Annotated in this window: 47 protein-coding genes and 1 riboswitch (2 of these 48 only partly in view); of the genes, 33 read left to right on the top strand and 14 right to left on the bottom strand. The window is 48.6% G+C overall.

Translation table 11 applies throughout. The features are described 5' to 3' along the window. A protein-coding gene (locus tag PBN151_RS20715) for an ABC transporter ATP-binding protein (RefSeq protein WP_072730614.1) crosses the window boundary here: on the top strand, positions 1–6 show its end. 1,116 nt of this gene lie to the left of the window's left edge; only the last 6 of its 1,122 coding nucleotides appear in the window; its start codon lies off the left edge, out of view; the stop codon is at positions 4–6. Continuing rightward, positions 1–793: the 3' portion of an ABC transporter permease gene (locus PBN151_RS20710; protein WP_072730526.1), read on the top strand. The gene continues 2 nt to the left of window position 1, outside the view; only the last 793 of its 795 coding nucleotides appear in the window; the start codon is cut by the window's left edge — 1 of its three bases falls inside, at position 1; it ends in the stop codon at positions 791–793. Before PBN151_RS20715 ends, PBN151_RS20710 begins: the two co-directional genes overlap by 8 nt. A 5-nt stretch (positions 794–798) precedes the next feature. Beyond that, positions 799–1,584 carry an ABC transporter permease gene (locus tag PBN151_RS20705; RefSeq protein ID WP_021252237.1) on the top strand — a complete coding sequence of 262 codons (786 nt, stop codon included), beginning with the start codon at positions 799–801 and terminating at the stop codon, positions 1,582–1,584. Positions 1,585–1,756: 172 nt separating this feature from the next. Then, entirely contained in the window at positions 1,757–2,236 is a 480-nt protein-coding gene (bcp, locus tag PBN151_RS20700) for a thioredoxin-dependent thiol peroxidase (protein WP_072730525.1), read from the top strand. Positions 2,237–2,439: 203 nt separating this feature from the next. Here bcp and PBN151_RS20695 read toward each other — a convergent pair whose 3' ends face one another. The 3 genes from PBN151_RS20695 to PBN151_RS20685 all read right to left on the bottom strand — a co-directional run bounded on the left by PBN151_RS20695 (position 2,440) and on the right by PBN151_RS20685 (position 5,163). Then, positions 2,440–3,417, bottom strand: a complete 978-nt coding sequence (locus PBN151_RS20695) for an ABC transporter ATP-binding protein (protein ID WP_072730524.1) — start codon at positions 3,415–3,417, stop codon at positions 2,440–2,442. Between the two features lie 181 nt (positions 3,418–3,598). After that, the gene (locus tag PBN151_RS20690; protein WP_072730523.1) at positions 3,599–4,390 is read right to left on the bottom strand and encodes an ABC transporter permease; all 792 of its coding nucleotides are present in this window, start codon (positions 4,388–4,390) and stop codon (positions 3,599–3,601) included. Further along, positions 4,387–5,163, bottom strand: a complete 777-nt coding sequence (locus tag PBN151_RS20685; RefSeq protein ID WP_021252233.1) for an ABC transporter permease — start codon at positions 5,161–5,163, stop codon at positions 4,387–4,389. The genes PBN151_RS20690 and PBN151_RS20685 overlap by 4 nt, the downstream gene beginning before the upstream one ends. Positions 5,164–5,415: 252 nt before the next feature. Here PBN151_RS20685 and PBN151_RS20680 point away from each other — a divergent pair, with 252 nt between their 5' ends. The 6 genes from PBN151_RS20680 (at position 5,416) to PBN151_RS20655 (ending at position 14,493) form a co-directional block, all read left to right on the top strand. Next, complete coding sequence (locus PBN151_RS20680) at positions 5,416–5,748, top strand: PadR family transcriptional regulator (protein ID WP_021252232.1); 333 nt, start codon at positions 5,416–5,418, stop codon at positions 5,746–5,748. Positions 5,749–5,750: 2 nt separating this feature from the next. After that, the gene (locus PBN151_RS20675) at positions 5,751–7,103 is read left to right on the top strand and encodes an FtsW/RodA/SpoVE family cell cycle protein (protein WP_072730522.1); all 1,353 of its coding nucleotides are present in this window, start codon (positions 5,751–5,753) and stop codon (positions 7,101–7,103) included. 308 nt (positions 7,104–7,411) lie between these two features. Further along, entirely contained in the window at positions 7,412–8,887 is a 1,476-nt protein-coding gene (locus PBN151_RS20670) for a polysaccharide deacetylase family protein (RefSeq protein WP_072730521.1), read from the top strand. A gap of 248 nt (positions 8,888–9,135) precedes the next feature. After that, the gene (locus tag PBN151_RS20665) at positions 9,136–10,329 is read left to right on the top strand and encodes an AAA family ATPase (protein WP_072730520.1); all 1,194 of its coding nucleotides are present in this window, start codon (positions 9,136–9,138) and stop codon (positions 10,327–10,329) included. Then, a complete protein-coding gene (locus tag PBN151_RS20660; protein WP_072730519.1) occupies positions 10,326–11,837 on the top strand; it encodes a DUF58 domain-containing protein in 1,512 nt (503 codons plus the stop codon). Before PBN151_RS20665 ends, PBN151_RS20660 begins: the two co-directional genes overlap by 4 nt. Then, positions 11,791–14,493: a transglutaminase-like domain-containing protein gene (locus PBN151_RS20655; protein ID WP_227774898.1), complete on the top strand. Its 2,703-nt coding sequence runs from the start codon at positions 11,791–11,793 to the stop codon at positions 14,491–14,493. Before PBN151_RS20660 ends, PBN151_RS20655 begins: the two co-directional genes overlap by 47 nt. A gap of 70 nt (positions 14,494–14,563) precedes the next feature. On the opposite strand, the gene PBN151_RS20650 is transcribed toward PBN151_RS20655, so the two are convergent. Next, positions 14,564–15,643: a ChbG/HpnK family deacetylase gene (locus tag PBN151_RS20650; RefSeq protein WP_072730517.1), complete on the bottom strand. Its 1,080-nt coding sequence runs from the start codon at positions 15,641–15,643 to the stop codon at positions 14,564–14,566. 131 nt (positions 15,644–15,774) lie between these two features. After that, positions 15,775–16,341, bottom strand: a complete 567-nt coding sequence (locus PBN151_RS20645) for a helix-turn-helix domain-containing protein (protein ID WP_072730516.1) — start codon at positions 16,339–16,341, stop codon at positions 15,775–15,777. A gap of 159 nt (positions 16,342–16,500) precedes the next feature. On the opposite strand from PBN151_RS20645, the gene tdh reads away from it, so the two are divergent. After that, entirely contained in the window at positions 16,501–17,559 is a 1,059-nt protein-coding gene (tdh, locus tag PBN151_RS20640; protein ID WP_072730515.1) for an L-threonine 3-dehydrogenase, read from the top strand. Positions 17,560–17,608: 49 nt separating this feature from the next. After that, positions 17,609–18,787, top strand: coding sequence for a glycine C-acetyltransferase (locus tag PBN151_RS20635; RefSeq protein ID WP_072730514.1), 1,179 nt, complete (start codon positions 17,609–17,611; stop codon positions 18,785–18,787). 224 nt (positions 18,788–19,011) lie between these two features. Here the strand turns inward: PBN151_RS20635 and PBN151_RS20630 are convergent, their stop codons facing one another. The 3 genes from PBN151_RS20630 to PBN151_RS20620 are packed head-to-tail and all read right to left on the bottom strand — an operon-like array spanning position 19,012 to position 22,155. Continuing rightward, positions 19,012–20,949 carry a M56 family metallopeptidase gene (locus tag PBN151_RS20630; RefSeq protein WP_072730513.1) on the bottom strand — a complete coding sequence of 646 codons (1,938 nt, stop codon included), beginning with the start codon at positions 20,947–20,949 and terminating at the stop codon, positions 19,012–19,014. Continuing rightward, positions 20,949–21,356 carry a BlaI/MecI/CopY family transcriptional regulator gene (locus PBN151_RS20625; protein WP_072730512.1) on the bottom strand — a complete coding sequence of 136 codons (408 nt, stop codon included), beginning with the start codon at positions 21,354–21,356 and terminating at the stop codon, positions 20,949–20,951. Before PBN151_RS20625 ends, PBN151_RS20630 begins: the two co-directional genes overlap by 1 nt. A gap of 40 nt (positions 21,357–21,396) precedes the next feature. Continuing rightward, on the bottom strand, positions 21,397–22,155 hold the full coding sequence (locus PBN151_RS20620; RefSeq protein ID WP_072730511.1) for a hypothetical protein: 759 nt from the start codon (positions 22,153–22,155) through the stop codon (positions 21,397–21,399). An 808-nt stretch (positions 22,156–22,963) separates the two neighbouring features. Between PBN151_RS20620 and PBN151_RS20615 the strand changes: the two genes are divergently transcribed. The 5 genes from PBN151_RS20615 (at position 22,964) to PBN151_RS20595 (ending at position 28,627) form a co-directional block, all read left to right on the top strand. Next, positions 22,964–24,703 carry an ABC transporter substrate-binding protein gene (locus tag PBN151_RS20615; protein WP_072730510.1) on the top strand — a complete coding sequence of 580 codons (1,740 nt, stop codon included), beginning with the start codon at positions 22,964–22,966 and terminating at the stop codon, positions 24,701–24,703. Between the two features lie 72 nt (positions 24,704–24,775). Beyond that, positions 24,776–25,732: an ABC transporter permease gene (locus PBN151_RS20610; RefSeq protein WP_072730509.1), complete on the top strand. Its 957-nt coding sequence runs from the start codon at positions 24,776–24,778 to the stop codon at positions 25,730–25,732. 12 nt (positions 25,733–25,744) lie between these two features. Continuing rightward, positions 25,745–26,671: an oligopeptide ABC transporter permease gene (gene opp4C, locus PBN151_RS20605; RefSeq protein ID WP_139295391.1), complete on the top strand. Its 927-nt coding sequence runs from the start codon at positions 25,745–25,747 to the stop codon at positions 26,669–26,671. 14 nt (positions 26,672–26,685) lie between these two features. Then, entirely contained in the window at positions 26,686–27,669 is a 984-nt protein-coding gene (locus PBN151_RS20600; RefSeq protein ID WP_072730508.1) for an ABC transporter ATP-binding protein, read from the top strand. After that, positions 27,662–28,627 carry an ABC transporter ATP-binding protein gene (locus PBN151_RS20595; RefSeq protein ID WP_021259916.1) on the top strand — a complete coding sequence of 322 codons (966 nt, stop codon included), beginning with the start codon at positions 27,662–27,664 and terminating at the stop codon, positions 28,625–28,627. Before PBN151_RS20600 ends, PBN151_RS20595 begins: the two co-directional genes overlap by 8 nt. 83 nt (positions 28,628–28,710) lie before the next feature. Here PBN151_RS20595 and PBN151_RS20590 read toward each other — a convergent pair whose 3' ends face one another. After that, a complete protein-coding gene (locus PBN151_RS20590; RefSeq protein ID WP_139295390.1) occupies positions 28,711–29,649 on the bottom strand; it encodes a hypothetical protein in 939 nt (312 codons plus the stop codon). Between the two features lie 435 nt (positions 29,650–30,084). On the opposite strand from PBN151_RS20590, the gene guaA reads away from it, so the two are divergent. Beyond that, positions 30,085–31,626 carry a glutamine-hydrolyzing GMP synthase gene (gene guaA, locus PBN151_RS20585; protein WP_028533672.1) on the top strand — a complete coding sequence of 514 codons (1,542 nt, stop codon included), beginning with the start codon at positions 30,085–30,087 and terminating at the stop codon, positions 31,624–31,626. A gap of 395 nt (positions 31,627–32,021) precedes the next feature. Next, a complete protein-coding gene (locus PBN151_RS20580; RefSeq protein ID WP_227774896.1) occupies positions 32,022–32,414 on the top strand; it encodes a YrvL family regulatory protein in 393 nt (130 codons plus the stop codon). 193 nt (positions 32,415–32,607) lie between these two features. Here PBN151_RS20580 and PBN151_RS20575 read toward each other — a convergent pair whose 3' ends face one another. Further along, positions 32,608–35,013 (bottom strand): S8 family serine peptidase, encoded by a 2,406-nt coding sequence (locus PBN151_RS20575; RefSeq protein WP_072730505.1) that lies wholly within the window; start codon positions 35,011–35,013, stop codon positions 32,608–32,610. 386 nt (positions 35,014–35,399) lie between these two features. Next, positions 35,400–35,500: riboswitch (purine riboswitch) on the top strand. A gap of 247 nt (positions 35,501–35,747) precedes the next feature. Between PBN151_RS20575 and PBN151_RS20570 the strand changes: the two genes are divergently transcribed. The 7 genes from PBN151_RS20570 (at position 35,748) to PBN151_RS20540 (ending at position 44,028) form a co-directional block, all read left to right on the top strand. Beyond that, the gene (locus PBN151_RS20570) at positions 35,748–37,142 is read left to right on the top strand and encodes an NCS2 family permease (RefSeq protein WP_072730504.1); all 1,395 of its coding nucleotides are present in this window, start codon (positions 35,748–35,750) and stop codon (positions 37,140–37,142) included. A 67-nt stretch (positions 37,143–37,209) separates the two neighbouring features. Further along, positions 37,210–38,262, top strand: coding sequence for an ABC transporter substrate-binding protein (locus PBN151_RS20565; protein WP_021252210.1), 1,053 nt, complete (start codon positions 37,210–37,212; stop codon positions 38,260–38,262). A gap of 158 nt (positions 38,263–38,420) precedes the next feature. Beyond that, positions 38,421–39,470 carry a nucleoside hydrolase gene (locus PBN151_RS20560; protein ID WP_227774894.1) on the top strand — a complete coding sequence of 350 codons (1,050 nt, stop codon included), beginning with the start codon at positions 38,421–38,423 and terminating at the stop codon, positions 39,468–39,470. A gap of 27 nt (positions 39,471–39,497) precedes the next feature. Next, positions 39,498–40,316 carry an ABC transporter permease gene (locus tag PBN151_RS20555; protein WP_028533676.1) on the top strand — a complete coding sequence of 273 codons (819 nt, stop codon included), beginning with the start codon at positions 39,498–39,500 and terminating at the stop codon, positions 40,314–40,316. A gap of 16 nt (positions 40,317–40,332) precedes the next feature. After that, positions 40,333–41,124, top strand: coding sequence for an ABC transporter permease (locus tag PBN151_RS20550; protein WP_021252207.1), 792 nt, complete (start codon positions 40,333–40,335; stop codon positions 41,122–41,124). A gap of 22 nt (positions 41,125–41,146) precedes the next feature. Beyond that, positions 41,147–42,256 (top strand): ABC transporter ATP-binding protein, encoded by a 1,110-nt coding sequence (locus PBN151_RS20545; RefSeq protein ID WP_072730503.1) that lies wholly within the window; start codon positions 41,147–41,149, stop codon positions 42,254–42,256. A 53-nt stretch (positions 42,257–42,309) separates the two neighbouring features. Further along, a complete protein-coding gene (locus tag PBN151_RS20540) occupies positions 42,310–44,028 on the top strand; it encodes an adenine deaminase (RefSeq protein WP_072730502.1) in 1,719 nt (572 codons plus the stop codon). Positions 44,029–44,200: 172 nt separating this feature from the next. Here the strand turns inward: PBN151_RS20540 and PBN151_RS32555 are convergent, their stop codons facing one another. The 4 genes from PBN151_RS32555 to iolG form a co-directional block, all read right to left on the bottom strand. After that, positions 44,201–44,263, bottom strand: a complete 63-nt coding sequence (locus PBN151_RS32555) for a putative holin-like toxin (protein ID WP_370510443.1) — start codon at positions 44,261–44,263, stop codon at positions 44,201–44,203. 236 nt (positions 44,264–44,499) lie between these two features. Then, on the bottom strand, positions 44,500–45,510 hold the full coding sequence (locus tag PBN151_RS20535) for a LacI family DNA-binding transcriptional regulator (RefSeq protein WP_072730611.1): 1,011 nt from the start codon (positions 45,508–45,510) through the stop codon (positions 44,500–44,502). Between the two features lie 121 nt (positions 45,511–45,631). After that, on the bottom strand, positions 45,632–46,438 hold the full coding sequence (gene iolB / locus PBN151_RS20530; RefSeq protein WP_072730501.1) for a 5-deoxy-glucuronate isomerase: 807 nt from the start codon (positions 46,436–46,438) through the stop codon (positions 45,632–45,634). 56 nt (positions 46,439–46,494) lie between these two features. After that, positions 46,495–47,499: an inositol 2-dehydrogenase gene (gene iolG / locus PBN151_RS20525; RefSeq protein ID WP_072730500.1), complete on the bottom strand. Its 1,005-nt coding sequence runs from the start codon at positions 47,497–47,499 to the stop codon at positions 46,495–46,497. A 393-nt stretch (positions 47,500–47,892) separates the two neighbouring features. Between iolG and iolC the strand changes: the two genes are divergently transcribed. The 7 genes from iolC to PBN151_RS20490 all read left to right on the top strand — a co-directional run bounded on the left by iolC (position 47,893) and on the right by PBN151_RS20490 (position 57,332). Further along, complete coding sequence (gene iolC, locus PBN151_RS20520; RefSeq protein WP_005543167.1) at positions 47,893–48,888, top strand: 5-dehydro-2-deoxygluconokinase; 996 nt, start codon at positions 47,893–47,895, stop codon at positions 48,886–48,888. 149 nt (positions 48,889–49,037) lie between these two features. After that, entirely contained in the window at positions 49,038–49,886 is an 849-nt protein-coding gene (locus PBN151_RS20515; RefSeq protein WP_072730499.1) for a class II fructose-bisphosphate aldolase, read from the top strand. A gap of 92 nt (positions 49,887–49,978) precedes the next feature. Further along, positions 49,979–51,430, top strand: coding sequence for a CoA-acylating methylmalonate-semialdehyde dehydrogenase (locus PBN151_RS20510; RefSeq protein ID WP_072730498.1), 1,452 nt, complete (start codon positions 49,979–49,981; stop codon positions 51,428–51,430). Positions 51,431–51,444: 14 nt separating this feature from the next. After that, the gene (gene iolD, locus PBN151_RS20505; protein WP_072730497.1) at positions 51,445–53,385 is read left to right on the top strand and encodes a 3D-(3,5/4)-trihydroxycyclohexane-1,2-dione acylhydrolase (decyclizing); all 1,941 of its coding nucleotides are present in this window, start codon (positions 51,445–51,447) and stop codon (positions 53,383–53,385) included. A gap of 287 nt (positions 53,386–53,672) precedes the next feature. Continuing rightward, entirely contained in the window at positions 53,673–54,569 is an 897-nt protein-coding gene (gene iolE / locus PBN151_RS20500) for a myo-inosose-2 dehydratase (protein ID WP_072730496.1), read from the top strand. Positions 54,570–54,585: 16 nt separating this feature from the next. Continuing rightward, on the top strand, positions 54,586–55,644 hold the full coding sequence (locus PBN151_RS20495) for a Gfo/Idh/MocA family oxidoreductase (RefSeq protein WP_072730495.1): 1,059 nt from the start codon (positions 54,586–54,588) through the stop codon (positions 55,642–55,644). Positions 55,645–55,742: 98 nt separating this feature from the next. Continuing rightward, complete coding sequence (locus tag PBN151_RS20490; protein WP_072730494.1) at positions 55,743–57,332, top strand: solute:sodium symporter family transporter; 1,590 nt, start codon at positions 55,743–55,745, stop codon at positions 57,330–57,332. Positions 57,333–57,671: the final 339 nt, after the last annotated feature.

Raw genomic sequence — 57,671 nt, 5'->3', positions numbered from 1 at the left:
GGCTAGCGCATATCTAGAATTTATCCGCATTCGCTTCCTGTTGATGCTGGCTTACCGTGTTAATTACTATTCCGGCATTCTCATCTATACGCTCAACATTGGCGTGTATTATTTCACCTGGCAAGCGATCTACGGCGGACAAGGAACACTTGCAGGCTTTACGGCTGACCAGATGACGACCTACATCGCGGTATCTTGGATGGCGCGTGCCTTTTACTTCAACAACATGGATCGTGATATTGCCATGGAAATTCGAGATGGCAGCGTAGCGATCCAATTTATTCGGCCTTACAACTACCTATTCGTCAAGCTGATGCAGGCGTTCGGCGAAGGCTTGTTCCGGCTGCTGCTCTTCATGGGGCCGGGTATGGTTATCGCATGCGTTCTTTTCCCGGTGAAACTTCCGCAAGATCCGAAGCAGTGGGCGGTATTCGGCGTCATGCTGTTCATGAGCTTCCTGATCAATTCGCAGTTGAATATGCTGACAGGATTGACGGCCTTTTTCATTGAAAATAATGAGGGCATGATTCGTATGAAGCGGGTTGTCGTCGATTTGTTCTCTGGTGTTATTGTACCGATCAGCTTCTTCCCAGGTTGGCTGCTCGCGTTGAATGAATGGCTGCCATTCCAAGCGATCACGTATTTGCCGAGCTCTGTATTTACAGGCAGAGTGGTGGGCGATCAAGTGTGGGCGGCGCTCGGCATCCAATTGCTGTGGGCGGTAGTGCTTGTTATTCCAATTGTGCTGCTGTGGCGTTCCGCGCGCAGACGCTTGTTCGTGCAGGGAGGTTGATCACGATGTATTACTTCGGACTTGTTAGTGAGTATTTGAAAAACTATATTAAAACACGCCTTACCTATCGTGCAGACTTCTGGATAGAGATCGCATCGGATCTACTTTTTCAGGTCACGAATTTAATCTTCATCTTCATCGTCTTCATGCATACGCCAACATTGGCTGGCTGGACGCGTGATGAGATGGTGTTCGTCTATGGCTATTTCATGATTCCATATGGCATATTCAGCTGCTTCTTCAATCTGTGGGGGTTCAGTGAGCGATATATCGTAAAAGGGGAAATGGACCGGATATTGACGCGTCCAGCGCATAATCTATTTCAGATTCTCCTTGAAAATGTAGATCCCCCCTCCATTATCGGATCTATCGTCGGTGCAATCATGATGGGCATTTGCTGGAACAGGCTTGGTCTCGACTTCGGCATCATGGAGCTGCTCATGCTGTTTGTGATGCTGATCGGATCGGTGATGCTGTACTTCGGCATTTATTCTGCACTAACATCGATTTCATTCTATTCGGATGCGCCGACAGGCATTCTGCCGCTCGTGTGGAACATTCAGAGCTACGGTCGTTATCCGCTAACGATCTACAATCGGTTCATTCAAGTGCTGCTCACATGGATTCTGCCGTTCGCATTTGTGGGCATCATACCTGCCTCTTACTTCATGGAGGGCAAAGGATTGCAGCAGATGGCGCTCCTGACTCCGGTTGTAGGAGTTATCTTCTTCGCCCTTGGATTAACGCTGTGGAACATCGGTGTTAAGCGATACCGCGGGGCAGGATCATAATCGAATAGGTTGTCGCCTTCCAAGCCAGCAATGGGTTTGGAAGGCGATTTTTTTATACAATGGGGAGAGAATTAGAATCTAAGCCTCGTCGTTTTTGAAAAAAAGAGTGGGGGATGATAAGCTTAATGCAATAGAACGGCAGTCTTGGCTGCTGGGAAGGAGCCTCATACGAATGACTCAATCCACGCAAGTTGAACTTGGACAAGTTATCCCTGATTTTACGCTGCCGGCATCTACCGGACAGGACGTGAAGCTGAGCGACTACCGGGGCAAGAAAGTTGTGATTTATTTCTATCCGAAGGATATGACGCCAGGCTGCACACAGGAGTCATGTGATTTCCGTGATTATCATGGAGACTTTGAGAAACATGGCGTTGTCGTGCTTGGCATTAGCCCAGATCCGATCAAGTCGCATACCAAATTTATTGAGAAGCACAGCCTGCCATTCACGCTGCTGTCTGACACGGAGCATGAAGTAGCGGATCTGTTCGGAGTATGGCAGCTTAAGAAGATGTACGGCCGCGAATATTACGGCATTGTTCGCTCGACCTTCCTCATTGATGAAGAAGGCAAGCTCATCAAGGAATGGCGGAGCGTCAAGGTGAAGGGACATACGAATGAAGTGCTGGAAGCGGTACGCGAGCTCGTATAACGTCGCTTCATCTATATAGAACGGGCTGTCCTTATCAGGGGAGACACCAATGAATCAGACCCGCAAGGAAGGAAAAGACGCCTCCAAAACCACTGGGTTAGTGGAACGGAAGCGTCTTTTTTCATGCAAGTTCAAAGTAAAATGGTACACCCGATGTCAACATTGCCTGCTGGGGTAACCATTTATTTAATCGTGCCATATGTCTAGTACACACGGTGGATAACATCCTCGAAATCCGGTTCTTCCATATGGACGTCTTCCACTTCACCGAATTGACCCAAGATACGGAGTGCTTCCATGGCACTCAGCTCCTCGCGATTGCATTCCACGGTCAGAGTTTGATTGTTTAACTCACGGATACGAAGCGAGCTTGGCACGCTATTAGAGTGGTCAGGTATTTGGCATTCACTTCGATAGGTAACCGAGATGACGGTCGGCAAGCCGATGCGCTTGCGCAGGTCGTCGATTGTGCCGTCGAAGCCGAGCTTGCCATGATTAATGACGATAACGCGATTGCATAGCTGTTCGATATCGTCCATGTCATGCGTTGTCAGTAGGATCGTCTTGCCAAGCTCCTGATTAATCGTCTTCAGGAAATGGCGAATATTCTTCTTGGCGATGACGTCGAGGCCAATTGTTGGCTCATCGAGGAACAGAATGTCCGGATCATGCAGCAGCGCGGCCGCAATATCGGCGCGCATTCGCTGCCCGAGCGAGAGCTGACGTACAGGTGTATTCATAAATTCGTCCATCTCAAGCAGTTCGGTCAGCTGCTTGATGCGCTTCTGCTTCTCTGCAGGATCGAGCCCATACATAGCGGACAGAATATCATAGGAATCTCGCGTTGGGAGATCCCACCATAGTTGAGTGCGCTGTCCGAAGAGGACACCAAGCCGGCGGGTTACCTGCCGACGCGCCTTATAAGGACTTAGTCCAAATATCCGCACGTCGCCAGATGTCGGATGTAGAATACCGGACAGCATCTTAATTGTCGTAGACTTGCCTGCGCCATTCGGCCCGATATATCCGACAAATTCACCGCTATTGATCGTGAAGCTGATGCCCTGAACAGCTTCCTTCACAATCTTGTCGCGAGAGAACAGGGAGCGTATGCCCTTGAAGGCACCTTCCTTCGGGGCGGGCCGGACGAAACGTTTATGTAAATCGGTTACGGTAATCACGAGTATCCCCCTTTAATTCCGTTCGTTACGTGTGTTGCCTGTTGCTTTTTCAGGTTAATTGTGCCGCTATTACAGTCGGCTCTATACCTAGTTTCATATCAAGCTGCTGATCGAACTTCAAACCGAACTACATATCGAGTTCCATATCGGGCTCTGCATTGAGCTCAATATGGACATCAGCTTAGCTCCCTGTGCTCTGATAACGGGAAATCCCAATCTTCCACACGCGCAGGGCAATCAGGAACACGACGGCCGTAATCGCGGTGGACAGACCAATTAGCCATATGCCGGATTGATGACGCAAGATGAAGAGCGAAGGAATATAGTTCGCGAACCCGACGGGAATGATGCTAAGCAGCACTCCTTGCATCCATTTCGGATAAATGGTCATTGGGTATTGCGCTGCCGTACGAGCAGCATCCTCCGTAATGTTCTGCAATTCCTCGATACGGGTTACCCAAAAGCCGGCCGATGCGGTTAACAATCCAATGGCAAACAGCAGGACGGCACCCGATAAGATGACAAATATCGTGAGCGGTATGGCAGTCCATCCAATCTGTCCGCTGCGCATCATAACATTCATGCTGATAGTCAATATCGCGGTTCCTTGGATGAACTCTCCGAGCCTAATGGAGAAATTCTGTGACATCAGTGCCAGCAGTACAGGGACAGGACGCAGGAGCAGACTATCAAGAGCTCCGTTAACCAGATAGTTCTCCAAGTGGTGCACGTCCGAAGCAATCATTCGGTATATTGCCTTGGACAAGGATAAGATAGCATACAAATATCCAGCCTCCGCCAAGCTCCAGCCTTGAATATGGCCGAACTTCAGCAAAATGACTGCAAGCATAAGAAATTCGACGACACTGATAACGGCCGCCATTAGCGTAGAGAACCAGAAATTAAACTTGTACTGCATGCGGCTGCGAATACTTGCGCGAACAAGCAGCACATACATACGAATCCACTTCATCCGCCCTGCACCTCCACCTTGCGTCGCATAATCCCGGTAACGGCGAGACATGCGGCGGTGAATACGATGCACCACATCAGCGAACCTAACAGCGCGGACGGGGATTCCATGCCGAGATAGATTCGAGTTGGGACATAATGCAAGAACGGATAGAATGAGGCACGGCTAATGTCGGCAAGCCAAGATGGCAGCCATTCGATTGGAATGAGAAAGCCCGACAGCAGCATGCTGAACGCATAATTGACCCAGTACAGCCAGACTGATTCTGTTGTCCAGAGCGCAGCGGCTCCGATCAGATAGTTCAGGCATATTGAAATGTACGCGGCCAGCGTCAAAGCTACAGCGGTCCACACGTAAGTGATAATCGTAGAGGGGACGTGAAGCGGCATTACGAAGAAATATAAAATGTAGATCGGTAAAAACTTGTACACGAACTGGTAGGCAATTTGCCCCCATTCCTTGCTCATCAGCTGATAGAACAGATGAACGGGACGAACGAGATCAAGGGCGATCTGTCCGGTTCGGACGGACTGCTGGATGCCAAGTCCATTCGTTAGAAAGGCAGCAACCCACAAGCTGGCTTGGTTGAAAGCGACGTAGCTTACGATGCCATTCAAGCCATACTCGCCAAGCGGCCTTCCTTCGCCAATCCCTGTCCAGATCGAAATGTAGATAAATCCGAACATGAAGCTGGCGATGTTGTGCACCATATGGGCACTGCGGTATTGCAAATTACTGAGATACTTTTTGCGAGCCAAAGTAAAAAAGAGCATTCTCCACCTCCGTCATCTTCTCGTATTGCGGCGTGCCATACTAGTGATGCTAGGTGAAATGAATAAAAAGAGAGCGAGGAATATAGTACCAGATACGTTGTTGAGATGGCAAGTATTATTTTGGATGCAGCACGGAACGGCTGAAAGTTAATACTCATATTCCTGTCCTTGTTCCTATACTTGCCAATACCTAGATTTACGATATATAGTATATCTAGGTATTAAATAGATGTGGGAGGGATAATCGATATCATGCAGCCTAAGGTTAGCAAGGAACTATTAAAAGGCAGTACGGCTATGCTTATCTTGTCCATGCTGGAGAAGGAAGAAATGTATGGCTACGAGTTGTCCAAGCGATTGGAAGCCGCGTCTTCGGGATTGTTCGCTCTGAAGGAAGGGACGCTGTATCCAATTCTTCATGCACTCGAAAGTAAAGGCGAGGTGGAAGCTTATTGGAATGAGGCAAACGGCAGAGCCCGCAAATACTACCGAATTACGGATCAGGGGCGCAAGCTTCTGCAAGAGAAGACGCAAGAATGGCGCTTATTCCGTCGTTCGCTCGATCAGGTGCTGGGGGAGGTATAAGGATGCGAAGTGATCAGGAATCAAGAGTCACGCAGCATGACTCGATCCTTGAAAAATTTGTGGGTGAGGTTCTAGCTCACGTGAAGGCCAAGCACATGCACAACGAAATTCGGGCAGAACTGCAGGATCATCTATTGAACGAGATCGAGTATGGGATGGATCAAGGCATGGATGAATCATCGGCTGCGCAGCAGGCGGTTCGCAATATGGGAGAGCCTTCGGTTGTGGCGGCGCAGTTCAATCAGGTGCATCGTCCTAAGGCGCCTTGGAAGCTATGGATTTCCGTGTTGGTGTGGATTGCCATTTGTGTACTTGGATTGTTCGCTGTGCAAGCTGGGAATCCTCAAGATATTTATCGCTTATCTGCCGAGGGCTATGCATGGCGTCTAGTACCAGGGGTGGTGGCTTTCTTGTTTGCATTTTGGGTAGGTTATCTGAAATTGCAACAAGAAGCAGCATGGATATATGGCATTACGTTGTGTTTAAATGTGTATACTGTGTTTTTTCCCGTGTACATCATAAATGGGTACCCTCAATTTGGGCTTAAGGGAATTCCTATCCTTGATGGCATTCCTATCGATATCATTTATATGAGTCCGTATCTATACCTCTTATCTTTGTATTCGATGTGGAACAGAAAACCGGAGAATCCGTATCGCTCTATTCTCCAGAAAATGGTTCTTTTTATACTGCCGATCATTGTATTTCTTGTAAATGGGAATCTGCTTCAAGTGTCCACTTATCTTGTCGGAGGAATAATCGTGCTCAAGCTGGCAGGAGTGGAGAGGAAGAACATGGCGATTGCGGCCGGTGTGACACTCCTAACAGGCGGAATCTGCTATTGGTTCATAGAGAGTCTGCGCTTTATGGCCAATCGCAGATTTGGAGATTGGTTTGAAGGCTTCTGGGGTAATGGGGACGGGGCTTACACGCAAAAAATAGCACAGCAGTTATTTCGCGAAGCAGGATGGTTCGGGAACGGAGTTGAAGATATTAGCAGACTCCTTCCTTACGCCTATAGCGAAAATTTGACTGTGACCATGGTGCATATGTTTGGATGGGCAGGAGGTCTTGTATTGATAATCTGCCTTGGTGTTATCATCGTTACGATGTACAATTCAGCGCTGCTATTCCGTGATCCGTTTGCAAGAGGAATTGGTATGTGGGTGAGCGGAATGATGGGGGTTCAGAGCTTGTTGTATATCGGGGGGATTATTGGGATCATTCCCATTAATGGTGGGGGACTTCCTTTGCTCGGAGCAGGCGGGAGCGAGATTATGCTGTGGATGCTGATGCTGGGATTGTATTCCAGTGCACATTGGAAGAAAGACATGGTACCTGTTCTAAATCGATGATCTGAGTTGTGAGAGTAAGTGGATTATTGCGTTTAAGAGAGTTTGCGTTGAAGACTTACATATGCTCGTATTAGCAGCAACGAGGAAAAGGTGACATCCAATCGATGTCGCCTTTTTTTGAATAGGAAAATGTTGTTATTCAACGGATGAAATCGTATGATCAAGGAGTAGCCGCAATGAAATGAAGGTGGCACCCATTCGGTGTCATCTTTTTTTATTTCCGCCATATAATCTAGCAATAGGGTAATAGAAACAAGGACAAGCCCACGATTGACTGCACTACGAGAGGGAAGAAGGAGACGATGATAATGATGAATGACAAGTTGAAATCGGTAATGATTACGGCGCTATGCGCCTTGCTTGTTCTGATTGGAACGTTGACGTTCGTAGATGGACAGACGCCAACGGAGCATATCGCTTATGCTTCGTCAGGGCATGAGGTGGATAGGCATGAATCTAGTTCACATACACTGGTGGGGGTCGGAGATCAGACTTCTGTGTTGTCAGCGGCTGTTTCTTCACTGATTGCAGGGCAACAGGTTGGTGTTGAGCCTGCGGCTGCACTGGTTCTAGTAAGCAGCAAGAGCAAGTCTGAAGTCCCTGCCAATAAGCCGGATAAGGTCGTGTATCTGACATTCGACGACGGACCAAGTGTACATACGAAAGAAGTACTCGATATTTTGCAGCAGGAGAAAGTGAAGGGCACGTTCTTCGTATTAGGTCAGCAAGCAGAACGGAACCCCAAGCTAGTGGAGCGAATTGTAAATGAAGGCCATGCATTAGGCAATCATAGTTATAATCATGATTATTCAGAGCTGTACAGTGATTTTCGTAAATTCTGGAGTCAAATCAAGCGTACAGGCGAGGTTATTAAGAAGATCGTAGGCTATGAGCCAGAACTTGTTCGTGCTCCAGGCGGTACATTTTTGAACTTCGACAAGCAGTATTTCGATTTGATGAATCAAGCAGGCTATCTCGTCTATGACTGGCATGTAGACAGCAACGACTCGAAGCGGCGCGGTGTTCCTGCGAAGGAGATTGTTCAAGGCGTCAAAGACGGTGCTCTGCTTCCTTCAACCGTCGTGCTCATGCATGATGGGGTGGGACATGGCGAGACGGTGAAGGCACTGCCGGAAATTATTCGCTACTACAAAACGAAGGGGTATACCTTTGATGTGCTCTCTTCTTATGTGAAACCTGTGCAGTTCAAGCTGGCTGCCAAGCAGCGCTGGTCGAGAACCTCCGTAAGTAAAGCATGGATAGAGGCCAACGTGAAGCCGATTCAGACAGTGAGCAATGATAAGGCACAGAAGCCGGGTCAAAAGCCAGATCAGAAGCCAGACACAACCGCAGGCGGCACACCGGATCCGAAGACGAATCAGAAGCCTGCTGAACCAGTGAAGCTGGACAGACAACTGACGATTGCGACGGAGCAAGGCGAACTTGAATTTGCGCCGGATCAGTTCATGAGTTATCAGGATCTTACCTATGTTCCGCTTCGTATGCTGGTGGAGCGATTGAACGGTACCGTGAAATGGAATACAGAATTGGAACGGGTAGATATTGAGTGGAACAATAGTTTGGTTGGCATTGATGTACGAGCGGGCAAGATGGAGTTGATTGGTCAATCAGGAGAGGACGGTGAGGTGAAGGTGCAGCCTCTTCGTATTGTGACCGAGAAGTATGTAACATGGGTGCCATTAAGGCAAGTGTTGGATGCATTCGGTGTAAAGATGACTAGTTATATGCTGTCCCCGCTTAAACCAATAGAGAAGCAAGAGTAGTTGGAATAAAGAGTAGATGTATGATGAAAATGTACCTGCTATGGATAAGAGAATGCAAAATTGATAGGTTTGAAAACAAATAGCTTGGGCGACACTGGTATATAGAACGGCCCGGGACGATTACAGGACGTGCAGAGGCACGCGGGAATCGTTCCGGGCTTTTTTTGTCATGTTGTTGTCTATGAATTGCACAGAAAAGAAAGTTAAAAATGATATACACCGTTCAGAGTTGATAGGGAGGGAATCGCATGACGAATGAATGGAGTGTTAGTGGTGGACAGCGTCCCCAGCGGGATACAGATGTGTGGCTGGCCGAGTTCGCGCAGCGGGGCTGGATTGCTTATCTGGAACGTATGGAGCAGGTCATTGTGGGCAAGAGAGAAGTGATTACGATGGCGGGGCTTGCGATGATAAGCGGGGGACATATTCTACTTGAGGATGTGCCTGGGGTTGGGAAGACGGTACTGGCACGTGCCATGGCGCGAGTGACAGGGGGGGCCTTCCGTCGTATTCAGATGACCCCGGATATGATGCCTGCTGATATTACGGGCAGTATGGTTTGGGAGCCAAGCAGCGGTGAGCTGCGCTACAGCGAAGGAGCACTCCAGGCGAATGTAGTGCTCGCTGATGAGTTGAACCGAGCCCCTGCTAGGACGCAGTCAGCTCTGCTTGAAGCGATGGAGGAGCGGATGGTGACCGTGGACGGCATGACGCGTCCACTTCCAGATCCATTTATGCTGATCGGTACTCAGAATCCGCAGTATTTCGAAGGTACGTATCGGATGCCGGAGGCGGAAGCAGATCGTTTCATGATGCGATTATCTATTGGATATCCGCATGCTGAACATGAGGCAGATATGCTGCTCCGCCAGCGAGAAGAGCATCCATTGTTGCGTGTTAAGCCATTATGGACTCCAGAGGAATGGCGCTTACTCGTGCGGCGCGTGCATATGGTGCATGTAGATGAAGCACTGTGCCGCTATATGGCGGATCTGGCGCTGGCGACTCGTACTCATGAATCGGTAGCGCTCGGGGTCAGTCCCCGGGGAACGCTTGCGTTGATGCGCGCAGCACAGGCACATGCTTGGGTAGAGGGACGAACTTATGCCGTGCCGGACGATGTGAAGGCTGTTGCAGTCTATGTATTGGCGCATCGGCTGCAGCTCCACAACCATGCCATACGAGCAGGCATTGTGGCTGAGGAAATTGTGTTGGAGGTGCTGGGTCACACAGCTGTACCCGGATTCCCATCAGGTTCTGCAGGCAAGAAGGGGACGAGCGGAGGTGGTTCGTCAGCCTCTACGAGTCTGGCTGGAAGGACTAGACAAGCTTCCACTTATCGTACACATGCAAGGGATGTGCAGTTCCCATCTGTTCAAGGAGAGCAGACGAACTCACGCCAAGAAGGGAAGCGCATATGGTTCGGAGGAGATTATCAATGAAGCAAGCGCTAAGACATCTATTCACAGCTATCGGCTGCTTGGCGCTGGCGTGGATCGGGTTTCAACGGGAAAGTGCTGCAGTCTGCTTCCTGGCAGCCATATTGGGTGTCATGTTGCTTAGCAGCGCCCGTTCTTATTGGATAGGAAGCAGGCTACGCTCGGTGCAGACTGTACACCAACCGATTATTCCGCAGCGCAATGAGAACAGGAACATGGTATTTCTCGTCACCATGACAATGAAGCGTCCGTTTCCCGTATTGTGGCTGCGAGTGACAGAGTTCTGGACTCGTACAGGAGGGGAAGGAGGGGCGTGGATGTGTCGACGACTTCTATTTCCTCGCCGCCGCCAATCTCTTACTTTTACCTCATCCTTTGCAGGGGCTCCGCGAGGTGTATATGAGCTTACCCGCATTGAGCTTCAGTATGGGGATGTATTCGGTTGGTTCAAGCACAATGTAATCATCTGTCCGAGTGAAGAGAATGCGCCTGTATGTATTATGGCGCCTGATCTCAGCACAGGAAATGGGTCGGCTAACGAGCAATATGCAATGGAAATTACGGAAAGCTTGGGAGGCCCTGAGGACACAAGCATCTTTGGGACGACTGAGCGACAACTAGACTCAGAGCTGTTCTCCCCATCCTTATATGGAGAAGGGGGCGAGCCGTGCACAGCAGTGAAGAGTGGGATGCGAAGTGCTGAGCTTCGAACGTACCGTGCCGGAGATCAATGGAGATCTATTGACTGGAGAATGTATGCGAAGCGCCGATTGCTTGCAGTTCGTGTTCCTGAAGCGGGACAACTCGAACAATGGGATATTGCAGTGGATGATACAGGGTGGCGGAATGAGCTGACTCAGCATACGACGAACATGAACTCAAAAACAAATACGAACATAAATAAAAACACAAACAAAAGTACAAATACCAAAACAACTGCGAATAAGAAATCGAGCGCGAAGGCAAGTATGGGTGACTTGCAAAAGAAAACGAAGCTCTTGCAACAGATGGAAGCAACGGTTTCTGCGGCAGCAGCCCTTGTAAGACAGAAGATGGAAGCGGGACATACCGTTCGCTTATTCTGGATCAGTGATGGAGCTAGTGTGCATGGTGCTCGGAATGCTATTATCGCACTCGCTGCCGAGCAGCTGGGCAAGCGTGTAGAACACCGTTGGAACTATGAAGAGGGAGCTCCTTCGATGGTGCATGCAAATGCAGCAGTCTCTAGAAGGCTTGCCGTTGTAAGTTGGGACAGACACTCCCAGAAGTGGGGGGCTGCACAGCATTTTACAGGGCTTCACCAAGTGGATCAATGGCTGAATGCTGACGAGATCCACCGATTCGAGCCATCAGCGACTAGAATTGTGGGCAGCCAGAACACAGCGAATGCGAGTGTCTCGGCGGCAGCAAGTGAGCGAGTCGGAGTGAGAGGCAGTGACCGAATGAACGATAGTGAGAACCGAGGTGAGTATCGTGTATCTACCGACAGTTGGACGACAGCACAAGGTTAAATCGCAACCGCTGCATACGTCTGCGGATCCAAGCAGCAAGCTTACCTGGTTGATGCGTTGGAAGGCAGCTGGATTTACTGTACTGCTTTTCGCCTTGTTCGCGGAGTGGTTCTATCCCCTGCAAGAGGTGGGACGCAATATTGACTTGAGCGATGTTCGCCCATTTCTCGCTGCGGTGGCGATATATTTGCTTCTTGGCTTGATTGTTCACCATACTGCACTGTCTGTGGTTCTGTATGGGGTGGTGGCGATTGGAACGACCGCTTGGATGTTCGGCTCCGTTCGAGTACTTCCCCATGCGTCAGATTCCTGGCTAATGGGTGAAGGGTTTATCCGTTCTTTGTTGACAGGCTTAGGCAGAATCGGTACCGCACTGCGCGCAGATATCAATGGCTGGATGGATGGCCATTGGATGAACACAAGTGGTGAATTGCGGACACTGCTGCTTCTCATCGGTTGGGCGATGCTGGCGTCATCGATTCAATCGCTTATGTTAAGCCGCAGGACGGTGCTCTTTTTTACGGTGTCAACAATTGTTTATTTATTCGGATTCGAATTGGGATTCGGTATCGAAATAACGGGATCGATCGCGCGATCGGTTGGCTGGGGGTTGCTCTTGTCAGCGTGGCTGTATTTGGATGAACAGTTGGAATCTGATACAGAACGCTCACGCATTGGACATTGGCCATTTAGCTGGTTGTTGTGCGCCTTGCTGCTGTCCTTAGCCGTGGTTGGGATTGCTGAAGGAATCAGGCAGGTGTATGCATGGCCGAAGCCAATGCCGCTGGCATCGTTCGAAGCATTGACGCAGTCATTACAACCAAATGATTTGGCGGAACGAGGCAGGGTAAGCAAGGGCGGGAATAACGGATCGGCTGTAGAGGGGCAGGATCAAGTCCGTACATCGATGATGGTAACAGGCTATAGCACAGACGACTCTGAGCTGGGGCGTCCATTGCTTGACAATAATGAGGAATGGTTCACCGCGATATCTCCTGAGCCTACGTATTGGCGGGGAGAGAGCAAATCCATCTATACGGGGAGGGGCTGGACGAGCCCACAAAAGGGAGAAGAGAAAATTGAACTGTCAAGCTCTTTGAAATTAGACCAAACGGGTGGGCATGAAGGGTGGTCGGAACCTTTTCAACAGACGATTATATGGAAGGGGTTCAAGCCGAAGTATCCCTTGCTGTTCGGAGGGGTTCCTGAGCGGATAACCTCTTGGGTTCCTAATGCTAATGCAGAAGAGGCTGGGAATGAAGTTCCTTCACAGTATTTCGTCCGTTATAATTCTCTATCTGAACGGTATGGAGCTGACATCGGCATATCGGATACGACGGGGATTCCTTTAACCTATCAGTATGAGACAAGGGTGTTTCGTTTTCAGACAGAACTGCTTCAATCAGCACCGGAGAAGACTTGGCCGGATGATATACGTGCGGCGGGATTGCAGCTGCCAGAGGCGCTTCCGAATCGCGTTCGTGAGCTAGGTAAACGCATTACAGCTGGGGCGGACAGTCAATATGACAAGGTTCGGAGGGTGCAGCAGTTTTTGCAGCAGGAATACATGTATACCAAGTCGGACACAACCGTCCCGCCAGCCGGAAGGGATTTTGTTGATTATTTTCTGTTCGACTCGAGGAAGGGGTATTGCAATCATTTCTCGACATCAATGGCCGTGCTGCTTCGCACTCAGGGCATTCCAGCCCGCTGGGTGAAGGGGTTCGCTCCGGGAGAAGCTGATTCGCCTGGACATTACACAATTCGAGGGACGGATGCTCATTCCTGGGTTGAGGTGTATTTCGCCTCCATAGGATGGGTGCCGTTTGAAGCGACTCCGCCTATAGGCGTACCAGGAGGCTCTGTGGCTGCTTCGAATCCTGACGTCATTACGGCTTCTACTCCCATAAGCGAAGGTACGGGCGGATTATCTACTGCTGCATCAGAACAAGCCGGGTACCGTACGCCACCAGAGGTTGTCGCGATGTTGGACGATGCAGCAGCCGAGAAGACTGGAGAGGGTTGGGGCGCGGTTCGTCAGTTCGGAAACAAGATCGCACAATGGTGGGACGCTAGAGTACAGGCCACTCGTACCCATATTGAGCAGGAATGGTATACGCTTCAGCGTATTCCCGAGGAATGGACAAGCGAGGCTTCCCACAGTGGGATTGGTACAGCGTTGCTATCCCTTGTCCGCAAGGCGGTTACACAAATGCCAGTTCTCCTATTTGGCGGCGTGATCTTTATCGTGTTTCTATTGCTCACTATGAAATGGGCGATGCAGCGCAATGCGATGCAGCGCAAACTTCGCCGACTGGTGCATGCGCAGCAGCACAGCTTCCGTATGAGTCGCGTACAGGAAATGGGGCGTATCGCTTGGTCGCTTGTCGAGCGCAAATACGGTGCTAAGCCATGTGGAATGACATGGAATGAGTATGCTGGGCAAGCTGCCAGAACTCGTATTCCATCTGCAAGCAATCCGACACGCCATACAGAACATCAAGACTTGGAGCGTGATAAGGAACCGCTAGATCAATTTATAACTGCATGCAATTTGCTTTTCTTCGGGGGGCAGCAAGGGAATGCAGCTGTACAGCAGCAGTTTGTTGATGGCTGTGCACGAGTGCTTCGCGACTGTAATCGAGATAAGCGATGAATCCTCCAATTAGGGAGGATTCATTTTTTTATTTCCGCTGATTATCATGGAGACTTATGCCTGATAGGAATTACGCAGATTTTTTTCTCTTGGAGATTCGACGATTTTGCCAAGATGTTTTGCTTCGTACACGCTTCTTGGCAAGCACGCCTCCTCTAAGAGGACGTTTGCGGAGACGTCTATTGATGCGCTTATTGATACGTCTACTGCTGCGTTGAGTAAGTCTGGCACCGGAGCGCGCGGTTCTACGTTTTCTTTTTTTACCGTATTTGCGAGTCCGTATGGAAGTGGAGGAAGCGGTTCTGCGTTTACGTGGGTAGTGAACTGGAGCAGCACTCTCCTTAGCAGTAGGGATAGACATAGATGCATCAGTCCAATATCGAAGATCGCCATGGGTGCGAATGGTTGGCAGCTGTCCATAATGGACCAAGTGAAGAGCACCGCGCTTGTGCAGGCTCGCAAGGTGGGCGGCAATTTGGGGATCGAGGAAGACCTGCAATTCCTCTTCTCTCGCTGTCGTCCACGTCGATAAGCGCCTAACATCGTCATCCACATATCCAGGGTGGCATAGAATCTCCGTGATTCCTTGCGGGGCATTGTTCACCAGCTTCAAGAGCAGGGATACACCTGTGTCTTTGCTAAATGTGTGCATCATTAGCGTGTCCGCAACCCATGGAAGTTCGTGATCTGGCCTACTAGGGTGCACACGCACAGGAAGCTGCTCCTGTTGAGCCAGGCGTTTGACCCATGCGTATACGCCTTGACTATAGAAATGGATATGGTGGTGCGAATCAATATGGGTAGGATGAAGACCATGCTGTACCATGCGCTGATACTGATTGTCGAGTTCAAGTGAGATATCTTGCTCAGTCCAATCATCCAGCATGCCGTGGAAGGAGCCGTCCTCTCGTACGAGAGAAGGGATAAGAGCTGGATCGGTAACAGGCGAGCCATAGGTTAAATTGCAGTGCAGTCCCACTCCGAGTGAGGGGGTAGAGCGAGCAATGGACACAGCATCGAGGAAGCCAGGAGTGTTGATCATTAAGGACGCACTGCTGACTGTTCCAAGCCGGTGAGCTTCCAAGATACCGCGATTCACGCTGTTCGATAGACCGAGGTCGTCAGCATTAATGATTACATATCGAGACAATGACAATCCCACCTTCTATTGTTTTAGTACTAATAGATGATGAGGCGGGTGCAAAGGAAAGTGCAATTGTCCACATATCCATAAAATAGCTGACAATTAAAAAGGAGACCAAGCCCTATGCCCGGTCTCGATTATTTGCTCACGGTAGGGTAATGAAGCAGTGTGATATAGCGGATTACTTCATCCGTATTATTGGTGTATGTATGACTTTCGTTCGCGGTGAAACGGAGCGCCATATTCGGTTCGAGGATATACGTGTTCCCGCCAATGCCGACTTGAAGCTGTCCATTCATGACCATGATGAATTCATCGACACCCTCGTAATGCGGTTCGGAAGTATAGCTGCAGCCCGGCTCGATGACGACGCTGTATACTTCAAATCCTTTATCCTGCTCGAACGGGAAAATTGGATATGCGCGGTAATCCCCATCCTCCTCCACAAGGGGCGTCGTTTCGTCCATGTGCACAACAGTGACATTCGGTGTTGACTCTTCCATTAAAGTTGCAAATGAAATACGGAGTCCATTCACAATTTTCCATAATACAGATATGGTCGGATTGGATTCTCCGCGCTCGATTTGCCCCAGCATGCCCTTGCTGACTCCACTCATTTCGGATACTTGATCAAGGCTAAGGCCCCGTGATTTGCGTATTTCTTGTAGATTCTTGCCGATTTTCTTATGTATCGGTTCTGACATGGGATACTCCTCTCTGGTTGTCCATCCAATCCGTTCCAAAATCATACAAATCACCATGTACAATATAACGCACAAACGTATAATATATTATACAGGAAAATGTTAGAAATATTTACTGCTTCTATTGTAAGAAAAAATCGAGGAAGGGGCAATCAGTTTATGACCCAAACGATGATCGGATTAGTAAAGGCGGAGCGCAAGCCTGGGGCAGTTCTAAAAGAGGTGCCTATACCTACTTATGGCCCCCATGATGTGCTTGTTCGAGTGAAGGCCTCATCGATATGCGGAACGGACGTCCATATCTACAAGTGGGATGATTGGGCAGCTCGCACGGTCGTTACACCTAATGTATTTGGACATGAATTTGCGGGAATCGTCACTGCTGTCGGCAGTGAAGTGACAAATGTGAAGCCAGGGGATTACGTGTCTGGCGAGGGGCATGTGGTCTGTGGAATGTGCAAGGCATGTCGAACAGGCAATGCGCACGTATGCGCGAATACGCGCAGCTTCGGCATTACGATCCCGGGCTGCTTCGCAGAATATGCGGTCGTACGGGACAGTAATGTCATCCATAATGATCCAAACCTACCTCCGCATATCGCTTGCCTGCAAGATCCGCTTGGCAATGCGGTACAGGCAGCGTTATCCGGGGACATTGTCGGCAAGAGTGTTGCAGTTATCGGCGTTGGTCCGATTGGAATGATGGCGATTGCGGTGGCGAAGGCGTGCGGCAGTGGAACGGTATTTGCCGTTGACATTAATTCGTATCGCTTGGAAATGGCAAAGGCAATGGGAGCCGATGTTGTCATTAATAGTGCGGAAGAGCCGATGGTGGAGAGCTTGATGCAGCATACAGGCGGAGAAGGCGTCGAGGTTGTGCTTGAAATGTCAGGTCATCCTGGAGCGATTCGCGATGCTTTGAAAGCGGCTGCACAGGCAGCGCGCGTATCGCTGCTAGGCATACCTACGGAGGAAGTGCCATTCGACCTGGCACGGGATATCATTTTCAAAGGTCTGCATATTGAAGGCATTACAGGACGGCGCATGTTCGATACCTGGTATCAAATTAAGGGACTGTTGAGTCGTGGCCGTTTGAATTTGGAGCCGCTCGTTACACATCATTTCCGGCTTGATCAATATGAAGAGGCGTTTGAGTTGATGGCTTCCGGCAAATGCGGAAAAATTGTGTTTTCCCACGACGTGGATCAAGCGCTATAACTGGCGTAAATGAAATGTACTGTAATATCAAATTTAGGAGGTTGGCAAAATGGCAGGGTTTGAAGTGATTGAAGGACAATTGAACAGCCTGAAGGAGGAAGGTCGCTATCGCCCGCTCTCTATATGGGAGGGAGGCTCCGATTCCTGGATGACCTTGCAGAATGGACGGCGCGTTCTGCAAATGTCCTCGAACAATTATTTGGGATTGACGAAGCACCCAGCGCTCAAGCAAGCCGCTATTGAAGCTATTGAAGCTTATGGGGTTGGGGCAGGCTCTGTTCGCACCATTACAGGAACACTCGACATTCACGACAGGCTGGAGCGGCGCTTAGCAGAATTCAAGGGGACAGAAGCGACGCTTGTATTCCAATCCGGATTCACGACAAACCAAGGAGTGCTATCTTCTATTCTTGGTCCAGATGATGTGGTTATTAGTGATGAGCTGAATCATGCAAGTATTATCGATGGCATCCGACTGACAAAAACAAATAAGAAAATATATGCCCATAAAGATATGAATCAGCTTGAAGAGGTGTTGAAGGCATCAGGCTCATTCCGCCAGCGAATTGTTGTGACGGACGGCGTATTCAGTATGGATGGCGATATAGCTCCGCTGCCTAGCATTGTAGAACTTGCAGAACGTTATGATGCGCTCGTCTATGTCGATGATGCACATGCAAGCGGCGTGCTTGGCAAATGCGGCAAAGGCTCCACGGATCACTTTGGATTGCACGGACGGGTGCATATTCAGGTAGGAACCTTATCGAAGGCAATCGGCGCAGTTGGAGGCTATGTAGCAAGCTCTCAAGTGCTAAAGGATTACTTGACTCACACGGCGCGTTCGTTCTTGTTCAGCACGTCGTTGCCTCCATCTGTCGCTGCAACTTGTCTTGCCGCGATTGATGTTCTGCAGCATGAACCGGAGCTGACAGAGCGGTTGTGGAGCAATGCGAATTCATTCCGTACGTCTTTGCAGCAGGCGGGGTTCGATACGGGTGAGAGCCAGACACCGATTATTCCAATCATCGTTGGCGACCCAGCTCGTACAATGGCATTTTCACAGCGATTATTGGAAGAGGGGATATGTGCTCAAGGCATTGTATACCCGACAGTCGCACTGGAGCGAGGGCGTGTTCGTTTGATTGTGACGGCTCAGCATACAGCGGAGGACTTGGCATTTGCGCTTGAAGCGCTGAAGAGAGTGGGCAGTGAATTTGGCATGATCTAATTTCAAAACACCATTTGTGAAGCCAGTCGTCGAAATTCAATTGGCGACTGGTTATTTAATTTTGTTTGAATGTGATGAAAGCAATTTCGAAAGGTCTGCTCAGCGATTAGCTCACTCTTGTTGTAAATGCAAAAACACCTCCAAGGCTGTCTCTATATCTTCCGATATTGAGCATTTTCTTGAAGGTGCTTTGATTCATTCCACTCTATGGGGTCAGTCCAATGTTATTTTTTCACCACTGCTTTCAAAATATCAGTCATCTGCTCTTTTGTCATATCCGAATGGGTAGTAATACTGTAATAGTATTTGCCGGTACCATACCAAAAAACATATCTGTTAACAGGTTGACCAGTAGTAGGCGGCGTTTCGTAACTGAAGCCTTTCAGTTTGGCAAATTCCTCGTCGGCCGTATACTGATTGAAGATTAGCGTGTCTTTGCCATTCGTATACTCAAGACGGATGCCTCCCGGCTCTTTCCAATCAAGCTTTTTCGTGTAAACGGGTTTACCGCTCTTTTTACCTTCGACTCTCAGATCATCAAAGAATTTTTTCTCGATTTCACTTTTTCCATCCGGCCTTGGACTGTCAATGACCGCTTTAGAAAACGTATATCCCTCCGGCAAGTTGGAAGGTTGCTGCAAGATGGGACTGTTCAAAGTAGAAGCCTTTTTAACGTAATCCTCATAGGTTGAGAATGCAAGTTTCTTGCCAAAAGGTTCAAATTCCAGTCCGTTGTTCAGGTTCTTGTATTTGTAATACATGATGTAAAGATCACCCGGCTCCTTGGGCAGTTCTCCCACTCTCTTTCTCTCACTTGCGATAAACTCTCTTTCATCCGCAGATATAGCTTTGGCTGCATCTTCCGCTTTTTTTATAGCTTTCTCCATTTCTTTCTTGTAAAGCTCGCGATCCTCGCGATCGATAACACCTGCGGGATAGATAATATCTGGCTCATGATTCACTGTGGCGTTTGAACCCAGTTCCGATTGTACGGAAGTCGCTTGTGGTACGCTCTCTGCCTTGCTTTCCTTTGCATTTACCAACGTCACGCTACCAAGCGTGAGAATCGTCGCCAACCCTAGAATGGACAGGTGATATGATTTTTTGTTAAATTGTTTGATCATTGTAAGTCTCCTTTTCATTTGTTTATGTGTGGCTGACAAGCCGGCAAGTCCTGGTTGAGGACGGTTTCCTGAAAAATGCTCTAGCACATGGATAATCGTCTGCCCGTATGCATTGTTTTGCTGCGGACTCATCCGATCCAGCACGCATGCATCACAGGCCATCTCCTGATCCTGTCTTGCTTTATGTACGGCTAGCCATAATAATGGATTAAACCAATGGAAGATCAAGATGATGAACATGACCCAGTTCACCGCCACGTCCCGCCGCCGGATATGGGCGAATTCATGCGCCAGAATATACTGAAGTTGATCCTTTTTTAACGTGATGAGCAGACTTGGAGAAATGACGATCGCAGGCTTAATAAAACCGACCACGGCAGGTCCTGGAATCCTTTCAGAAGCCACGAACTGCACTTTGCGCTTCACACCGAACAACTGCTTCGTCTCGTGAAACGATGCCGATAGATAAGGTGTTTTGATAGGGTGCCCTGCTCGTAGTGCTTGTTTCAATCGAAGCTGATCGAATACCGTTTTGGCGGCAAGAAGCAGAACACCTGCAAGCCAGATGAGCATCAAGACATCGGCAAAGTTCATTTGCTTGATCCTATTCCACCCAAAGCGGCTCTCTTGTACGGTTCCAGATTCATGAGGTGGATCTGATACGATAGTCTTCCGAATAGGGTCGCTTTTCTCCGAGTTGAAAGATCGCCCTCCATGAACTGCTGATTCGTTTTTCCTCCCAGCATCTATCCAATATTCGCGCCAAGATGATGGATCTTGAGTCTGCTTATGAATACCGGGTACTATGGCCTCCAAAGATAAAATATTGTACAAGCTAAGTGAAGATTCCGGCGCCCAAGGGAGCAGTAAACGAATCGCCACAGGAACCCAAAGTAAATATTTCCACCTGGCTTCAAGCTTGTTTTTCAATAGAACTTGCAGGATGAGTACAAGTACGACCAGAATGCTGGCCATGAATGATCCGCGAATCACCCAGCCAAAAACCGACAATAAAGTTGGATGTATTGAAGGACTCATCAGGTATCTCTCTTTTCTTCACCGTCGCTGTAGTTTTCGTCAAATAAAGCCTTTAGATCCTCGATTTCCTGCGCATTCAGCTTTTTATCCTCCAAAAAATTAGCAAGCATCGGCTTTAATGCTCCGCCATACAGTTTTTTCATAAAGGATTTGGTTTCGGATTGCAGGTATTCCTGTTCGCTGACGGCAGGAAAAAATAGTTGGGTACGCTTTGCCACCTTTTCAAGCTTGGCACCTGCCGCTCCCTTCTGCACCAGCCGACTGAGAAGCGTCCGGGTCGTATTCGGGCTCCACCCCATGTGAATCGTCATTTGTTTTACGACCTCACTGGAAGGGCAATCTGGAATCGTCCACAACACGCGCATAATTTCCAGCTCTGCATCCGTAATGGGTGGGATTTGGTTCATGCATGAAACCTCCAAAGTCAATTCAATCAGACTACAAATGTTATTTTTTCACCACTGCTTTCAAAATTTCAATCATCTGCTCTTTGGTCATATCCGACTGAGTAGCAATACTGTAATAGTATTTGCCGGTACCATACCAAAAAACGTATCTATTAACATGTTTACCAGTAGTAGGGGGCGTTTCGTAACTGAAACCTTTCAGCTTAGAAAATTCCTCGTCGGCCGTATACTGATTGAAGGTTAGTGTGTCTTTGCCATTCGTATACTCAAGACGGATGGCTCCCGGCTCTTTCCAATCTAACTTTTTCGTGTAAACGGGTTTTCCGCTCCTTCTACCTTCGGCCCTCAGATCATCAAAGAATTTTTTCTCGACTTCACTTTTTATGTTCGCAATTGGATTTTCAATGGCCGCTTTAGAAAACGTATATCCCTCCGGCAAGTTGGAAGGTTGCTGCAAGATGGTACCGTTCAAAGTAGAAGCCTTTTTAACGTAATCCTCATAGGTTGAGAATACAAAACCCTTGCCAAAAGGTGCAAATTCCAGTCCGTAGTTCAGGTTCTTGTATTTGAAGTACATGATGTAAAGATCGCCCGGCTCCTTGGGCAGTTCTCTCACTCTCTTCACCTCACTTTCAACAAACTTTTTTTCTTCGGCATTTGGAGCCTTGCTATTAGCTTCTTTTGCTGTAGTTTTTTGGGCCGGCTGGGAGGATGCCGCCTCCGCAGCGAGGTTTACCGAAGAACCCAGTAATAAAACACTGCCTAGTGCTGCGATTGCTACCTTTGATGATGTCTTCACATTGTCACTCCTCTCTAAGTGTTTGTTCATGAAACTACAACCGTAGTTAACATATATACTACAACCGTAGTTAACCTATATACTACAACTGTAGTTAAATGATGTCAACATGCTTTATTGCAAAGTTCTTTCTCACTATTGTTTAAGCTGCCAGTTGGAGAAAACATGGAGCATAACTTCCTTACAGCCTGTTATGTAAGCGTTGTATATTCAAGCATGCTTCTAAGTAGCGAATTCAAAATAATTATAGACCAATGTATAGAAATAACTATTATTCAATGAAATCATGCAGTATAATACGTAGAAATACATACATATACATCGCAAAAGGACTTCATTATGGAGAAAATTTAGAAACGAAAAATGTGCGCGAACCGTGGAATAACAGTGATTAATGACTTCTGGTTGTGTACAGAAACGCACGGAGTTATCGATAGCTCATAAATGTATAATTATGAATCTCCCTACGGGAATGCGAATGAACCATTTCAACGTAGAATCGACCCTCACCCAATGACCAATCGTAAACTATTCTAACATCATCGACCCAGCATAAACGATTTTGACAGCAAGCCCTTTTCTTCACAAAAGGAAGACAGTAAGCAAAAAAAAGAGATAATCGAGTGTGTGGTGAAGTTTCCCTTGGCTTTTATAGTCAATTCCCGGGAAATCAGATCTTTTAATTGAAAATCGACGCATTTTTATTGTGTACATAAATTTACCACTGGCTTATAATAAGGCCTATAAAATTCCTACTGAGCTTATAGGAATAGTTGAAAATAAACTTGTTCATTTCAGGAGGGTCAACATGAAGAAAACATTGCTTCTTCTCTTATCTTTAACGATGGCTAGCAGCTTGTTATTGACAGCTTGCTCGAATGACAGTGCGGCACCTGCAGACAAAGGACAAAGTCAGGTGTCATCCAACAATTCTAGCTCAGGAGAGACACAGACACCTCCTGTGGAAGTGTTGACAGAGCTTGTCAGCGCTTCAGATATGTCGAAGCTTCCAGAACAAGCAAAGAAACGCACAGATACGATTATTGTTGGTCTGACAGACCCGAGCGGCGCATTTACTCCTTACTTCCAGCAAAGTGGCTATGACGGCAACGTTTCCTCCATTTTGTACACACCTCTCGTGACGAATGATGAGAAAGGCTTGCCGATTCCGGGCTTGGCTGAGAAGTGGGAAATTACAGAGGACGGAAAAATCTTTACGTTCCATCTGCGCAAAGGCTTGAAGTTCAGTGACGGCTCACCGATTACGGCAGATGATGTTGCTTTCACGTGGACGCTTGTAAATGACAAGGGTTACACAGGTGAAGAAGATTTGTCCCTTATCGGCATCGTTGGGGCAAAAGAATATAAAGAAGGCAAGGCGACTTTGATTTCGGGCATCAAGGTGATTGATCCAAATACGATCTCTGTCACTTTGGAAAAAGGAAACTCTCAGGCGCTGTCGATCCTTGGGGGTGACGTGCTGTCCAAGGCTTATTACGGCAAGGATTACAAGCAGGGACAGTCTCTGGACTATATTAAGAACCTGCACGCGAATCCGGTTGGAACAGGCCCATACAAGCTGGAGAAGTTTATCCCAGGCCAAGAGGTACGCTTTGTTGCTAACGAAAACTATTTCAAAGGCAAGCCAAAGACCGAACACTTTATCTACAAAACAACAGAAGGCGACACGTGGCAGTTTATTGAAACAGGCGAGCAGGACTATGGGGCCTTTACTGCAACGCAAGAAAATATTGATAAGCTGAAGTCATTGGGCTTCTTGAATCTTGTGCCGGCTACAGCAAGCAACTACGGCTTCCTGTCATTTAACCATGAGCACGATACTTTCAAAGACAAACGCGTTCGTCAGGCACTGACTTACGGACTAGACCGTCAATCCATCTTTGTAGACGCGAACCAAGGTGCAGGTCAAGTGGCGAATATTCCGAGCCCGCCAACATCTTGGGCATATACGGAAGAAGGCATTAACCCGTACAACTATGATCCGGAAAAAGCAAAAGCCTTGCTTGACGAAGCTGGTTGGAAAGCTGGCGGGGACGGAATCCGTGAGAAGGACGGTAAAAAGCTGAAGCTTCACTTTATCGGCTCGAAGAGCAAGGGGAATGACCTGTTCGTCACGATTGCGAAGGAAAACTATGCAGCGATTGGGGTTCAATTCGAGCCAGAGCTGTTCGCAGACTTCAATGCGCTAGGTGCGAAGGCTGACAGCGGCGATTATGATCTTGCTTCCTTCTCAACACCGGTTCTGGTAGATCCAGCGGATGGCGTTCGTCGCTTCGTGAACGGCGAAGTGAAGGGCTATGACAATCCAAAAGTGAAAGAGCTGTACGACAAAGGCTTGGCAGCAACAGATATTGAAGAACGCAAGAAGATTTACAAGGAGCTGTTCCAAGTTCTGAATGATGATATGCCTTACATCTTCACAAGCTATCGCAAGTCGGTCTATGCCTATAATGGACGTATTCAAGGGATGAAGATCTCACCATTGACTGGTGTAGCTGGAAGCGTGTTCGACTGGGAATTGAAATAATGAGCATAGGAGCCCCTGGCCTGCACTTTCGATTGCAGCCAGGGGCGAATGACTTCCAAAAGGAGTGCGAACATGAGTAATTTTTTGCTGCGAAGATTTTTGTACATGATCCTCATTTTGTCTGCGGCATCCTTATTTATTTTTGTACTGTTTGCAATGATGCCTGGCGATTTTCTCGCGGGCAATACGAAGCTGTCACCGGAGCGGAAGGAAGAGCTCCGAGCCATATATGGCCTTAATCAGCCTGTATTGGAGCGGTATTGGAATTGGTTGACCAATGCCTTCCATGGCAACTTCGGATACTCGCTAGCACAGCAAAAGCCTATCATAACGCTGTTCAATGATTATGTGTGGAATTCGTTTTTGCTGGCGATTGTTTCAACCTTTTTTACATGGCTGTTGGCGGTTATTATTGGTGTCGTTTCGGCGTACAAGCAGTATTCTTTCTTTGACACCGCCGTGATGGTCTTTTTATTTGCTGCGATGTCCATTCCATCGTTCTTCATCGGGTTGTATCTGATCAAGATGCTGGCGGTTGATTTGAAGATACTGCCGCCTGGAGGGATGATTACGACAGGGAGCAACTCCACGGGCATGGCGCATGCATGGGAAGTCATCGATCATATGATTATGCCAGTAGCGGTGATGGTCTTGCTTGGGGTCGGTTCGCTGACACGATATTTCCGCAGCAATATGATTGATGTAATTCGGCAGGACTATGTCCGTACAGCTAGAGCGAAGGGCATGAAGGAGCGAGTGGTGCTGTATCGGCATGCGCTTCGCAATGCGATGCTGCCTGCGATCACCTTGATCGGTTTTGAACTTCCGGGCTTGTTCAGTGGTTCGATGATTATTGAGAAGATATTTAATTGGCCGGGAATTGGGCAATTGTATTTGCAATCTTTCGGGACGAGGGATTATCCACTGCTCATGGGCTTTACGATGTTCATTGCCATCTTGACGATAATCGGCACGCTCATTTCGGATATTTTGTACAATGTCGCCGATCCGCGCGTCAGATTGCATTAAGGGGGTACCAACATGTCATCCATTTCCGGCGGAATAACAGAGGTTCAGCGGACGGCGCCGGCAGCGGCTCGCACGTCGCTATGGCGTCAGGCTTTTCATAAGCTGTTGAAAAACAAACTAGCCATATCCGGCTTACTCTTTTTCATTATTATGTTTCTGGCATGCTTCATCGGCCCTTTATTCTCCCCCTATGCGGACGGCAAGAGTAATCTGGCGATGATGAACAAAGCACCTTCGATGAAGCATTGGCTCGGTACCGACGGGCTCGGGCGAGATGTGCTGACGCGCTTGCTGCAGGCCGGCCGCATATCCTTGACGGTAGGCTTCGCATCTATGGTGATTTCGGTATGTATCGGCTCGATTCTTGGAGCGGTTGCAGCTTATTATCGAGGGATTGTCGATCAGATTATTATGCGGCTTGCCGATCTGCTGTTAACGATTCCGGGCATGCCGATCTTGTTCATCTTAGGGGCAATGATGTCCGAATGGAAAGTACCTACGGAATATCGCATGTATCTTGTCATGTTCATGCTCAGCTTTATTGGCTGGCCAGGATTGGCTCGGCTCGTACGCAGTCAGATGCTTAGTATTCGTGAACGAGAATTTATGCAGGCGGCGATTGTACTTGGATTGGATGATAAGCGGAAGCTGTTTAATCATATGATTCCGAACATAGCACCACTTCTTATTGTCGTCGCTACATTGAGTACGGGTGGAGCGATATTGAGTGAATCTGCGCTCAGCTTCTTCGGTCTTGGTGTTATGCCGCCTACTCCGACGTGGGGGAACATGATAGAGGCGGCGAACAGCTTGATGGATTTCGAGAAGCGTCCTTGGCTGTGGATTCCGCCAGGTCTTGCTATATTTTCTACAGTAATTGCAATTAACGTGTTCGGCGATGGTTTGCGAGATGTTCTCGATCCTAAACAGAAGAAGTAAGGGAATGACAGTTGATGAAAAATGTAATCGAAATTGATCATCTCAGTACTTATTTTTATACCGAAGCAGGGGCAGTTAAGGCAGTCAATGATATTAGCCTGCGCATTCGCGAAGGGGAAACCGTATGCATCGTCGGCGAATCCGGCTGCGGCAAAAGTGTAACCGCAATGTCTATAATGGGGCTCGTCGAAGAACCCGCAGGTAAAGTGGTGAACGGCAATATTCAGTTCGGCGGCAAGGATTTGCTCCACATTCCGAAGGAAGAGCTGCGCCAAATCCGTGGTAACGATATTGCGATGATATTCCAGGAGCCAATGTCCTCTCTGAACCCGGTGCTTACGATCGGCAAGCAGATTATGGAGCCTCTCATGGTGCATATGAAGCTATCGAAGAAGGATGCGCGGGCTCGGGCTCGCGAGCTGGTAGAGCTGGTTGGAATCTCTCGTGCAGAGCAGATCTTGGACAGTTACCCGCATCAGTTGAGCGGGGGCATGCTGCAGCGGATTATGATTGCGATCGCGATGTCCTGTAATCCGAAACTGCTCATTGCGGATGAACCGACCACAGCACTTGATGTAACGATTCAAGCGCAAATTCTGGATATGCTGCGTCAAATCAAAGAAGATTCAAACATGTCTATTTTGCTCATCACCCATGACCTTGGTGTCGTTGCAGAAATCGCTGATTACGTGATCGTGATGTACTCCGGCAAGATCGTGGAAGAAGGCGAAGTTGTCGAGCTGTTCGAGAATCCGAAGCATCCTTATACACAAGGTCTGCTTCGTTCGAAGCCTGTCATCGGCCAGCGTCAGGATGATTTGTACTCGATTCCGGGGCAGGTGCCTAACCCATTGTCTTTGACTGAGTCCTGCTATTTCCATGATCGCTGTGACCGCTGCATGTCGGTGTGTACAACGAAGCAGCCACTGCTGAAGGATACAGCCGAACGGCATCGGGTTGCTTGCTGGCTGTATGAGGAGGGAATTCAACATGGCTGAGACATTGCTCGAAGTGAAACATTTGAAAAAGTACTTTCCGATTACCTCAGGCATATTCAATCGAACTGTCGGCCATGTGAAGGCGGTGGATGATATCAGCTTCACCATCAAGCGGGGGGAGACGTTCGGCTTGGTTGGAGAATCTGGAAGCGGGAAGAGTACAGTAGGGCGTACTATCATTCGGTTGCTGGAGAAGACGGAAGGCGAAGTGAAGTTTCAGGGGATTGATATCTATGGCATGCAGGAAAAGGAACTGCGCAAGCTGAGACCGAAGATGCAGCTCATCTTCCAAGATCCGTATAGTTCTTTGAATCCGCGTGTTCGCGTCGGCGATGCCATTGGCGAGGCGCTGCTTAACCATGGAATGACCACGAAGGAAGAAGTTCGGGATCGAGTGCTTGAGGTTATGGAAGCATGCGGTCTATCGGCCTATCAGTATGATCGCTTTCCACATGAGTTCTCGGGTGGCCAACGTCAGCGCATCGGAATTGCCAGAGCGCTTATCCTTGACCCGGATCTCATTATTGCGGACGAGCCAGTCTCGGCGCTCGATGTATCGATTCAGGCGCAAATTATTAACTTATTCCGCAAGCTGCAGAAGACACGCGGCTTAACGTATTTGTTTATCTCCCATGACCTAAGCGTCGTAGAGCATCTGTGTGATCGGATCGGCGTTATGTACTTGGGCACCATGATGGAGACGGCGTCGCGAGACGAATTGTTCCGCAATCCGCTGCATCCGTATACGAAGGCACTGTTATCAGCTGTGCCGATTCCGATACCGAAGCTGAAGCGTGAACGAATCGTCCTGCAGGGGGATATTCCGAATCCAGCCAATCCTCCATCCGGCTGTAAGTTCCACACACGCTGTCCGTTTGCGACCGATATTTGTCGTGAGCAGGTTCCGGTATTCAGGGATGTAGGTAACGACCATCAAGTGGCCTGTCACCTCGTATAAGCCGATTTTGATCACTTAAACCAATAGAATGCCCCGACAGTCGGATTGCGACTTCGAGGCATTTTTCATTTTCATGAACAATATCAGTCTCTGTCCGTGACTTCCAATTCAAGCAATTTGGCTGTTTCTTTGTGTTTGTACACGATGAAATACGCTTTTTTGTCGACAGGGGCGTATGTAATAAAGCGTACAACCCCCTCTGGGAATACAGTTGTTTGTTCCTCAATTAACGCTTTCCCAAATGTATCTGTAATGATCCACTTGCTATCTGATAAATCATGCATCCATATCTTCCCGGCTTGGTAGGAAGCATTCCAACCGAAGGTATCATTGTCTGTGAAGGTAGATACTTGCTGATGAATTTGCTTTCTTGTGTTCAAATCGTACACAGCATACACCAAATTACCTTTATTATGATCTGGGCCGAACGGGCTTCCGATACTGTTATGCTCCGTTGTTATAATGAGTTTCCCATCTTGTACACCGAAATCGGTTTGTATATTCCCCTCGATTAGAATTGTCGACTCCTGCGAATTACGAATATTGATGATCTTATAGAAAAATTGGGATTGCATAATGCCAGACCCTTCGTACTGGACGACCAGATTGGGAGCTCGGAAGGCGATATCTATAATAGTTAGATGCTCATAACTTCCAGGTTCGATTCGTATATCTTTACGGAGGAGAGGCTTGATCCAAGGAGATGAGTAAAGGGATGCAATCGACTTCTTTTTATAATAATTCTGCTCAAGTACGACAATTTGCTCTTCGATGTTCTGCTGTGGCGGCGACCATCTCACCTTGATGCTAATGCTGTTTAATTCCAGATTAAGCTTAATATTACGGTATAATTGTTGGGATAATGTATTCCCGTGTTGATCGAGAACGATTTTCTTTAGGTTGTCGTTATCGCGAGTCATGACTACGATTTTGGTAGGGTTGGCCAAGACATATACGTCATAAATTTCGGGGAATTTCTTGCTCCACAGTATTTTGGCTTGTGGCAGATTGATCGCATTCAATGTTGAATAATTCTTCTCGTAATTGGGTTCAACGAGCAGTGTTGTGTCGTCTGGCAGATGATAAAGCTGAGAGTAAAGGCTTGTATTGGGAAGGGGAGACAGCAATGGAGCATTTTCGGCACTGACAGTTCTTATAGATGGAATGAAGAGGGAAATAAACAACAATAGTGCACAATAAACATGAACAGATTTTCGCATATACACACCTCGATTTTTAGGGGGGGATCAGCTGTTACCGCTATGGGAAGGGGCTGATGTTCCATGATTTTACTGTTTCGATCCTATAATAACTTGAATACTTTTCAAATTGAAGAAAAATAATAACACTTTACCAGTAATTTTATATAGTTATCCAAACTTGATCACATAACACATTGACTGACGTTTTTCAATTTCGTTATAATAGTGGACAATATGTATTAGGGAGGCACGGCAATGACAAAGCAACATCATGAAATGATCGTTGTCCTCGATTTTGGCGGACAATATAACCAGCTCATCGCACGTCGTATTCGCGATATGGGCGTGTACAGTGAACTGGTTCCATACAACACTTCAATCGAACGCATTCAAGAACTGAATCCAAAGGGGATCGTATTCTCTGGCGGTCCAGCGAGCGTATACGAAGAAAATTCACCAATGGTAGATCCGCGTATTTATGAATTGGGTCTTCCAATCATGGGGATTTGCTACGGTATGCAAATGATGTCGCATCAGCTGAAGGGTAAAGTTGAGCGTGCAGGCAAGCGCGAGTACGGGAAAGCTGATGTTGTATTCCAGCCAGGCAGTGAATTGGCACATGGCTTGGAAGCAAACCAAACGGTATGGATGAGCCATACGGACTTGGTTGTTGAGCTTCCAGAAGGCTTCCGCGTTGACGCAGGTACGGAGCATGCTCCAATTGCGGCAATGAGCCATCCGGAAAAACGTTTCCATGCGGTACAATTCCACCCTGAAGTACGTCATTCTGTATACGGAAATGAAATGATTCGCAACTTCTTGTTCCGTGTATGCGAATGCAAGGGCGACTGGTCGATGGAAACATTCATCGAGGACAAGGTGCAAGAAATTCGCGAGACAGTCGGCGATCGCAAAGTATTGTGCGCGCTTAGCGGCGGTGTAGATTCCTCCGTTGTAGCGGCACTTATTCATAAGGCAATTGGTGATCAACTGACATGTATGTTCATCGATCACAACTTGCTGCGCAAAGGCGAAGCTGAAGGCGTAATGGAGACATTCGTCGGCAAGTTCGATATGCATGTGGTCAAAATTGATGCACGCGAGCGCTTCATGAGCAAGCTTGCAGGCGTATCTGATCCGGAGAAAAAACGTAAAATCATCGGCAACGAGTTCATTTACTGCTTCGATGAAGAGTCCGCGAAGCTGGGCGACTTCGACTTCTTGGCACAAGGCACATTGTATACGGACATCGTAGAGAGTGGAACAGCAACTGCTCAGACGATCAAGTCCCACCACAACGTTGGCGGCTTGCCTGAGGACATGAAGTTCAAGCTTATCGAACCTTTGAACACGTTGTTCAAGGACGAAGTTCGCAAAGTCGGCGAAGAGCTCGGCTTGCCGCGAGAAATCGTATGGCGTCAGCCATTCCCAGGACCGGGTCTTGCAATCCGCGTACTGGGTGAAGTAACAGAGGACAAGCTGACAATTGTTCGTGAATCCGACGCGATCTTGCGCGAGGAAATTGCGAAGGCTGGCTTGGATAATGAAATTTGGCAGTACTTCACAGCATTGCCGGACATGAAGAGTGTCGGCGTTATGGGTGACGCTCGTACGTATTCCTACACAGTAGGTATCCGTGCAGTAACATCCATCGACGGCATGACGGCTGACTGGGCACGTATTCCGTGGGATATTCTTGAGAAGATCTCCGTACGTATCGTCAACGAAGTCGAGAACGTTAACCGTATCGTCTATGACGTAACATCGAAGCCACCAGCAACAATTGAGTGGGAGTAATTCCATTCGAATCTTAACAATTTAAAGGCTATACCGCGTTTAACCGCGGTATAGCCTTTTTGCGTTACGGCATTGAAATTAGGTGACTTCCTTCATTAGCGGCGAACGAAATTCTCTTTTTATTTGAGTTGTTTAGCAAATGGAAGGGAGTATTTATTATGCTTGTTACCAAAACCATCAGAGGAGAAATAAAGTGTTTGAGTGCGTTCATTGTATCTTTCAATAATTCACACGTTTTCCATGCTATAGTAAAATATAGGAAGTGAATTAGGGCGGTTTGGAGGGATAACTTTGGATGTAGTGATCACCAGAACAATCGGAGAACTTATCATAGGCACTAGATGTTCAAGAAACAAATTAGAGAAATGATGAAGAAAATAATCCCTATTTCTCTTGTGAGCCTATTGTTGTTATTTGCAGTGATCACATCAATAATAGTGTTATTTTTTTTCAATGTCGGCATTTTTGAAATCTTAGGGATCGAATATGATTCATGGAAGTCAATACTATTGTTTTATGGATTGTCACTGATTTCAGATGCCGTTGTTACAATTGTTCTCATGTTTATTAAGATTAATTGCTCTATAGTAGGGCGCAATTTTCGAAGACTGCATGAATTTATACTGCGAGTTGTACTTAACTTTACTGCTGTTCACACGATAGATGAATATATGTCTTCGATTCGTATCTCTTTTGTTGCCGAGGTTGTTTTTGCAATCATTATTTCTACTATTGATATCTTAATGGGTGCAAGCAAGCGAGATTCCGTCAATCCTAGAAGTGAATAAAAAGTTCTAAGGGCACCCTTAACATCTACTAGTTTCCGATTATTTATTACGAGTTCACATATGGATTTACAATTTAGCTTTTAATTTCTGAGGAAATAGTAAAGGTTATACCGCGTTTAACCGCGGTATAACCTTTTTGCGTTACGGTATTGATATAGGGTTCACTTTCCTTCGTTAGTGATGAGGCGGCTACCTATTTCTGTACAGGAGACCAGAGTGCTGGTACATTCGAAGGCTCCCAGCCAGTCAGAGATGTATGTGGTTGCACACACTTATAAATCACACCATTATAGGAGACAAGATCGCCTGCCTTGTATGCCTTACCTGCCTGCCATGGATCTGTATTCCCCTCCGGATTTGGGAGATTAGCCGTTACGGATTGACTATGAGGGGAGACATTGCCTTGTCCGTCAATGATCCTGACCGTAAAGGTATACGTATTGCCTGGACTCAGACCGGTTGCAGCATAATTGGTTTGACTGCTGGTTCCGATTTTTTGCTGTTGTTGATAGATTTCGTACGTAAGGCCTTGAATTCCTGTGTTCGGATCGCTCCAACTCAGGTTTACTGAATTATACGTGACTGCCGTTACAGCCAGCTGCTCAGGTGCCTTCAGCACAACCGGTTCTGGTTGTTCAGGGCCTTGGCCAAGAATAGAAGAATGATTGCCCGATACAACTAATGCAAATGGCTGAGGGCCTTGTGGCACATTGTATCCTTTGATGGTCACCGTATATTCGCCCGTAGTTGGAGTTGAAAGATATGCATTTTCCACGTTGTTGATGTGGTCATAATTGGAACAGCTTGTGCTAGCTGTATTTTGTACGAAGCAGTTGCCTTTGTAGAGTTCGCCAGTTGGGGTTTTTACTTCAAGATCGAGGTCATTGACCAATTGCTTGCCAGCTTGAACGGCACCTTGGTAATCGCTCCAGACAAGAGATATCTTGAGAGGTTTGCCGGCTTCGGCCTTTACGCGGTAGGAGATAGAATCGTTTGTTTTGATACCTGTGGTGTTGTCGATGAAGCTATTGGTTCTTCCGTCAGTAGGGGTGAGTGAATTCACGAGGTTAACGCGTCCCCATCCTGTTTCTCTGCTCATCCATCCATATCCTACATCTTCAGCTCCATTAATGAGCGTCGCTTTGATGAGTGCTGAGGAAGGTGTTACGTGCTTGTTCTCGGTATAAAATTGGCGAACGATGGCTGCCGATCCTGCGACAGCTGGAGTAGCCATGGAGGTACCGGTCATGTTGGTGTAGTACTGATTTGGATTTGCAGGTCTAGTTGAGGCTGAAGAACGAACGGAAATAATTGAGGTACCAGTAACGACGAGGTCAGGCTTAACTCTTCCATCTGATGCATATCCTCTGCTGGAGGTTGGGGCAATTTGATTCGAATTTGTTTTTTGAAGATTACCAACCGTAATGGTGTTTTTGGCATTGCCAGGTGAATTGATGGTGTTGTTCCCGCTGCCATCGTTCCCTGCGGCGAACAATACGGTGAAGTCTTTATTGTTGAACGTATATTCATCAGCGCGAGCAGAGTTGGAATTGTAGGTGTAGCTGCTGGCGCCCCAGGAGTTGGTATGGATGAACGATCCTTGCTGCTTCGCAGAGCCGAACAAGTCGCGCAGGTCGCCTGGGCAGATAGAAGTACCACCACAGCCGATTGTTTGGGCGAACAGTTTGGCACCATAGGCAACGCCTTTATATTTCCCATTGGACATTGCTCCTGTGCCGAGCACGGTACCGGCTACATGTGTGCCATGACCGATCGTATCCTTCCATGTTCCTTCGGGGTTAGGAACAGGAGTCGTATGCAGCTGACCTTCGAAATCTTTATGGAGTGTGCTTAGATTACCGGAATCCAAGCCGCTGTCGGCTACGGTAACCACTTGACCTTTTCCGGTCAATCCCTTGCTCCATACGCCATTCGACGTAGCAGCCCCAACTTGATTCGTGACGAAGTCGTTGAGGATCTCTTCTTTAGGCTTAGATTCGACGAAGGTGACATCTGGTTGATTAAGAACGAGCGGGAGTGATTCGTTGCTTAATACAGCTTCGATGTAGCCTTCTTGCACATCGGTAACGGGGATGGCTTGCTGCTTAAGTGATTGGGCAACTTCTGCCTCACTGCCCCTGAATACTGAGATGACATAGTTGCTTGGTGAAGTGTTTTCGGATGTGGAGAGGTTGCCGTTCTTCCATTCTGGCTGAAAGAGGGTGACTCTGTAAATCTGATCGTTGGTGGAGAGGTTGCCGGCTTGTTGCGGGTTCATGCGTACGAGATAAGCATAGTCAGGGAGATAATCTCCGAGTTCCGCTCCAGCCTGTTGCAAGAGCTGTTTGGAGGAATCTGTGATGACGTCGTTGAATTGAACAACGTACAAATGGCGTTGCGTGCTTTCTTCATCATGCTGCAGTCCGTAGTGTTCATTTTCATTCTGGAGATCGACGGTGCCTGTTCGCAAATAGAGCAGCTTCTCGGTTGAATTGTTCGCGGGGCCTTCATAGGCTGACACCGCTGGTGACATCAGGCTGATTGCCATGGCAATCGACATGATCATTGAAAGCACTTTTTTGTTGTTTTTGTTCGCCAAATGCTATTCCTCCTTGGTATAAAAGAGTATAGTCTAGTCTGACAAAGCTGGCATTTTTAACGTATAAACTCACCTCCAAAATACTAGATTTACATGTTTACCCGAATACCATTTGTAAAAAGCAATCATAATAGTTTCAAAACTGGGTAAAAATGTATGAACCCATTTTATAAAAAATAATGAATTAATTCAATAGTTTTACTGTGATTTTCCAGAAAAATTTTTTTGTAATTCTAGCATGCTGGGACATCATAGAATGTTGATTTCAGTAATGGAGAAATTGATTTGTTTTCGCTACAAAACACGAACGAGTTATAAGATATTTTGTTTATTGTTCGGAAATAGCGTTGACAACCCTGCCGAATGCCTATACAATGTGAGTAGATAACCTAATAACGCAACTTTTTCGTATAATCTTGGGAATTGGCCTGAGAGTTTCTACGAGATCACCGTAAATGATCTGGCTACGAAGAGGAACGGCTTTCCGGATGAATCTAGTTAGAAGATTCGTCTTATACGCTCTGCCTGCCCATAATCTGTGTGCAATATCAGGATGGGAACTTGCTATTCATTCATATAGCGGGCAGTGCGAGTAGGGAATGCCTCACTTCTTTCACGCCAGAGCTCGGGAGATCAACCTGAGTTCTTTTTTTGTGCTTAGACAGGTTACTGGGGGAAACAGAAGCAGCAGTAAACACACATTCATGAGATGTCATGGGGAGGATGTTATACACATGGAGCGCTTCTTCAAAATCAAGGAGAACGGTTCGACAATTAGTACGGAGATTATGGCGGGTATTACGACCTTTATGGCGATGGCGTACATCTTGGCCGTTAATCCGAACATTCTAACGGCCTTCGGTAAGACCGGCATGGAATGGTATCCCGTATTTCTTGCAACAGCTATTGCAGGCGGTATTTTCACCATTGCGATGGGGATCTTCGTTAATTTCCCGGTTGCCTTGGCACCAGGGATGGGGCTGAATGCTTACTTTGCAACAGTCGTCGTATCGACTGCTGGCTCGGAACATCCGATCACATGGCAAATGGCACTGACGGCAGTATTTATTTCCGGGATTATCTTCTTCCTGCTTACGATTACACATGTACGTCAAATGCTGCTTGAAGCAGTTCCTGATGCACTGAAGCATGCGATTACAGTCGGTATCGGCTTGTTCATTACGATTGTCGGATTGAAAAATAGCGGGATGTTGTCCGTGTCCGTTGAGACCGTGAATGATATTCCTAAGGGTACATTCACACCGCTTCAAGGTTTTGAAACAGTATTCGGCTTAGGCAGCTTCTCCAATCCTGATGTACTGCTTACAATCATCGGCTTGGCACTTATTTCGATCCTTATGATTTTGAACGTACGCGGCGCGATTTTGTTCGGTATTTTGGGAACGACGGTCGCTGCGATTTTGATGGGGCGCGTCGATTTCAGTTCGTTGAAAGGTGCAAACTGGGTTCCAGATTTGACAAAATTGAGCTTCTTCGAGTTCGATTTTGCTGGCATCATGGGTGTGGGTATCGTATCTATCATCCTAACGTTCACATTCGTTGAATTGTTCGATACATTCGGAACATTGGTTGGTACAGCCAACCGTGCTGGATTCATGAAAAATCGTGAAGAAGGCAACAAGCGTGTAGGGAAAGCGATGTTCGTTGACTCTGTTGCGGTAGCGGGTGGTGCGGCACTTGGTACAAGTACCGTGACTGCATTCGTAGAAAGCTCCGCGGGTGTAGCAGAAGGCGGACGCACAGGACTTACGTCTGTAACGACAGGAATCTGCTTCTTGTTGTCCCTGTTCTTGGCTCCTGCAGTTGCATTGATTCCAGGCCCAGCTACAGCAGCAGCGCTTATCGTCGTTGGCGTATTGATGATGCAAGCCGTTACGGAAATCAACTTCAAAGACTTGGTTATTGGGATTCCGGCATTTATGACGATTGCATTCATGCCGTTCACGTACAGCATTGCGAACGGTATTTCCTTCGGTATTCTTGGTTACGTCCTGCTGGCGTTCGTAGCGAACGTATTCGGCAAGGGTGAGAAATATAAGATTCACTGGCTTATGTGGGTGCTGTTCGTACTGGTTATTGTCCGCTATGTAGCAATGGGCGGTCACTAGGGTTTACTTTTGAACACTTACTACACGAGATACACAACTTAGAATGGCTTCAGGGGGATGGGACTTCATGAAAAAATTAGCGTTAACACTTGCATTCGTACTTTCGATGGGCACACTGCTGGCAGCTTGCGGTGGGGACAAGGCAGCTGAAGGCGGCAAGGAAGCACCGACAGAATTGGTCATCTCAACTTGGGGCTTCGCCGAGGATGCGATGAAGAAGAACGTGTACGAGCCGTTCGAGAAAGAGTATAACGTTAAGATCGTGACAGAGATCGGCAACAACACGGATCGCTTGAACAAAGTCCGTCAAGGCAGCTCGAAGGTAGACCTGATCTACTTGTCCGACTACTATGCACTGCAGGGTGCTGAAGAAGGCTTGTTCGAGAAGATTGATCGCAAGAACATTCCGAACATCGAGCAGCTGTATGATATCGCTAAGGCGCCGATCGGCGAAGACTATGGCCCAGCGCACACGGTAGCGCAGCTTGGACTTGCGGTGAACAGCGATGAGGCAAAAACGCCGATTGAATCATGGAGCGACCTGTGGAAGCCTGAATTGAAAAATAAAATTGCCCTGCCTAACATAACGATTACAACAGGACCAATGATGATGGATTTTGCGGCGAAGGTAGCGGGCAGCAAGGATATGGATACGGAAGCGGCCTTCAAAGCGATGAAAGAAATCAATCCTGGCGTCGTGAAGTATTACTCCAAGTCCGCTGACTTGGTTAATATGTTCGCGCAAGGTGAGGTTGTGGCTGCACCAATGCAGGACACCTTCTTGGGCAGCTTGACGGAAGCTCTGCCATCCGCTAAGTTCGTAACGCCGAAGGAAGGCGCATATGCGCTCTTGAACACGGTCAACATTGTAAAAGGCTCGAAACATAAAGAGCTGGCAGAAAAGTTCATTAACTGGCACTTGAGTCAGCAAGTACAAGAAGCGAATGCGAAGGCTCGCGTCGATTCGCCAACGAACAAAGAAGTGAAGCTGACCGCTGATGAGGCGAAAGGCTTGACGTATGGCCCAGAAGTTGTTGAAAACCTGAAGACGCTTGACCTTCGTAAAGTGAACAAAGAAATGAGCGGTTGGATTGACCGCTGGAACCGTGAAATCGAGTAAAGTCCAAATAGTGAATGTTCAAAAACGTATACGTTGCAACGGCTAAGAGCGACTTCGCGACGACAAGGTACCTTTTTGAACTTCCTCGATGAAGAGGAGGGCTGCCGTTTATCGCACCCTCCTTTTTTATTCTCATCAATAGGCAGGAGGTTGGCATCATGGTTGTGGATACGGCTGCTTCGAAGCGAATGCCCGTAATTATGGATGTCGATACGGGCGTAGATGATGCACTCGCATTAGCGTTAGTTTGGAAAAGCAAACAAGTGGAGCTTGTCGGCGTGACGACAGTGAATGGCAATGTCTCACTCTCACAAGCGACGTTAAATACACGAAAAGTGATACACATGCTGCAGCAGTTGGATGAGGACAAGCAACGCGCGGATGTTGAGGCGAACAAGGTTCCGCTGAATTCCGAGCAAAAAGAAGCTGCCTCTGCAAGGAATGGATTCACTCGCAATGTTCCGATCATTCCGGGAGCGAACGAGCCATTGATGCGTCCGACGTTCTTCGAGCACGCTGTGCACGGAAATGATGGCTTGGGCGGAGCTCTATCCGATATGAGTCCGCCGGAGCTGGAGGAAGGGCTGCCGCATGCAGCACAGTTCATCATTGAAGAAGCGAAGAAGCGCCCAGGTGAGCTGACACTTCTTATGACAGCGCCGCTCACCAATCTGGCAATTGCCTTGCGGGCCTGTCCCGAATTGCCGCAGCTCGTTAAGCGGGTCGTTATGATGGGAGGCGCGCTGCAGACGTTCGGCAACGTTACGCCAGTGGCGGAATACAACATCTACGTTGACCCAGAAGCGGCCAAAATGGTGCTGCATGCAGGATTTGACCTGACCATCGTCGGTCTGGACGTAACACGTCAGGCACTGCTGCGTCCCGAGCATTTGGAGAAGCTCGATTCCACACCGCTTGGAGGCTTTGTCCGTACATGTACGGCACAGTACATGGAGCGGTATCGAATGCGCAACGGTGTAGCAGCGTGTGCGATGCACGATCCGCTCGCTGCCTATATCGTGATCGATGCCAGTATCGTCAAGACGCATCGCTATTATGTGGATGTTGAGACACGAAGCGACCTGTGCGACGGTCAAACCGTATGCGACGTTCAGAATCGCCTCGGCCGGGAGGCAAACGCAAATGTATGTGTAGAGGTAGATGGAGAGGCGTTCATGGATCGTTTTATCTCCGTATTGCAAGCTTAGACATCAAGAGAAACAGGAGACGAACTGATGAAAAAACCATTTATATGGCTGCTGCTTCCGGGACTCGTATTCTTGACCTTGTTCATGATCATCCCGATCTTCATGACGATTGGCTCAACTTTCTTCCGTGAAGGGCAATTTACAATCGACGGTTATGTGAAGCTGCTCGGCGATCCGTACATGCTGAAAATATTAGGTACTACACTGCAGGTCAGCTTCGTTACAACACTTGCCTGCATAATGATCGGATTCCCTGCTGCTTACTATATTTCACGGCAGAAGGCGCGTATCAAAGGAATCCTGCTGGCGCTCGCAATCTTCCCACTCATGACGAGTGCGATTGTGCGCTCCTTCAGTTGGATGGTCATTCTCGGCAAGAACGGTTTGGTGAATCAGCTGTTGACCAGCATTGGATTAATTGATGAGCCGTTAAAAATCATGTATACGCCGACCGCGATGATGATCGGTCTTATTCATCTGTTTTTGCCGCTTATGATCATTTCGCTCGTCGGTGTTATGGAGAACATTGACGGCGACCTGTTAAATGCTTCATCAAGTCTTGGCGCATCGCGCATGAAGGGCTTTATGACCGTCATCGTACCGCTGTGTGTGCCTGGTCTTATCGTTGGCAGCATCCTTGTATTCGTCGGCAGTCTAACGGCGTATACGACGCCGCAGCTGCTTGGCGGCAAACAGCGAGTCGTCGCTACGTTCCTGTATCAGAATGCGATGACGCTCAACGACTGGGATATGGCTTCGATTATTGCGACCGTCATGATTGTCGTCACCTTCATCATTATCGGTCTTATGAACCAGCTCGCTCGCAAATTGAATCCGAAGGGATAACGGGGGTTAACTTCTTATGAAAGAACAACATCGCGGACTCGCCGTATTTACGGGATTGGTGTTTCTCTTTTTGCTCGGGCCGCTCATCATTATTATGGCAACGTCTTTTGGAGAGGGTTCGGTACTGAAGTTCCCGCCAGAAGGTTTCTCACTGAAATGGTATCGCAATATTTTTGATGTCGAAATGTTTTTGTCTACGTTCAAAGTTACGATCATCGTCGCGCTTGCCGGCAACCTGATTGCACTTCTGCTCGGCGTTCCTGCTGCATATGCGCTGAGCCGCTATCAGTTTAAGGGCAAGGGGCTGCTCAATGCCATCTTTATCTCGCCGATTTTGATCCCTGGGGTCGTGCTCGGCTTCACGATGCTCAAGTATTTAGTCGTGAAATTCGAACTGCCCGTATATACAAGCTTGCTGATCGGACACATCGTGCTGATGCTGCCATTTATCATTCGGGTCATTGCATCGAGCTTGGCGAACTTCGACTATTCCGTTGAAGAAGCGTCCATGAGCTTAGGTGCGAGCCGACTGCAGACATTCTTCACGGTCGTGCTGCCTAACATTCGTTCCGGTCTTATCGCGGGGGTTCTGCTCGCGTTCCTGGAATCGTTCAACAACGTAGATATTTCCGTGTTCATGACGGGACCTGGGGTGAGCACACTGCCGATTCAAATGCTGACCTATGTCGAGAATTACTTCGACCCGACGATTGCCGCGATTTCGGTGCTGCTGATGGTCATTACAGCATTGCTTATGTTCTCAATTGAACGCTTAATGGGACTCTCCTACTTCACGAAAAATAACTAGCATACATCGGAGGCCAACGATCATGGAATTGCTATCCCTTCAAAATATATCTGTTGCATACGAGAAAAACCTGATCTTGAAAGACTTCAACCTAAGCCTGAACGAAGGCGAGCTGATCTCTCTGCTCGGACCATCAGGCTGCGGCAAGACGACAACGCTGCGCCTGATTGCTGGCTTCCTGGAAGCGAAGGACGGCAAGTTCCTATTCCAAGGGAAAGATTATACACGGGTGCCGGTGAACAAGCGCAACTTCGGCTTCGTATTCCAGAGCTATGCGCTGTTCCCGCACATGAGCGTGTTCGACAATGTCGCGTACGGCTTGAAGCTGCGCAAGGTGGACAAGTCGTCCATCGCGAAGCGTGTACATGAGATGCTGGAGGTTGTAGACCTGAAAGGCTTCGAAAAGCGATTCCCCGGAGAATTGTCCGGTGGACAGCGTCAACGCGTTGCAATCGCTCGTGCGCTCGTCATTCAGCCGGATCTGCTCCTGTTCGACGAACCGCTCAGTAACCTGGACGCGAACCTGCGCGTCAATATGCGTGTAGAAATTCGCCGTATTCAGAAGCAGCTTGGAATTACAAGCGTGTATGTATCTCACGACCAAGAGGAGTGCTTCTCCATTTCAGATAAGGTTGCCATCATGAACAAAGGCGTCATTGAGCAATTGGATGCGCCTGCGAACATTTATAAATACCCGGCTACTGAATTCGTTGCCCGGTTCATCGGCTTCAACAACTTTATCGACATTGGCGAAATGCATGATGACGGAGGAGCGATTACGATACACGGCGCAGAAGGAGTGAAGATGCAGGTCATCCATCGCTCAGGCCATCCATTGTCCAGCTCGATGAAGGGGGCCATTCGTCCGGACGATCTTCTGGTAGCTACAGACAGCGAATATACGGCTGGGATTGGCGGCTTAACGGCTGAGGATGTGGAAGCGGGATGGAACCAGATTGACGGTCAAGTGAAAATCAGTACCTTCCTCGGTCGCAGCTATCAATACATCGTCGAAACGCCGCTTGGCGAATTCACGGTAAATCGCGAAATGGAGACGCCGTTCGAACGCGGTACAGCCGTGAAGCTCGTACTGCCGAAAGAAAAAGTCGTATTGGTGAGAACGTCGAATTAATATTACATGTATACCTCTATACCAACGAACGAAGGACAGCGAGGAGTGGAGACATGAAAATAGATTTGTTGGTAACGAACGTCAGCGTATATAACGTGTATTTGAAACGATTCATACAAGGGAATGCCGCTATTCAGGATGGACGTTTCCTCTACATTGGGAATCGCGGAACGGATGCATTCGAGGCGGTCAAAGTCGTGGACGGTACGGGAAAGTACATGATTCCAGGCCTCGTCGATATCCATCTTCATATTGAGAGCACGATGGTTACGCCGCAGACGTTCTCGCACGGCCTAATTCAAAACGGGGTCACGACGATTGTATCCGAGCCGCATGAGATGGCGAACGTGTTCGGCGTTGAAGGCGTGAAGGAAATGATCAATGCAAGCAAGGGCTGCACAGCGGACATCTTATATGCAATTCCGAGCTCGGTGCCTGCAACGCCACTGGAGACCACGGGCGGGGAAATCGACATTGCAGATATCGATGAGCTGCTGAAAGATGAGCGTGTCGTGTGCCTGGGCGAGATTATGAACTCGGTCGATGTTCTACGCGATCCGGACTGCAAGACGAACCGCATCCTGCACCATATCCGCACCAATTATCCGAATCTCGTTATCGAGGGACATACGCCGAAGAAGCTGGTTGATCTAGAACTGGCACGCTTCATGTTCGCAGGAGTAGACTCCGATCATACCGAGCAGGCCGTGGACAGCATGCGCGATCGGATGGCGAACGGGATGTTCCTTGAGATTCAGGAGAAGTCGATGACACCGGACATTATGGATGTACTCATTCATGAGGACGTAGCAGAGCTGTTCTGCTTCGTAACGGATGACGTCATGGCGGATACCTTCGTTCAAGACGGCCATTTGAATCACTTAGTTAAAAAGGCGATGGCCATGGGCATGAAGCCGGAACGCGCGATTTATGCGGCTACGTATACGCCAGCCAGACGGATGCACTTGTACGATCGCGGAGCAATTGCACCGAATAAAGTGGCGGACTTCGTACTGCTCAGCGACGTTGAGCAGTTCGACATCGCTTCGGTATACAAGCATGGACGCTTGGCTTATGAGGCTGGAACAGCCTATGAGCAAGAGCGCGGTGAACGCCAATTCCCGTCTCATTTCTATGAGAGTGTGAAGTTGCAGAAGCTAACGGCAGAAGATTTCCAGGTAGCTGCAGAGGCTGTTGATGGCGAGTATCTCTGCCGCGTCATGCAGGTGTTGAACGGAACGACGAACACGAAGGAACTGCATGAATCGGTACGTGTGGCAGATGGAGAATTGAAGTGGCAGGAGAGTCCATATGGGTTGATTGCTACCTTCGAACGTTATGGCAAGAACGGCAACCGTGCTTACGGACTCATTACGGGCAACACGATTAAGCGCGGAGCGATTGCGACGACGTATTCACATGACAATCACAACCTGCTTGTCGTAGGTCATTCACAGGCAGATATGGTGCTTGCGGCCAATACAGTCATTGCGGATCAAGGCGGCTTCTGTGTCGTTGATGACGGCAAGGTGATTGCACATATTCCGCTGCCTGTCGGCGGCATTTTGTCAGAGGAGCCGTTCGAGGAGTTCGGACAAGCCGTGAAGAAGCTGCGCGAGGCGATGGAATCAATCGGCTACGAGCATTACAACCCGATTATGTCGCTGTGTACGCATTCCTTGCCAGTAAGTCCGGCGCTGAAGATAACGGATCTGGGATTGATCGATGTTCATGCTGGACAGGTCGTTCCGCTTCTGGTGGAAAAGGTTTGAACAACCGTATCGACTGCGAACCGTTGAGGTATATTCCAGCATGTGGTATGATAACAATAAGGAAGGAGCAGCGGCGAACTGCTCCTAAGCACAAACATCTTGAGTGGGTTTCCCCTCCAGATTAAGAGTTAAAGTAAAGAAGTAACCCATTTCTGGCGCCAACCTTGATGGGTTACTTCTTTTTTCTATCCATGTAAGTCAGCAGCGCGACGATAAACGTGGCGAACATGATCATATCAGAAAAGGAGAAGTTCATAGGACTCACCTCCTTTCAGGAGGGAGTCTTTCCACTCAAGGTGTGTTGTGTCTGATTATTATACCACATATTAACATTGTCTTTTCTCTGGTTGTTTTACTTGAAACCAAGATTATAGGCGAAGAGTCGTAGGGATTGTTGCATCCTTACGGCTCTTCTCGTATTAGATCAGCCAAAGGGCTAAATTAACTACGACTATAAATTTTCAAGTAGGATCATTTGCCGTCGGTTTCTCGCACCTGCGTAGAATCCCCCGAAATCAATTGTGGCTGGAACACGATCTTTTGCTTCGGCATGTCTGGATTGTCTGCTTGGCGGAGCAGCAATTGAATCGTTTCCTTGGCCATATCGGGAATTGGCTGTGCGATCGTCGTGAGACGCGGCACGACGATTTGAGACAGGATCGTATCGTCGAATCCAATGATGGACAAATCGTTAGGAACCTGCAAGCCGATCTGGTGTACAGACTGCATAGCGCCGACGGCTAGCAAATCATTGCAGGTGAATATCGCAGTCGGACGGGAAGACTGCTGCAGTATTTGATTTGCGCCGGAACACCCTTCTGCGACAGACGAGTGAACGACTGTGATCCATTGTTCGTTCGGCTCGATTCCTGCATCCTTCATCGCTTGCTTGGCGCCTCGAACCCGGTGCTCACCGCTTGGGCTGTCCTCTGTAATGATGCCGATATCGGTATGTCCAAGCTGGAGCAGGTGACGAATCGCCTCGTAGCCGCCTTTATAGTCATCCACGGTCACGGTGTGCATGGTCAGGGATGTGATGTCTTTGGAGAATAGCACGATGGGGAGACTGTCGGTAATGTAGTCTTCTAGCTGCGACCATTTTGTAAATTGGCAGGCAATGATAAGCCCGTCAATTTGCTTGCGCTGCAATAGGGAAATGTAATTTAGCCCTTTATCATCCTTATTGTCTGTGCTGCACATAACAATACTGTATCCGGACGCTTGCGCTTGATCCTCCAGATTGCGGGCCACCTCAGCGAAAAAGGGGTTGGCCAGATCGGAGATGAGCAGGCCGAAGGTGGACGTTTTCTTTCCGGTTAACGCGGAAGCAACTACACTCGGCTGGTATTGCAGCTCTTTCATTATATGGAGGACACGCTCACGTGTTTTGGCACTAATATTGCCTGTTTGATTGACGACCTTCGATACGGTGGCAATGGATACGCCAGCCGCCTTGGCTACGTCGTAAATAGTTGATTTCATAGGGAACTCCTCATCGTTCTTCGCACTTCTTGTGTACGTCTTCTCTTTATTTCTCATTATACAACAAAAGGAGAATGGACTACGCCATTCTCCTGTAAGAGACTGCTCGAAATAAGCGGCATCACTTTTTTTCAAAAAGCCACTCGTGTTCGGGATCATTGTGGAACTTCCATGTACGCACAGGTCCCGCCATCACGTTCAAATAATAGGAATCGTATCCTGGAGGCGCGGATACCGGGTGGTACCCCTCTGGAACTAGGACGACATGGCGGTGCGGCACGGCCATCGTCTCATCCAACGAACGGTCGTCATTGTATACGCGCTGCATAATGAACCCTTGCTCAGGATTGACTTCATGATAATAGGTTTCTTCCAAATAAGATTCATGCGGCAGATTTTCCTGATCGTGCTTATGCGGCGGATAGCTGGACCAATGCCCGCCAGGCGTGAACACCTCTACGACGAGCAGGCTGTCCGCCTCTTTTTGTTCCGGCAAAATATTATGGATATGCCGCTCGATGCTGCCAGAACCGCGTGTTTCTACACCGACATCTTCAGGAGCGATGACGCGAGCCGGGTATGTCCCCTTGCCAGGGGCCGCACAGACAGCTAGTTCTAAGGACGTTTCGGCCTGAACGGTATATCGATCATGGTTCGGCACGTAAACCGAATACGGAGGAATGCGCTCAAATACACTCATGCGCTGTCCAAGCACACCGAACGATTTTTTCGAAGTGCTGACCTCAGCCTTCCCACTCAGCAGGACAAGGCATACCTCCTGCTCATTTGTATCGTTTTGCAGCTTTTCACCTGGCTGCAGCGAATACAGTTCGAACCCTACATACTCCCAGCCTGCGCTTTGCGGCGTAACGGAAATGACCTTGCCTTGCTCATCTCTTGGTTGTGGCGATACGAGTAATTTAGACATAAAGGCGGCCTCCTTGCCTCAGTAGAGAATAGTTTTTATAAATACAAATCTATATGTTAATGGGCTATCTTAACAGGCAGCCCGGTACGCAGCGACTCTTTGGCCGCCAGTGCGATGCGTTCCGCCTGCAATCCGTCGTTGGCATCACAGACGACTGGACCATCGTGCATAATGGCCCGAACGAAGTCTTGAACCTCCTGAATATAGGCCTGCGTATAGCGCTCGATGAAGAAATGCAGCGGCTTGTCCATATGAACCCCATTAGCCGTCGCAACAACCGCTGTAGAAGGACGGTCGTTCTGTGTTGAGACACAGCCATCGGAGCCGAATGCTTCCAGACGCTGATCATAACCGTACACGGCCTTGCGGCTGTTCTCGATAATGCCGAGCGCACCGTTGGCAAAGCGAAGACTAACAATGGCTGTGTCAATATCGTTCAATTCCCCAATTTTCGGATCGACCAGATTCGCTCCTTGCGCATATACCTCAACGACCTCGCTTTGCATGACATAGCGGGCCATATCGAAGTCGTGAATGGTCATATCAATGAACAGTCCGCCGGATTTGGCGATATACTCTGCTGATGGCGGTTCTGGATCGCGCGACGTAATGCGCAGCAAGTGTGGGGCTCCAATGCCTCCGGATTGTACGACGTCACGCGCTTTTTTGTAATTATGGTCAAAGCGGCGGTTAAAGCCGACCTGCATTTTCACGCCGGACTTCTTAACCGCAGCTAGTGCTTGCTCTGTCGTTTCGATTGAGAAGCTGACAGGCTTCTCACAGAAAATATGCTTGCCGGCTTCGGCAGCCTCACGAATGATGTCCGCATGTGTGCTGGTCGGTGAACAGATAAACACCGCTTGAATATCCGGGTCATGAAGAATGTCTTGATAGTCGTTCGTGACAACTGGGATTCCATGCGCGGAAGCCCATTCGTTCAACCCTTCCGTATATACGTCTGATATTGCGCGAACGCGGATATTGCTCATTTGTTGAATATGGCTGGCATGCAGCTTTCCAATTCGCCCGGCTCCGAAGATTCCTACTTGCAGCATAATAATCCCTGCTTTCTCTGAGTGTGATCGAAATTGTTCTGTATATGGAACAGTAAAACGACGACTTACTAGGCAAAGTAGGGAAAGCGCTTAACTCATATTTTAACTATAGGCCATGTTCCAGAGGTTGGCAAGGTGAAAAATCAATAATCGAGTGTGTTTCCGCTGTGTTACAGGGAAAATGGCAAGTTATTTTAAATAGGAAAAGAAGATGTGTAAGTGAAAAAAAGAACTTATTAAATCATTAAAAAAGCGTTTACATTACCAAATTGGTGTGCATATAATTAGCTACAAGGTAAGCGCTTAACTCAACTCGCAACAGAAAGAGACTGCATCATAGTGGCCTCAGTCCTGCAGAAAGAGGGCATGAGGTAGAGAACATGGAGGTGCTGACTGGATATGAGTACACTATCATTCCCTAAGGATCGGCCATTCGACTTGATTGCCATCGGAAGACTGTGCATCGATCTAAATGCGAACGAAATTAATCGGCCAATGGAGGAGACGAGAACGTTCACGAAGTACGTGGGCGGATCTCCAGCGAACATTGCAATTGGGGCGGCACGCCTCGGCATGAAAAGCGGATTCATCGGCAAGCTGTCCGATGATCAGATGGGCCGTTACATACGACAATATTTGAACGATCAATCGATAGATACGTCGCAGCTTGCTGTTGATGATACGGGAGCAATGACAGGATTAGCCTTTACTGAAATTAAAAGTCCTACAGATTGCAGCATTCTGATGTACCGTGACCATGTAGCGGATCTCCTCCTTAAGCCGGAAGAGGTATCTGAGGAGTATATCAAGCAGACGAAGGCGCTGCTCATATCAGGAACGGCGCTCGCTGCGAGCCCGTCACGCGAGGCAGTATTCATTGCCTTGGAATATGCACGCAAGCATGGGGTATTCGTATTTTTCGATCTAGACTATCGCCCGTACACCTGGAAAAATGTTGCGGAAACCTCGATTTATTATCAGCTTGCGGCGGAAAAATGCGACTTTATCATTGGAACGCGCGAAGAGTTCGACATGATGGAGAAGTTCTCCGGTCAGCAAGCGGACGATCGACTGACGGCAGCGAAATGGTTCGGGCATCATGCGCAGGTTGTTCTCATTAAGCATGGCTCGGAAGGTTCGATTGCCTATACGAAAGACGGAGAAGCGCATAGAGGGGGCATTTTCAAGACGAAGGTGCTCAAGACATTCGGAGCGGGCGATTCCTATGCGTCTGCCATGATTTATGCGTTGATGCAGGGCTGGGATTTGCCGCGTGCGATGGAATACGGCAGCGCTTCGGCTGCCATCGTTATCTCGCGCCATAGCTGCTCAGACGCGATGCCAACGACCGCGGAACTGGATGAATTCATCAGAAGCGCGGAGCGTGGGGAATAGACTTGAATGCCGCTGACACACGACCAAATCCTCGATTGGAATGAAACTGCATTCGATTGAATGCAGCCACTACGGATCGATGGGGAATTTGCGGCGGATGAGATATTTATTGAGCAAGTTATAAGTCATTCAACATGGAGGGACGGTTCATGCTCGTTACATTAACGGAAATGATGCAGGGGTTGCCGGAACGCAATGCGGCCGTGCCGGCATTTAACGTATTTGGTTATGAGGATGCTTCAGCGGTCATTGCCGCAGCCGAGGAAGTCGGAGCGCCGGTCATATTGGCGACAAATAAGGTGGCGCTTCGCTACATGCCTCTTCAAGTATCAGGAGCGTTGTACAGAAGCTTGGCTGAGCGTGCGAAGGTGCCAGTATGCATCCATTTGGATCACGGCGATGGATTCGAGTCGGCAGCCGAAGCGATTATGAGCGGGTACACATCCATTATGTATGACGGCTCACAGCTGCCGCTTGCGGACAATATCCGCAACACGCGGGAAATTGTAAAGCTGGCACATGCCTGCGGCATTCCTGTCGAAGCGGAAATTGGCGCTGTCGGATATACGGATCCATCTATGAATGTGGAGGCAAGGCTGACAGCACCAGGCGAAGCAAAGGTGTTTGCCGAAGAGACTGGCGTCGATGCACTGGCAGTGGCGATCGGTACACTGCATCGGATGGAAGAGCAGTCCGCACCGATTGATTACGAACGGCTCGCGGAGATTGAGCGCGTCGTATCGGTGCCGCTCGTACTGCATGGATCGACCGGTGTGAAGGATGATGATTTGCGTAGGCTTGCGGCTACACGCATCAGCAAGGTCAATATCGGAACGGCGCTTCGCATGGCGTTTGGGAAGACACTGCGTAACGAAATGCAGGACAAGCCGAATGAGTTCGATCGGGTTGCTTTATTCGCCCGCCCGATGGAGGCAGTAAAGGAAGCGGCCAAGCAGAAGATGCTGCTGCTGAATGCCCACCAAGCTTTGAACTTATAACTTTGAACTTATAAAAGGAACGGTTTACTAGGTTCACATCCGGATTTCAGATGTTCTTTACTATATATGAAATGACGAGAGGAGAATGGAACATGACAGAAGCAATCACCATTCGCAACTATGTCGGGGGACAATGGAAGGAATCAACATCGGGTAAAACGGAACCGGTATACAATCCGGCTACGGGCGACATTATCGGGCATGTCCCGTTGTCCAGCATGGAAGAATTGAATGAAGCGGTAGCTGTGGCTGCGGAAGCGTTCCGCACATGGTCGCGTACTGCTGTTCCGCGTCGGGCGCGCATCATGTTCAAGTATCAGCAGCTTCTCGTTGAGCATTGGGATGAGCTGGCCAAGCTGATTACGCTTGAGAACGGCAAAAATTTCAAAGAAGCATACGGTGAAGTGCAGCGAGGCATCGAATGCGTGGAATTCGCAGCCGGTGCACCAACGCTCATGATGGGCAAGCAGTTGCCGGACATTGCTACCAACATTGAATCCGGCATGTACCGTTATCCAATCGGTGTCGTTGGCGGCATTACCCCGTTCAACTTCCCAATGATGGTGCCGTGCTGGATGTTCCCGCTGGCGATCGCCTGCGGCAACACGTTCGTATTGAAGCCTTCCGAGCGTACTCCTCTTCTGGCTTGCCGTTTGGCGGAGCTCATGGAAGAAGCGGGCTTGCCGAAGGGCGTTCTGAATATTGTCCATGGGGCGCATGATGTCGTGAATGGATTGCTTGATCATAAGCAGGTGAAGGCGATCTCCTTCGTTGGCTCCCAGCCAGTCGGCGAATATGTATACAAGCGCGGCACTGCCAACTTGAAGCGCGTGCAGGCCTTGACCGGAGCCAAGAATCACTCGATCGTAATGGAAGACGCGAATTTGGAGAACGCTACGACGCAAATTATCAATGCAGCATTCGGTTCGGCCGGAGAACGCTGCATGGCCTGCTCAGTTGTGCTCGTGCAGGAATCGGTTGCGGACGAGTTTGTTGCACAGCTTGTGAAGGCTTCTGATGAACTTATTATCGGCAACGGCGAACGCGATGACGTGTTCCTTGGGCCAGTCATTCGCGAAGGTCATAAGGAGAGAGCGATCGGTTACATTGATGCTGGCGTGCAGGAGGGGGCCAAACTTGTGCGCGATGGCCGCCAGGACGCAGAAACCAATGGCGATGGCTTCTTCATGGGGCCGACGATTTTCGATGAAGTGACACAGCAAATGAAGATTTGGCAGGATGAGATTTTTGCGCCGGTATTGTCAATTGTGCGTGTAAAGGATATCGATGAGGCAATCGCTTGGGCGAATGAATCGCGGTTTGCGAACGGTGCCTGCATCTTCACGTCGAGCGGCGCTTATATGAGACAATTCCGTGAGCATATCGATGCAGGGATGCTCGGTGTAAACGTTGGCGTCCCAGCACCGATGGCCTTCTTCCCGTTCTCTGGCTACAAGGATTCCTTCTATGGGGATTTGCATGCGAACGGCACGGACGGAGTAGAGTTCTATACCCGCAAAAAGATGGTCACTACGCGCTGGTAAGGATGGTGTTCGGGATGGAAACGATCCGTTTAACAATGGCGCAGGCACTCGTCAAGTTCCTGGATCAGCAATATGTGGAGTTTGACGGTGTGGAGCAGCGCTTCATTAAAGGCGTATTTACGATATTTGGTCATGGCAATGTGCTTGGATTGGGCCAAGCGCTCGAAGAGAACTGCGGCGGCTTGGAAGTATACCAAGGGCGCAATGAGCAGGGGATGGCTCAGGCTGCCGTCGCATTTGCCAAGCAGATGCGGCGCAAGCAAATATGCGCCTGCACCTCTTCTGTCGGGCCGGGCGCAGCCAATATGATAACCGCTGCGGCAACGGCGACGGCGAATCAAATTCCGGTGCTGCTGCTTCCGGGAGACACGTTCGCCTCTCGCCAGCCCGATCCGGTGCTTCAGCAAATTGAGCAGTCACATGATCTTACCATATCGACGAATGATGCTTTTCGTCCGGTAAGCAAGTATTGGGATCGAATCGTACGTCCGGAGCAGCTAATGACGGCACTGATTCAAGCAATGCGGGTGCTGACTAATCCGGCCGACACCGGTGCCGTTACACTGGCATTGCCGCAGGATGTACAGGGGGAAGCGTATGATTATCCCGCCTCCTTCTTCGAGAAGCGGGTGCATCGAATCGATCGGCGGCCTGCCTCAGCGGCGCAGCTTGAAGATGCGGTTCGCCTCATCGCTCGCAAACGCAGGCCGCTGCTTATCTGCGGCGGAGGCGTTCGCTACTCCGAAGCGGGAGATGCACTAACGGCATTCGCGGAAGCCTTCCATATTCCGTTGGCTGAGACGCAAGCGGGCAAGAGCGCGATCGCAAGCTCTCATCCGCTTAATCTGGGCGGCATCGGAGTTACAGGCAATTCGGCTGCGAATGCAATAGCCAAGGATGCAGATCTCATTATTGGGGTTGGAACCCGCTTTACTGATTTTACGACAGGTTCTAAGGAACTGTTCGGCAATCCTGATATAGATGTTGTGACGGTGAATGTATCCGAATTCCAAGCGATTAAGCTGGATGCAACTCCGATAGTGGCTGACGCAAAAGTGGGATTGGAGGAGCTTCATCAGCGGCTTCAATCCCTGGATTACCGTTCAGCCTATACAGGGGAGATTCAAGAAGCGCGCGACGCTTGGGATAAGGAATGGCAGCGCTTGGCTGGCATTCAGTACGTACAAGGCGCAGGTTCATTTACTCCAGAAATTGAGGGCCATTTGGATGAGGCACTGCCAGAATACGCGGCGGCGCTTGGCAGCAGCCTGACACAGACACAGGTTGTGGCCGCCTTGAACCAACTGCTCGGCGACAATGCGATTGTTGTGGGCGCAGCCGGCAGCCTTCCAGGGGATTTGCAGCGGATGTGGCGGGCTGAGACACCGCATTCGTACCATATGGAATATGGCTACTCATGTATGGGATACGAAATTGCAGGCGCGCTTGGCGTGAAGATGGCGGAGCCGGAGCGAGAGGTATACGCTTTTACCGGTGATGGAAGTTACTTAATGCTTCACTCTGAGCTGCTGACGAGCATTCAAGAGGGACGGAAAATTAACGTCCTGCTATTCGACAATAATGGTTTCGGATGTATTAACAATTTACAGATGGGTAACGGTATGGGCAGCTTCGGCACGGAGTTCCGTTCGCGTAACCCGTATACGGGCAAGCTGGACGGGCCTCTTGTCGGCATCGATTTTGCGCTTAGTGCCTCGGGTTACGGAGCCGTTACGTATTCGGTACGCACCATGAAGGAGCTCGAACAGGCTGTGATGGCAGCTAAGCGCCAGAAGGAATCGACGTTGATCGATATTAAGGTGCTCCCGAAGACGATGACCCATGGCTATGATGCATGGTGGAATGTCGGCGTAGCAGAGGTGTCGGACAAGAAGGCAATTGCCCAAGCCTATGATGAGCGGCGCCAATCCCTGAGCCAGGCACGACCATATTAGCCAATCCTCTCGTATATTCGATGGCAAGTTCGACGGCAATAACCTTTATTAACATGTCACAGAGCAGGAAACAGCAGTAATGGAGCAGGCGGTGGACAGGCGGGCACTGTATTTCGTAGGTGGAAGTTGCATGGAATGTTCGATATTCAGAGCGCTTGATGGGCAGCGGAGGTAGTAATTGGAAGGTTTTTTTTAGAACCTAGCTTTGCGAGGTGTTCCAGCTGCCCTTCGAAGCTGATCCGCCTGCCTCCATGAATCTTAATTATGACTTCTGGGGAGGAATGGGCATGTTTGCAGCAGAGAGTGTGAAGATTGGGATTGCTCCTATTGGTTGGACGAACGATGATATGCCTGAATTAGGCGGAGGAAATACATTCGAGCAATGCGTGAGCGAAATGGCGCTCGCTGGATTTGCCGGCACGGAAATCGGCAATAAGTATCCTCGTGAAGTTGAGGTGCTGCGGAAGGCGCTGCATCTGAGGAATCTGGAGGTAGCGAGTGCCTGGTTTAGCGCTTACCTGACTGTGAAGCCACTTGAAGAAACGGTAGAGGCATTTATTCAACACCGTGACTTTTTGCATGCGATGGGCTCGAAGGTCATTGTTGTATCCGAGCAGGGACACAGCATTCAGGGAGAAATGGATACTCCGCTTTTCGATAATAAACCGATATTCAACAACGAAGATTGGAAGCGCTTAACTGAGGGGCTTCATCGATTGGGAGAGCTCGCTCGGGCCAAGGATATGCACCTCGTGTACCATCATCATATGGGAACTGGCGTTCAGACAACGGTGGAAATCGAGCGACTGATGGCTAGCACAGATCCGGAGCTGGTGTCCTTGCTGTATGATACAGGCCACCTTGTATTTTCCGGAGAGGATCCCCTATACATATTGAATCGTTATATGGATCGCATTAAGCATGTTCACTTGAAGGATGTGCGCAAGGATGTGGCGCGCCGCGTAATTGAAGAAAAGCTCAGCTTCCTGCAGGCGGTAAAGGAAGGGGTATTCACGGTTCCCGGAGATGGATGCATTCCCTTCGAACCGGTGTTCCAATCGCTTGCAGCGGCTGGATACCGCGGTTGGATGCTGGTGGAAGCGGAGCAGGATCCTGCTCGGGCGAATCCGCTCGAATACGCAATGAAGGCTAGACAGTATATTTTGCAGCAAGCGGGCGTATAAACGGAGGGACGAACAGATGAAACAGGGCAAACAGATATCGGTAGGTCTTGTAGGCTTAGGAAGACTCGGGCGGCAGCACGCGGATAATTTGGCGCATCGCATTCCGAATTGCAAATTGATGGCCGTATGCAGTGTGATACCAGAAGAGGTGGAGGAAGCTCAACAAGAGCTGAATGTCCCTTACGGGTATACGAATTATGAGGATATGCTGCGCAATCAAGAACTGGACGCCATTTTTATTGCTTCTCCATCTTCTTATCATTGCGAACAGATTGAGCAGGCGCTGGAAGCCGGGTTTCATGTATTCAGTGAGAAGCCGCTTGGGCTGTACATGGAGGAAGCGCTGCGCGTGCAGAAGGCTGTTCGCAAGCATCCGAATCAGGTGTTCATGCTTGGTTTTATGCGCAGATACGACCGCTCTTATGCGTATGCGAAGAAACAAATTGAAGCGGGTGCGATTGGCGAACCCGTGCTGATTCGCTGTTATGGAATCGATCCGGCGCAAGCGATGCCTGGCTTCATGCAATTTGCCAAGAGCAACTATAGCGGGGGCTTGTTCCTCGATATGGCAATTCATGATTTGGATTTGGCTCGGTGGTATTTGGGCGTGGAAGCGGAACGCGTGTGGGCAATCGGCGGTTCTCATCGATATACCGAGCTTGCGGAGCTGAACGATGCAGAAACCGGAGCAGCACTTGTACAATTTGCAGACAATAAGATGGGGATATTTGTAGCGGGTCGCAATTGTGCGCACGGCTATCATATCGAGACTGAAATTATAGGTACGCAAGGATCACTGCGCATCGGGACTGTACCAGAGAAAAATCAAGTCATGATTCTCGATGATCGGGGTGTCGTGAGAGAGTGCGCAAATGGATTCCTTGAACGGTTTGAACAGGCTTATATGGATGAAGCAGTTGAATTTGTACAGGCAATCCTCGAGGGAAGACAACCGAAAGTAACAGTAGAGGATGGGGTGCTGTCGACCGCGCTTGGGTATGCATGCAAGGAGTCATTTGAAAGCGGCCAACTGGTTGACGTTCGAATGCCTGCTGCTGTGACTGCCATCAAGTAAAAATGGGATTTCGTAATCCTTCTCGGTGCCATCAGTCCCATTTACTAGAACTAGCAATGATAAGCACAAGATTTCTCTATGCATAGAGGAGGGCTTTCATGACTTACATCACGGTCATCACCTTTTTACTGTATACTGGAATTGTTGCCTGGTACTCTTGGTACAAGACGCGCAGTGTGGATTTGAACAGCTCGGATGGATACTTTCTGGGCGGGCGCAGCTTGACAGGTATTGTAATCGCTTTCTCGCTGCTGTTGACGAACTTATCGACGGAGCAAATGGTTGGATTGAATGGGCAAAGCTATGCAACTTCCATGGTTGTCATGGCTTGGGAGGTAACATCGCCGATCGCGCTCATCTTTATGGCATTTATCTTCTTGCCACGTTATTTGAAGTCAGGGATTACGACAATCCCGGATTTTCTGGAACAGCGCTATGATTTGCGTACGCGTCAGATTATCTCGATTTTGTTTTTGCTTGGATATGCTGTTGCTTATTTGCCTACCGTGCTCTATTCTGGTGCACTTGTGCTTGATACGATTTTTAATATTTCGGCTCGATTTGATCTGAGTGATTTCAATATTATATTGGTTGTATCTCTTGCGATTGGGGTTACAGGGATTGCTTACGTGGTACTAGGCGGTCTGCGCGCATGTGCACTCTCGGATACGCTGAATGGAGTCGGCCTTATTGTCGGTGGTCTGCTCATTACCGTGCTTGGTCTGGTTGCACTCGGAGGAGGCAATTTGTTCGATGGGGTCAGCACACTGCTGCACAAAGAACCCGAGAAGTTGAACTCCATTGGTGACAGTTCTTCGCCAGTTCCTTGGGTGACGATCTGCGCAGGGCTTCTCTTCAACAATTTATTCTATTGGTGTACGAATCAGGCGATCGTTCAGCGGACGCTGGGCGCCAAAAACTTGAAGGAAGGCCAAAAGGGCGTGCTGTATGCCGGCATGTTCAAAATTTTCGGAGCGTTCTATCTCGTTCTTCCGGGCATTATTGCCTATCATCTCTTTAACAATTCGCTTAGCAATGCGGATATGGCCTATCCATCACTTGTTATTGAGGTTCTTCCGACGTTACTGTCTGGATTTTTCGCGGCCGTGTTGTTCGGTGCGATATTAAGCTCATTTAATGGAGCGCTCAACAGTTCGTTAACCTTATTCACCTTGGATATTTACAAGCCGATATTCAAGCCGAACGCGACGGATCAGCAGCTCGTGAAGGCAGGCAGAATCTTTGCCGTCGTGCTTGGTCTTATTGCAGTAGCTGTTGCACCCTTTATTCTGTATGCTCCTTCAGGATTGTATTACTACTTGCAGGAGATGTTCGGATTTTATAACATCCCGATCATTGCCGCTGTCGTTGTCGGCTTCTTTAGCAAGAAGGTACCGGCAATTGCGCCTAAAATCGCATTGGTTGTCCATATTGTGCTCTATACCCTGTCCAAATTCTTTTTGGGTACGCTCAACTTCCTGTACATTTTAAGTGTATTGTTCCCAGTCTGCGTGTTAGTCATGCTGCTCGTCGGGAAATGGAAACCGCGCGAACAGGATTTCGAGCTGTTTGAATCAGGCAAGGTGGATTTGACGCCATGGAAGCATGCGAAGGCATTTACTGTCGTCATGATCGTGCTTATGATCGCTGTTTACATTCTATTCTCTCCATTAGGAATAGCTGCTTAATAGGGAGAGAGGAGTCTATCTTCTAGTACTATGAATAAGGGGTTAGCCTGAAAAAAGGAGCTTGGGAGTTTGAGATTCCATGCTAAGTGGGCTGCCCCTTCTAGTAAGTGTGTCATCATTATCCTAAGTATCCCTATTATTAATAGAAGGAGTTAGAGGAGAAACATGGCTGGGATAAACAAATTCAAAAAAAGAGGTTGCATTCTTTTAAGTAGCTATGGTATATTCTAATTCCTGCTTCGCTAAGAGGCAGGCAACAACAAAATGAAAACAACTTAAAAAATAAGTTGAAAAAAAGTTGTTGACTTCGGATGAACGAAGTGATAAGATGTAAAAGTC

Source organism: Paenibacillus sp. NAIST15-1 (genome assembly GCF_001894745.1).
GTDB lineage: Bacteria > Bacillota > Bacilli > Paenibacillales > Paenibacillaceae > Paenibacillus_B > Paenibacillus_B suaedae.
The sequence above is the reverse complement of the archived record's forward strand: the minus strand, read 5'-3'. Positions and strand labels throughout refer to the sequence as shown.

What these genes read in the sequence shown, in the direction of transcription:
- PBN151_RS20670 (WP_072730521.1), top strand. Translation starts at nt 7,412, where the DNA reads ATGATGAATGACAAGTTGAAATCGGTAATGATTACGGCGCTATGCGCC.
- PBN151_RS20515 (WP_072730499.1), top strand. Translation starts at nt 49,038, where the DNA reads ATGCTCGTTACATTAACGGAAATGATGCAGGGGTTGCCGGAACGCAAT.
- PBN151_RS20635 (WP_072730514.1), top strand. Translation starts at nt 17,609, where the DNA reads ATGGCAGGGTTTGAAGTGATTGAAGGACAATTGAACAGCCTGAAGGAG.
- PBN151_RS20565 (WP_021252210.1), top strand. Translation starts at nt 37,210, where the DNA reads ATGAAAAAATTAGCGTTAACACTTGCATTCGTACTTTCGATGGGCACA.
- PBN151_RS20665 (WP_072730520.1), top strand. Translation starts at nt 9,136, where the DNA reads ATGACGAATGAATGGAGTGTTAGTGGTGGACAGCGTCCCCAGCGGGAT.
- PBN151_RS20560 (WP_227774894.1), top strand. Translation starts at nt 38,421, where the DNA reads ATGGTTGTGGATACGGCTGCTTCGAAGCGAATGCCCGTAATTATGGAT.
- iolE (WP_072730496.1), top strand. Translation starts at nt 53,673, where the DNA reads ATGTTTGCAGCAGAGAGTGTGAAGATTGGGATTGCTCCTATTGGTTGG.
- PBN151_RS20645 (WP_072730516.1), bottom strand. Translation starts at nt 16,341, where the DNA reads ATGTCAGAACCGATACATAAGAAAATCGGCAAGAATCTACAAGAAATA.
- PBN151_RS20540 (WP_072730502.1), top strand. Translation starts at nt 42,310, where the DNA reads ATGAAAATAGATTTGTTGGTAACGAACGTCAGCGTATATAACGTGTAT.
- PBN151_RS20555 (WP_028533676.1), top strand. Translation starts at nt 39,498, where the DNA reads ATGAAAAAACCATTTATATGGCTGCTGCTTCCGGGACTCGTATTCTTG.
- PBN151_RS20610 (WP_072730509.1), top strand. Translation starts at nt 24,776, where the DNA reads ATGAGTAATTTTTTGCTGCGAAGATTTTTGTACATGATCCTCATTTTG.
- PBN151_RS20675 (WP_072730522.1), top strand. Translation starts at nt 5,751, where the DNA reads ATGCGAAGTGATCAGGAATCAAGAGTCACGCAGCATGACTCGATCCTT.
- PBN151_RS20625 (WP_072730512.1), bottom strand. Translation starts at nt 21,356, where the DNA reads ATGAACCAAATCCCACCCATTACGGATGCAGAGCTGGAAATTATGCGC.
- PBN151_RS20490 (WP_072730494.1), top strand. Translation starts at nt 55,743, where the DNA reads ATGACTTACATCACGGTCATCACCTTTTTACTGTATACTGGAATTGTT.
- iolB (WP_072730501.1), bottom strand. Translation starts at nt 46,438, where the DNA reads ATGTCTAAATTACTCGTATCGCCACAACCAAGAGATGAGCAAGGCAAG.
- PBN151_RS20705 (WP_021252237.1), top strand. Translation starts at nt 799, where the DNA reads ATGTATTACTTCGGACTTGTTAGTGAGTATTTGAAAAACTATATTAAA.
- PBN151_RS20685 (WP_021252233.1), bottom strand. Translation starts at nt 5,163, where the DNA reads ATGCTCTTTTTTACTTTGGCTCGCAAAAAGTATCTCAGTAATTTGCAA.
- guaA (WP_028533672.1), top strand. Translation starts at nt 30,085, where the DNA reads ATGACAAAGCAACATCATGAAATGATCGTTGTCCTCGATTTTGGCGGA.
- PBN151_RS20680 (WP_021252232.1), top strand. Translation starts at nt 5,416, where the DNA reads ATGCAGCCTAAGGTTAGCAAGGAACTATTAAAAGGCAGTACGGCTATG.
- iolC (WP_005543167.1), top strand. Translation starts at nt 47,893, where the DNA reads ATGAGTACACTATCATTCCCTAAGGATCGGCCATTCGACTTGATTGCC.
- PBN151_RS20615 (WP_072730510.1), top strand. Translation starts at nt 22,964, where the DNA reads ATGAAGAAAACATTGCTTCTTCTCTTATCTTTAACGATGGCTAGCAGC.
- PBN151_RS20630 (WP_072730513.1), bottom strand. Translation starts at nt 20,949, where the DNA reads ATGAGTCCTTCAATACATCCAACTTTATTGTCGGTTTTTGGCTGGGTG.
- PBN151_RS20550 (WP_021252207.1), top strand. Translation starts at nt 40,333, where the DNA reads ATGAAAGAACAACATCGCGGACTCGCCGTATTTACGGGATTGGTGTTT.
- opp4C (WP_139295391.1), top strand. Translation starts at nt 25,745, where the DNA reads ATGTCATCCATTTCCGGCGGAATAACAGAGGTTCAGCGGACGGCGCCG.
- PBN151_RS20545 (WP_072730503.1), top strand. Translation starts at nt 41,147, where the DNA reads ATGGAATTGCTATCCCTTCAAAATATATCTGTTGCATACGAGAAAAAC.
- bcp (WP_072730525.1), top strand. Translation starts at nt 1,757, where the DNA reads ATGACTCAATCCACGCAAGTTGAACTTGGACAAGTTATCCCTGATTTT.
- PBN151_RS20600 (WP_072730508.1), top strand. Translation starts at nt 26,686, where the DNA reads ATGAAAAATGTAATCGAAATTGATCATCTCAGTACTTATTTTTATACC.
- tdh (WP_072730515.1), top strand. Translation starts at nt 16,501, where the DNA reads ATGACCCAAACGATGATCGGATTAGTAAAGGCGGAGCGCAAGCCTGGG.
- PBN151_RS20595 (WP_021259916.1), top strand. Translation starts at nt 27,662, where the DNA reads ATGGCTGAGACATTGCTCGAAGTGAAACATTTGAAAAAGTACTTTCCG.
- PBN151_RS20570 (WP_072730504.1), top strand. Translation starts at nt 35,748, where the DNA reads ATGGAGCGCTTCTTCAAAATCAAGGAGAACGGTTCGACAATTAGTACG.
- PBN151_RS20510 (WP_072730498.1), top strand. Translation starts at nt 49,979, where the DNA reads ATGACAGAAGCAATCACCATTCGCAACTATGTCGGGGGACAATGGAAG.
- PBN151_RS20660 (WP_072730519.1), top strand. Translation starts at nt 10,326, where the DNA reads ATGAAGCAAGCGCTAAGACATCTATTCACAGCTATCGGCTGCTTGGCG.
- PBN151_RS20535 (WP_072730611.1), bottom strand. Translation starts at nt 45,510, where the DNA reads ATGAAATCAACTATTTACGACGTAGCCAAGGCGGCTGGCGTATCCATT.
- iolD (WP_072730497.1), top strand. Translation starts at nt 51,445, where the DNA reads ATGGAAACGATCCGTTTAACAATGGCGCAGGCACTCGTCAAGTTCCTG.
- PBN151_RS20495 (WP_072730495.1), top strand. Translation starts at nt 54,586, where the DNA reads ATGAAACAGGGCAAACAGATATCGGTAGGTCTTGTAGGCTTAGGAAGA.
- PBN151_RS20690 (WP_072730523.1), bottom strand. Translation starts at nt 4,390, where the DNA reads ATGAAGTGGATTCGTATGTATGTGCTGCTTGTTCGCGCAAGTATTCGC.